The sequence below is a fragment of the Micromonospora sp. AP08 genome (assembly GCF_008085935.1).
In the GTDB taxonomy this organism is placed as follows: Bacteria; Actinomycetota; Actinomycetes; order Mycobacteriales; family Micromonosporaceae; genus Micromonospora; species Micromonospora chersina.
Genome location: NZ_VSEZ01000011.1, coordinates 1 through 56,408, shown reverse-complemented (window position 1 = coordinate 56,408; position 56,408 = coordinate 1). Strand labels below are relative to the sequence as shown.

The 56,408-nt window shown below is 72.2% G+C and carries 51 protein-coding genes and 1 pseudogene; 16 read left to right on the top strand and 36 right to left on the bottom strand.

The genetic code is table 11. From position 1 onward, the window contains the following. Positions 1-19 precede the first annotated feature (19 nt). Complete coding sequence (locus FXF50_RS19415) at positions 20-2,653, top strand: glycosyl hydrolase (protein WP_222866079.1); 2,634 nt, start codon at positions 20-22, stop codon at positions 2,651-2,653. Between the two features lie 66 nt (positions 2,654-2,719). Here the strand turns inward: FXF50_RS19415 and FXF50_RS19410 are convergent, their stop codons facing one another. The 5 genes from FXF50_RS19410 to FXF50_RS19390 form a co-directional block, all read right to left on the bottom strand. After that, positions 2,720-3,748 (bottom strand): ABC transporter ATP-binding protein, encoded by a 1,029-nt coding sequence (locus FXF50_RS19410; RefSeq protein WP_148429871.1) that lies wholly within the window; start codon positions 3,746-3,748, stop codon positions 2,720-2,722. Then, positions 3,732-4,769, bottom strand: coding sequence for an ABC transporter ATP-binding protein (locus FXF50_RS19405; RefSeq protein ID WP_148429868.1), 1,038 nt, complete (start codon positions 4,767-4,769; stop codon positions 3,732-3,734). The genes FXF50_RS19410 and FXF50_RS19405 overlap by 17 nt, the downstream gene beginning before the upstream one ends. 7 nt (positions 4,770-4,776) lie before the next feature. After that, positions 4,777-5,733, bottom strand: coding sequence for an ABC transporter permease (locus FXF50_RS19400; RefSeq protein WP_148429865.1), 957 nt, complete (start codon positions 5,731-5,733; stop codon positions 4,777-4,779). A 68-nt stretch (positions 5,734-5,801) separates the two neighbouring features. Then, complete coding sequence (locus tag FXF50_RS19395; protein ID WP_148429863.1) at positions 5,802-6,740, bottom strand: ABC transporter permease; 939 nt, start codon at positions 6,738-6,740, stop codon at positions 5,802-5,804. 146 nt (positions 6,741-6,886) lie between these two features. Beyond that, entirely contained in the window at positions 6,887-8,494 is a 1,608-nt protein-coding gene (locus tag FXF50_RS19390) for an ABC transporter substrate-binding protein (RefSeq protein ID WP_148429861.1), read from the bottom strand. Between the two features lie 401 nt (positions 8,495-8,895). On the opposite strand from FXF50_RS19390, the gene FXF50_RS19385 reads away from it, so the two are divergent. Together FXF50_RS19385 and mdh are read left to right on the top strand one after the other, a co-directional pair. Next, positions 8,896-9,759, top strand: a complete 864-nt coding sequence (locus FXF50_RS19385) for a bifunctional methylenetetrahydrofolate dehydrogenase/methenyltetrahydrofolate cyclohydrolase (protein ID WP_148429859.1) — start codon at positions 8,896-8,898, stop codon at positions 9,757-9,759. A 100-nt stretch (positions 9,760-9,859) separates the two neighbouring features. Then, complete coding sequence (mdh, locus tag FXF50_RS19380; protein ID WP_148429857.1) at positions 9,860-10,810, top strand: malate dehydrogenase; 951 nt, start codon at positions 9,860-9,862, stop codon at positions 10,808-10,810. A 329-nt stretch (positions 10,811-11,139) separates the two neighbouring features. Here the strand turns inward: mdh and FXF50_RS19365 are convergent, their stop codons facing one another. Next, complete coding sequence (locus FXF50_RS19365; protein ID WP_148429854.1) at positions 11,140-11,922, bottom strand: MBL fold metallo-hydrolase; 783 nt, start codon at positions 11,920-11,922, stop codon at positions 11,140-11,142. 135 nt (positions 11,923-12,057) lie between these two features. Here FXF50_RS19365 and FXF50_RS19360 point away from each other — a divergent pair, with 135 nt between their 5' ends. Beyond that, positions 12,058-13,275 (top strand): NADP-dependent isocitrate dehydrogenase, encoded by a 1,218-nt coding sequence (locus FXF50_RS19360; RefSeq protein ID WP_148429852.1) that lies wholly within the window; start codon positions 12,058-12,060, stop codon positions 13,273-13,275. A gap of 260 nt (positions 13,276-13,535) precedes the next feature. Here FXF50_RS19360 and galT read toward each other — a convergent pair whose 3' ends face one another. The 4 genes from galT to FXF50_RS19340 all read right to left on the bottom strand — a co-directional run bounded on the left by galT (position 13,536) and on the right by FXF50_RS19340 (position 17,756). Further along, positions 13,536-14,609 (bottom strand): galactose-1-phosphate uridylyltransferase, encoded by a 1,074-nt coding sequence (gene galT / locus FXF50_RS19355; RefSeq protein ID WP_148429850.1) that lies wholly within the window; start codon positions 14,607-14,609, stop codon positions 13,536-13,538. Then, on the bottom strand, positions 14,606-15,394 hold the full coding sequence (locus FXF50_RS19350) for a DeoR/GlpR family DNA-binding transcription regulator (RefSeq protein ID WP_148429847.1): 789 nt from the start codon (positions 15,392-15,394) through the stop codon (positions 14,606-14,608). The genes galT and FXF50_RS19350 overlap by 4 nt, the downstream gene beginning before the upstream one ends. A gap of 158 nt (positions 15,395-15,552) precedes the next feature. Further along, positions 15,553-17,082, bottom strand: a complete 1,530-nt coding sequence (gene cysC, locus FXF50_RS19345) for an adenylyl-sulfate kinase (RefSeq protein WP_148429845.1) — start codon at positions 17,080-17,082, stop codon at positions 15,553-15,555. A gap of 113 nt (positions 17,083-17,195) precedes the next feature. Continuing rightward, a complete protein-coding gene (locus FXF50_RS19340) occupies positions 17,196-17,756 on the bottom strand; it encodes a DM13 domain-containing protein (protein WP_148429842.1) in 561 nt (186 codons plus the stop codon). A 142-nt stretch (positions 17,757-17,898) separates the two neighbouring features. Here FXF50_RS19340 and FXF50_RS19335 point away from each other — a divergent pair, with 142 nt between their 5' ends. The 4 genes from FXF50_RS19335 to FXF50_RS19320 all read left to right on the top strand — a co-directional run bounded on the left by FXF50_RS19335 (position 17,899) and on the right by FXF50_RS19320 (position 21,415). Then, entirely contained in the window at positions 17,899-18,813 is a 915-nt protein-coding gene (locus FXF50_RS19335; protein WP_148429839.1) for an ABC transporter ATP-binding protein, read from the top strand. After that, the gene (locus FXF50_RS19330; protein ID WP_148429837.1) at positions 18,806-19,687 is read left to right on the top strand and encodes an ABC transporter permease; all 882 of its coding nucleotides are present in this window, start codon (positions 18,806-18,808) and stop codon (positions 19,685-19,687) included. The genes FXF50_RS19335 and FXF50_RS19330 overlap by 8 nt, the downstream gene beginning before the upstream one ends. Next, on the top strand, positions 19,684-20,637 hold the full coding sequence (locus FXF50_RS19325; protein WP_148429835.1) for an ABC transporter ATP-binding protein: 954 nt from the start codon (positions 19,684-19,686) through the stop codon (positions 20,635-20,637). The genes FXF50_RS19330 and FXF50_RS19325 overlap by 4 nt, the downstream gene beginning before the upstream one ends. A gap of 67 nt (positions 20,638-20,704) precedes the next feature. Beyond that, positions 20,705-21,415 carry an ABC transporter permease subunit gene (locus tag FXF50_RS19320; protein WP_091318271.1) on the top strand — a complete coding sequence of 237 codons (711 nt, stop codon included), beginning with the start codon at positions 20,705-20,707 and terminating at the stop codon, positions 21,413-21,415. A gap of 69 nt (positions 21,416-21,484) precedes the next feature. Here FXF50_RS19320 and valS read toward each other — a convergent pair whose 3' ends face one another. The 6 genes from valS to FXF50_RS19290 form a co-directional block, all read right to left on the bottom strand. Then, positions 21,485-24,049: a valine--tRNA ligase gene (gene valS / locus FXF50_RS19315; protein WP_148429832.1), complete on the bottom strand. Its 2,565-nt coding sequence runs from the start codon at positions 24,047-24,049 to the stop codon at positions 21,485-21,487. Positions 24,050-24,138: 89 nt separating this feature from the next. Next, positions 24,139-26,019 (bottom strand): ABC transporter ATP-binding protein, encoded by a 1,881-nt coding sequence (locus FXF50_RS19310; RefSeq protein WP_148429830.1) that lies wholly within the window; start codon positions 26,017-26,019, stop codon positions 24,139-24,141. Next, the gene (locus tag FXF50_RS19305) at positions 26,016-27,830 is read right to left on the bottom strand and encodes an ABC transporter ATP-binding protein (protein WP_148429827.1); all 1,815 of its coding nucleotides are present in this window, start codon (positions 27,828-27,830) and stop codon (positions 26,016-26,018) included. The genes FXF50_RS19310 and FXF50_RS19305 overlap by 4 nt, the downstream gene beginning before the upstream one ends. Positions 27,831-27,867: 37 nt before the next feature. Beyond that, a complete protein-coding gene (locus tag FXF50_RS19300; protein WP_148429825.1) occupies positions 27,868-28,380 on the bottom strand; it encodes a methylated-DNA--[protein]-cysteine S-methyltransferase in 513 nt (170 codons plus the stop codon). Then, positions 28,377-29,867 (bottom strand): DNA-3-methyladenine glycosylase 2 family protein, encoded by a 1,491-nt coding sequence (locus FXF50_RS19295; RefSeq protein WP_148429822.1) that lies wholly within the window; start codon positions 29,865-29,867, stop codon positions 28,377-28,379. Before FXF50_RS19295 ends, FXF50_RS19300 begins: the two co-directional genes overlap by 4 nt. A 279-nt stretch (positions 29,868-30,146) precedes the next feature. Continuing rightward, a complete protein-coding gene (locus tag FXF50_RS19290; protein WP_255510117.1) occupies positions 30,147-30,866 on the bottom strand; it encodes a sigma factor in 720 nt (239 codons plus the stop codon). A 210-nt stretch (positions 30,867-31,076) separates the two neighbouring features. Here FXF50_RS19290 and FXF50_RS19280 point away from each other — a divergent pair, with 210 nt between their 5' ends. Then, complete coding sequence (locus tag FXF50_RS19280) at positions 31,077-31,541, top strand: hypothetical protein (RefSeq protein ID WP_255510116.1); 465 nt, start codon at positions 31,077-31,079, stop codon at positions 31,539-31,541. Positions 31,542-31,621: 80 nt separating this feature from the next. Here FXF50_RS19280 and FXF50_RS19275 read toward each other — a convergent pair. Further along, positions 31,622-32,443, bottom strand: a pseudogene (locus FXF50_RS19275) (EamA family transporter); the annotation flags it as partial. A gap of 94 nt (positions 32,444-32,537) precedes the next feature. Between FXF50_RS19275 and FXF50_RS19270 the strand changes: the two are divergent. The 3 genes from FXF50_RS19270 (at position 32,538) to ychF (ending at position 35,003) form a co-directional block, all read left to right on the top strand. Beyond that, positions 32,538-33,050 carry a MarR family winged helix-turn-helix transcriptional regulator gene (locus tag FXF50_RS19270; protein WP_148429817.1) on the top strand — a complete coding sequence of 171 codons (513 nt, stop codon included), beginning with the start codon at positions 32,538-32,540 and terminating at the stop codon, positions 33,048-33,050. Positions 33,051-33,080: 30 nt separating this feature from the next. Continuing rightward, positions 33,081-33,818, top strand: a complete 738-nt coding sequence (locus FXF50_RS19265; protein ID WP_148429815.1) for a peptidase E — start codon at positions 33,081-33,083, stop codon at positions 33,816-33,818. Positions 33,819-33,917: 99 nt separating this feature from the next. Further along, positions 33,918-35,003 (top strand): redox-regulated ATPase YchF, encoded by a 1,086-nt coding sequence (gene ychF / locus FXF50_RS19260; protein ID WP_091322271.1) that lies wholly within the window; start codon positions 33,918-33,920, stop codon positions 35,001-35,003. Between the two features lie 356 nt (positions 35,004-35,359). Here the strand turns inward: ychF and FXF50_RS19255 are convergent, their stop codons facing one another. Further along, positions 35,360-36,577, bottom strand: a complete 1,218-nt coding sequence (locus tag FXF50_RS19255) for a low temperature requirement protein A (RefSeq protein ID WP_148429813.1) — start codon at positions 36,575-36,577, stop codon at positions 35,360-35,362. A gap of 543 nt (positions 36,578-37,120) precedes the next feature. Here FXF50_RS19255 and FXF50_RS19250 point away from each other — a divergent pair. Continuing rightward, positions 37,121-37,816 carry an MOSC domain-containing protein gene (locus tag FXF50_RS19250; protein WP_148429810.1) on the top strand — a complete coding sequence of 232 codons (696 nt, stop codon included), beginning with the start codon at positions 37,121-37,123 and terminating at the stop codon, positions 37,814-37,816. Between the two features lie 250 nt (positions 37,817-38,066). Here FXF50_RS19250 and FXF50_RS19245 read toward each other — a convergent pair whose 3' ends face one another. The 8 genes from FXF50_RS19245 to FXF50_RS19210 form a co-directional block, all read right to left on the bottom strand. Beyond that, positions 38,067-38,576, bottom strand: a complete 510-nt coding sequence (locus tag FXF50_RS19245) for a hypothetical protein (RefSeq protein WP_148429808.1) — start codon at positions 38,574-38,576, stop codon at positions 38,067-38,069. Positions 38,577-39,409: 833 nt separating this feature from the next. Beyond that, positions 39,410-39,742: a hypothetical protein gene (locus FXF50_RS19240; RefSeq protein ID WP_148429806.1), complete on the bottom strand. Its 333-nt coding sequence runs from the start codon at positions 39,740-39,742 to the stop codon at positions 39,410-39,412. A gap of 76 nt (positions 39,743-39,818) precedes the next feature. After that, positions 39,819-40,418 carry a hypothetical protein gene (locus FXF50_RS19235; protein WP_148429804.1) on the bottom strand — a complete coding sequence of 200 codons (600 nt, stop codon included), beginning with the start codon at positions 40,416-40,418 and terminating at the stop codon, positions 39,819-39,821. Positions 40,419-40,489: 71 nt separating this feature from the next. Continuing rightward, positions 40,490-41,020 (bottom strand): GNAT family N-acetyltransferase, encoded by a 531-nt coding sequence (locus FXF50_RS19230; protein ID WP_148429801.1) that lies wholly within the window; start codon positions 41,018-41,020, stop codon positions 40,490-40,492. Continuing rightward, positions 41,020-41,748: a VOC family protein gene (locus FXF50_RS19225; protein WP_148429798.1), complete on the bottom strand. Its 729-nt coding sequence runs from the start codon at positions 41,746-41,748 to the stop codon at positions 41,020-41,022. The genes FXF50_RS19230 and FXF50_RS19225 overlap by 1 nt, the downstream gene beginning before the upstream one ends. A gap of 48 nt (positions 41,749-41,796) precedes the next feature. Next, a complete protein-coding gene (locus tag FXF50_RS19220; RefSeq protein WP_148429795.1) occupies positions 41,797-42,315 on the bottom strand; it encodes a GNAT family N-acetyltransferase in 519 nt (172 codons plus the stop codon). A 70-nt stretch (positions 42,316-42,385) separates the two neighbouring features. Beyond that, the gene (locus FXF50_RS19215) at positions 42,386-43,387 is read right to left on the bottom strand and encodes a hypothetical protein (RefSeq protein ID WP_148429793.1); all 1,002 of its coding nucleotides are present in this window, start codon (positions 43,385-43,387) and stop codon (positions 42,386-42,388) included. 534 nt (positions 43,388-43,921) lie between these two features. Further along, the gene (locus FXF50_RS19210; protein ID WP_148429791.1) at positions 43,922-44,638 is read right to left on the bottom strand and encodes a vancomycin high temperature exclusion protein; all 717 of its coding nucleotides are present in this window, start codon (positions 44,636-44,638) and stop codon (positions 43,922-43,924) included. 60 nt (positions 44,639-44,698) lie between these two features. Between FXF50_RS19210 and FXF50_RS19205 the strand changes: the two genes are divergently transcribed. Then, the gene (locus tag FXF50_RS19205; protein WP_222866078.1) at positions 44,699-45,154 is read left to right on the top strand and encodes a hypothetical protein; all 456 of its coding nucleotides are present in this window, start codon (positions 44,699-44,701) and stop codon (positions 45,152-45,154) included. Positions 45,155-45,175: 21 nt separating this feature from the next. Here FXF50_RS19205 and FXF50_RS19200 read toward each other — a convergent pair whose 3' ends face one another. The 4 genes from FXF50_RS19200 to FXF50_RS19185 form a co-directional block, all read right to left on the bottom strand. After that, the gene (locus tag FXF50_RS19200) at positions 45,176-45,901 is read right to left on the bottom strand and encodes a bifunctional 2-polyprenyl-6-hydroxyphenol methylase/3-demethylubiquinol 3-O-methyltransferase UbiG (protein ID WP_148429787.1); all 726 of its coding nucleotides are present in this window, start codon (positions 45,899-45,901) and stop codon (positions 45,176-45,178) included. Between the two features lies 1 nt (position 45,902). Continuing rightward, entirely contained in the window at positions 45,903-46,265 is a 363-nt protein-coding gene (locus FXF50_RS19195; RefSeq protein ID WP_091318309.1) for a PH domain-containing protein, read from the bottom strand. Between the two features lie 96 nt (positions 46,266-46,361). Continuing rightward, positions 46,362-46,694 (bottom strand): hypothetical protein, encoded by a 333-nt coding sequence (locus tag FXF50_RS19190; protein ID WP_187399733.1) that lies wholly within the window; start codon positions 46,692-46,694, stop codon positions 46,362-46,364. 125 nt (positions 46,695-46,819) lie between these two features. Further along, a complete protein-coding gene (locus FXF50_RS19185; protein WP_148429785.1) occupies positions 46,820-47,128 on the bottom strand; it encodes a 4a-hydroxytetrahydrobiopterin dehydratase in 309 nt (102 codons plus the stop codon). 184 nt (positions 47,129-47,312) lie between these two features. Between FXF50_RS19185 and FXF50_RS19180 the strand changes: the two genes are divergently transcribed. Beyond that, the gene (locus FXF50_RS19180) at positions 47,313-47,750 is read left to right on the top strand and encodes a (deoxy)nucleoside triphosphate pyrophosphohydrolase (protein ID WP_255510115.1); all 438 of its coding nucleotides are present in this window, start codon (positions 47,313-47,315) and stop codon (positions 47,748-47,750) included. 83 nt (positions 47,751-47,833) lie between these two features. On the opposite strand, the gene FXF50_RS19175 is transcribed toward FXF50_RS19180, so the two are convergent. From FXF50_RS19175 to FXF50_RS19150, 6 genes are all read right to left on the bottom strand, one after another. Next, positions 47,834-48,937: a succinate dehydrogenase/fumarate reductase iron-sulfur subunit gene (locus FXF50_RS19175; protein WP_148429780.1), complete on the bottom strand. Its 1,104-nt coding sequence runs from the start codon at positions 48,935-48,937 to the stop codon at positions 47,834-47,836. Between the two features lie 3 nt (positions 48,938-48,940). Then, the gene (locus FXF50_RS19170) at positions 48,941-50,851 is read right to left on the bottom strand and encodes a fumarate reductase/succinate dehydrogenase flavoprotein subunit (RefSeq protein WP_148429778.1); all 1,911 of its coding nucleotides are present in this window, start codon (positions 50,849-50,851) and stop codon (positions 48,941-48,943) included. Between the two features lie 10 nt (positions 50,852-50,861). After that, positions 50,862-51,683 carry a hypothetical protein gene (locus tag FXF50_RS19165; RefSeq protein WP_148429775.1) on the bottom strand — a complete coding sequence of 274 codons (822 nt, stop codon included), beginning with the start codon at positions 51,681-51,683 and terminating at the stop codon, positions 50,862-50,864. Between the two features lie 240 nt (positions 51,684-51,923). Beyond that, on the bottom strand, positions 51,924-53,318 hold the full coding sequence (locus tag FXF50_RS19160; protein WP_148429772.1) for a TldD/PmbA family protein: 1,395 nt from the start codon (positions 53,316-53,318) through the stop codon (positions 51,924-51,926). Further along, positions 53,315-54,751: a TldD/PmbA family protein gene (locus tag FXF50_RS19155; protein WP_148429769.1), complete on the bottom strand. Its 1,437-nt coding sequence runs from the start codon at positions 54,749-54,751 to the stop codon at positions 53,315-53,317. The genes FXF50_RS19160 and FXF50_RS19155 overlap by 4 nt, the downstream gene beginning before the upstream one ends. 33 nt (positions 54,752-54,784) lie before the next feature. Then, positions 54,785-55,396: a Uma2 family endonuclease gene (locus FXF50_RS19150; protein WP_255510114.1), complete on the bottom strand. Its 612-nt coding sequence runs from the start codon at positions 55,394-55,396 to the stop codon at positions 54,785-54,787. Between the two features lie 145 nt (positions 55,397-55,541). On the opposite strand from FXF50_RS19150, the gene FXF50_RS19145 reads away from it, so the two are divergent. Continuing rightward, a partial coding sequence (locus FXF50_RS19145; protein WP_148429767.1) for an ABC transporter ATP-binding protein occupies positions 55,542-56,408 on the top strand: 867 nt, incomplete at its 3' end.

The following is a 56,408-nucleotide window of genomic DNA, read 5'->3' as shown; positions in this document are numbered from 1 at the left end:
CGAATCCGGGAGGATTCACATGTCCACACTCCGCTGGCGCAAGCCGGCGACAATCGCGGGCGCGCTGGTGCTGACCGCCGCGCTCGGTGGCGTCGTCGCCACCAACCACGAGGTGCAGGAGAAGCTCGGCCTGGCCGAGGAGCCCGGTGCCAACATGCCCTGGCACCCCCGAGAGTTCATGGAGATGGCCGCCGGCGAGTCGTCGGAGGAGGCCGGCGAGGAGGCCTTCGAGGCCCGCACCATCGCCGAGCAGTTCGCCCAGGCCCGCTACGCCCCGGGCATCGTCTCTCCGGGGGCGTACTCGAACGCGCTGAGCCAGCTCAACGGGCTCGCCGCCACCAAGGGCAGCTGGCACGAGGTCACCAACATCAAGTACGACGGCGACGACCCGCGCTACCGCGACTACGCGTCCAACTCGTCCGGTGGCGCCGGCCTGGTCACCGGTCGGATCACCGGCCTCGCGTCGGACAACAGCGGCCACGTGTACGCGGCCGGCGCCGACGGTGGCGTGTGGCGTTCCTCGATCGGCGGCGGGAGCTGGACGCCGATCACGGACGCGCTGCCCACCCTGTCCAGCGGCGACGTCGTGCTGGCCGGCGACGGTTCGCTCTGGTACGCGACCGGTGAGGGGAACACCGGCGGCACCTCGTACGTCGGCGCGGGCGTCTACCGGCTGGCCAACCCGACGACCGGCGCATTCAAGACGACCGACCGGGTCGGCGGGACCGAGCTGGAGAGCACGGTCATCAACAAGCTGCGCTTCTTCGACGGCAAGGTCTGGGTCGCCACCAACCGGGGCCTGTTCTCGCACGCGATGGGCAGCGCCTCGGGCGCCTGGAAGCTGGAGTTCGCACCGAATCCGAGCTACCTGCCGGGCGGGGCGAACGCGGGCGACGCGAACGCCGCGTACAAGAACATCGTCAACGACGTGGCTCAGGACCCGCGCAACCCGAAGCACGTGGTGGCCGCCTCGGCCTGGCGCTCCGGTGACACCTACAACGGCTTCTACGAGACCGCCGACTACACGGCGGGCGGCTGGACGAAGGTCAACCCGACCGGCGCCATGCCGGCCGACGACATCGGCTACGTGACGTTCGCCTTCTCCGCCGACGGCGGCAAGCTCTACGCGATCAACCAGTCGCCGAAGCTGCTCAACAAGCCGGCCGGCAACGTGAACAGCTACCTGGACGGCATCTACGTCTCCAACAACGGCAACCCGGCCGGCCCGTGGAACAAGATCGCCGACTCGTCGAAGCTGGGCAACTCCGGCTCGGCGCTCAAGCAGACCGTGATGGGCAAGGGCTACGGCCCGGGCATCCAGGCCTGGTACAACCAGTTCCTCACGGTGGACCCGGCCAACCCGAACCACCTCTGGGCGGGTCTGGAGGAGGTCTACGAGTCGACCGACGCCGGTGCCAACTGGAAGACCGTCGGCCCGTACTGGAACTTCAACTTCTCCTGCTGGAACATCCACGACGCGCAGAACACCTGCAACAAGACCACCCACTCCGACCAGCACTCGGTGGCGGTCGGCAACGGGTTCGTCTACGTCGGTAACGACGGCGGCGTCTACCGGCGGCCGATCAACGGAAAGACCGACAAGGACGGGCACGCCACCGACTGGCAGAGCCTCAACGACGGCACCATCGACGCCCTCCAGTACTACTCGGTGGCGCTGGGCCGGGACCCGGCCAAGGCCGGCACCATCGTCTCCGGCGGTCTGCAGGACAACGGCACCTCGATCCTGCGCCCCGGCGACACGGTGATGGGTTCGCACTTCGGCGGTGACGGCGGCGACTCCCAGGCCGACCCGGCCAACGGCTGCCGGCAGGTCCAGGAGTACACCAACCTGGCCATGCGGGTGACCGAGAACTGCAACGCCAACACCGGCTCGGGCACGCTGGCGGACTCCACCTCGCGGGACATCCAGCCGTACACCTCGTCGCCGGGCGACGAGCCGGCCCGGTTCATCGCGCCCTTCGCCCCGGACGACCACGACGCGAACGTCTGGGTCGCCGGTGGCCGGCACGTCTGGGTCAACACCAAGGGCTACTCCATCCAGAACGGCAAGGGCTGGACGAACGTCTTCGACCTGGGCGCCGGCCACACCGCCACCTCGGTGGCGGTGTCCGGCGGGACGGCGTACGTCGGCTGGTGCGGGCCGTGCAACAACGCCGGGTTCGCCCGGGGCCTCGCGGTCGGCAAGGTCACCGACCCGTCGAGCTGGCACCAGGTCAGCCTGCCGGGTGACTTCCCGAACCGGTTCCTGCAGGGCGTCGGGATCGACCCGGCGAACGCCTCGCACGCCTTCGTCGCGGTCAACGGCTTCTCCCGCCGCTTCACCGAGGGGCCGGGCGCCGGCTTCGGTCACGTCTTCGAGACCACCGACGCGGGCGCGACCTGGAAGGACGTCTCGGCGAACCTGCCGGACGTGCCGGCCAGCTCGATCAAGGAACTGCCCACCGGCGCGCTGGTGCTCGCCACCGACCTGGCCACGTTCTACCGCGCGCCCGACGCCACCGACTGGCAGCGGCTCGGCGCCGGCCTGCCGCTGACCGTCGGCATGGACGTCGAGTACAACGCGGCCGACAACTCGATCTACGTCGCGACCCACGGCCGCGGCATCTGGGCGTTCGGTCTCGCCCAGCTCTGACCGGCCACCTGTGCGGAGGCCCCGTCCCCCCTTCCTCCGGGGGACGGGGCCTCCGTCGTGCCGGGCTCAGGCCCCGGGGCGTACCTCGGCGAAGTGGCAGGCCGAGGGGTGCGGGTCCGCCGCGCGGAGCACCGTGTGCGGCTCCTGGGTGGCGCACACCTCCTGGGCCTTCCAGCAGCGGGTGCGGAACCGGCAGCCCGAGGGCGGGTCGGCCGGGCTGGGCACGTCGCCGGTGAGCCGGATGATGGTGCGGTCCTCGCGGGCGTCCGGGTCGGGCACCGGCACCGCGGAGAGCAGCGCCTGCGTGTACGGGTGGGTGGCCCGCTCGTAGATCTCCTCCTCGGTGCCGATCTCCACGATCTTGCCGAGGTACATGACAGCGACCCGGTCCGAGATGTGCCGGACCACCGACAGGTCGTGCGCGATGAAGATGTACGACAGCCCGAACTCGTCCTGGAGCTGCTCCAACAGGTTGATCACCTGGGCCTGGATGGAGACGTCCAGGGCGGAGACCGGCTCGTCGCAGACGATCACCTCGGGGCGCAGGGCCAGCGCTCGGGCGATGCCGATGCGCTGCCGCTGGCCGCCGGAGAACTGGTGCGGGTAGCGGTTGACGTGCTCGGGGTTGAGCCCGACCACGTCCAGCAGCTCCTGCACCCGCTGCCGCTTGCTGCCCTTCGGCGCCGCGTCCGGGTGGATCTCGAACGGCTCGCCGATGATGTCGCCGACCGTCATCCGCGGGTTCAGCGAGGTGTACGGGTCCTGCATCACCATCTGCATGTTGCGGCGCAGCCGGCGCAGCTCCGACCCGGACGCCTTGAACAGGTCCCGGCCCTCCAGGGTGGCCCGGCCGGAGGTCGGCGTCTCCAGCCGCATGAGCAGCCGGGCGAGGGTCGACTTGCCGCAGCCGGACTCGCCGACCACGCCGAGCGTCTCGCCGCGGCGCAGCTCGAAGCTGACCCCGTCGACCGCCTTGACGGCGCCGATCTGCTTCTGGAACAGCACGCCCCGGTTGATCGGGAAGTGCTTGACCAGGTTGTCGACCGAGAGGATCGTCTCGCCGCGCACCTTGGTCGGGCTAGCGGGCGCTGTCATCATGGACCTCCTGCGCGAAGTGGCACGCGCTGGTCCGGCCGTCGCCGAGGACCAGGTCGTGCGGCACCACGTCCACGCAGACCTGCTGCACGTACGGGCACCGGGGGTGGAACGGGCAGCCGGAGGGGATCCGCATGAGGTTCGGCGGCAGCCCCTTGATCGTCGACAGCGCCTGGCCGCGGACGTCCAGGCGCGGGATCGACTCCAGCAACCCCTTGGTGTACGGGTGGGCCGGCGCCCGGTACAGCGAGCGCACGTCGGCGTGTTCGACGATCCGGCCGGCGTACATGACGGCGATCCGGTCCGCGACGCCGGCGACCACGCCGAGGTCGTGGGTGATCAGGATCATCGCCATGTTCAGGTCCCGGCGCAGGTCGGCCAGCAGGTCCATGATCTGGGCCTGCACGGTGACGTCGAGCGCCGTGGTGGGCTCGTCGGCGATCAGCACCTTCGGGTCCAGGGCGAGCGCCATGGCGATCATGACGCGCTGCCGCATGCCGCCGGAGAACTGGTGCGGGTAGTCGCCGAGCCGCTTCGCCGCGGCCGGGATCTTCACGAGGTCCATCAGCTCGACGGCCCGCCGGCGGGCGTCGGCGCGGGACATCCCCTCGCGCTGGCGCAGCGTCTCGCCGATCTGCCAGCCGACCGGGAAGACCGGGTTCAGCGCGGAGAGCGCGTCCTGGAAGATCATGGCGATCTCCTTGCCGCGCACCTGCCGGCGCTGTTCCTCGGACTGGGTCAGCAGGTCCCGACCCTGGTAGAGGATCTGGCCGGAGCGGATGTGCGCCGGCGGCGTGTCCAGGATGCCCATGATCGCCTGGGCGGTGACCGACTTGCCGGAGCCGGACTCGCCGAGCACGGCCAGGGTCTCGCCCGCGTCGAGGTGGTACGTCACCCCGTTGATGACCCTGGCCACGCCCTCGGTCGTGCGGAACTCGATGTGCAGGTCCCGTACCTCGAGCAGGTGGCCGCCGGGCGGGGTGGGGGAGGCCGGCGTGGGCCGGACCGCGGACTGGGTCATTGGTTTCTCACCGGAGCTTCGGGTCGAAGGCGTCGCGGATCGCGTCGCCCAGCATGATGAAGGCGAGCACGGTCAGCGCGAGGAAGGCGGACGGCACGATCAGCGGGGTCGCCGACTCCCGCATGTGGATGCGGCCGGTGTCGATGTCCTGGCCCCAGGAGATGGTCGGGGCCTTCAGGCCGATGCCGAGGAAGCTCAGCGTCGCCTCGGCCGCGATGAACGAGCCGAGCGCGATGGTGAGCACCACGATCGCCGGGGCCAGCGCGTTCGGCAGGATGTGCCGCCACATGATCCGGCCGTTGCGGGCGCCGAGCATCCGGGCCGCGGAGACGTAGTCCTGCTCCTTGGCGGTGATCACCGAGGAGCGGATCACCCGGGCCGCGGTGGTCCAGCCGAGCACCGCCAGCACGAAGATCACCGCGAACAGCCGGACGTTGTCGCTGCTGGTGCTCAGCCGCTTGAGCAGCACGATCGCGGCGAGCAGCAGCGGGATGCCGAGCACGATGTCGATCACGCGGGAGAGCACCGCGTCCACCCAGCCGCCGAAGTAGCCGGCGAGCATGCCGACGACCAGCGCGATCACGCCGGTGGCCAGCGCGGCCAGCGCGCCGACGAGGAGGGAGGCGCGGGTGCCGTAGACCGCCCGGGCGTAGACGTCGCAGCCCTGGAAGTCGTACCCGAAAATGGCCCCGCCGGACGGCCCGGCGTGCTGCCGGGAGAGCAGGCAGTCGCGCGGGTCGTTGGCGGTGAACAGCGACGGGACCGCGGCCATCGCGGCGGCCAGCACGACCAGCGCCAGGCTGACCCAGAAGATCGGGTTGCGGCGCAGATCCCGCCAGGCGTCGCCGGCCAGGCTGCGCGGCTTGTGCGGCGCGCCGACCTGGCTGGGCGCGCCGGGCTCGCCGGAGACACCCCGCCGCGCGGCCTGGTTCTCGGTCGACGCGACGGTCTCGAAGTCACTCATGCCCGCACCTCGCTCGGCTCGGCGCGGTCACGAGCGACCACACTGCGTTGAAGATTCGTTCGCTGCGCTCACTCATAGCGGATCCTCGGGTCGAGGACGGCGTAGAGCACGTCCACCACCAGGTTGGAGACGAGGTAGACCACGACGAGCACGCTGACGATGCCCACCACCAGCGGGCCGTCCTCGGTGCGGATGCCGCGGAAGAGGTTGAAGCCCACGCCGGGGATGTTGAACACGCCCTCGGTGATGATCGCGCCGCTCATCAGGTTGCCCAGCTCGACGCCGAGGAAGGTGACCACCGGGATGAGCGAGTTGCGCAGCACGTGGACGCTGACGATGCGCCGCTTGACGAGGCCCTTCGACCGGGCGGTCCGGACGTAGTCGGCGCGCAGGTTCTCCGCCACCGAGGTGCGGGTCAGCCGCAGGGCGGTGGCCAGCGACAGCGAGCCGAGCACGATGCCCGGCAGCAGCAGCGCGTAGAGACTCGGTTGGGCCCCGGCGGTGGGCGGGAAGAGCTGCCACTTGACGCCGAGGAAGTACTGCGCGATCGGTGCCAGGACGATGGTGGGGATGCCCAGCACCAGCAGGGTGAGCACCAGCGTCGAGTTGTCGAAGATGCTCGCCCGGCGGATGCCGGCGATCACACCGGCGGTGACGCCGAAGACTATGGCCACGGCGAGCGCGATGAGCGCCAGCCGCACGGTGACCGGCCAGGCCTGCTGGAGGATGTCGCCGATCTGCCTGCCGGTGAGCGACTGGCCCAGGTCGCCCTGGAGCAGGTTCTTGACGTAGTCCAGGTAGCGGTAGAAGAAGCCGCCCACGCCGGTCTGGTCCAGGTGGTACTTCTGCGTCAGGTATGCCCGCTGAGCCGCCGTCACCGGCCGCTCCCCGGCGAGGGCCTGGATCGGGTCGCCCTGCCCGGCGAACATCAGCGCGTAGACGATCAGCGTGGTCCCGAAGAACGCGAGGACCATCTGCAGAAGGCGCCGCAGGATGAAGCGGAACATGCTTCCCAGTCTCTCTGGAAAAACGCGAATGGGGCGCTGGATGACATCTCTGGCGTACCGGAAGTTGGCGGGCCTGCCCTCCGGCCCGGACCTGCCACGCGCTCGGGCCACCCGGGTCGCCCCGGGTGGCCCGTGCCGCGGTCAGCTCAGCTGGCCGCCTCGATCTTGACGAGGTTGACCCGCTGGAACAGGTCCATCTGGACGTTCGTGACCTTGCTGGAGTGCCCGTACACGTTCTCGCCGAAGCGGAGCGGGATCACCGGCATGTCCTTGGCCAGGATGTCCTCGGCCTGCTGGTACTTCTTGATGGCCTCGGCCTGGGTGGGCGCGGCCGAGCCCTCCTTGACCAGGCGGTCGAACTCCGGGTTGCTGTAGCCGTAGTAGTTCGACGAACCGTTGGTGCTGTACAGCGGGCCGAGGTAGTCCTCCATGGACGGGTAGTCCATGACCCAGCCCATCCGGAACAGGCCCACCGGCTGCTTCTTCTCGACCTTGGTCAGCAGGTCGGCGAACTTCGGCTCGGCCGAGCCGACGCAGTCGACGCCCAGGTTGGCCTTGAGCTGGTTGCAGGTCGCGTCGACCCAGTCCTTGTGACCGCCGTCCCCGTTGTAGGAGATGGTGATCTTCGACGGGCCGCCGGCGGCCTGGTAGAGCTTCTTGGCCTCGGTCGGGTTGAACTGGCCCGCGGCGCCGGTGGTGTTGTCCCGGTAGCCCGGCAGGACCGGCGAGACGAACGAGCGCGCCGACTGCTGCGAGCCCTTGAAGATCGACTTGGTGATCTCGTCACGGTCGATCGCCATCGAGATCGCCTTGCGCACGTCCGGCTTGCTGTAGTCCTTCTCGAACGTGGGGAAGGCCAGGAACTGGAACGACGACATCGGGCTGGTCTGGTAGTTCTCGCCCAGGTCGCTCGGCGCGGTGCTCAGGTTCTCGGTCGGGATCGTCGGCAGCACGTCGAGGTTGTCCGACTGCAGGTCCGAGTACGCCGCGGTGAGCTGCTGGTAGACCCGGAACTCGACGCCCTTCACCTTGGGCTTCTCGCCCGGGTAGGCGTCGTAGCGCTCGACATCGAGCTTGCTGTCGTGCTGCCAGGTGCCCTTCATCTTGAACGGACCCTGGCCGATCGGCGCCTGCTCGTACGAGTCGTTGAGCACGCCCGGCGCGGAGAACGCGGCCTCCGGCAGCGGGTAGAACGCGGTGTAGCCGAGCATGGACTTGAAGTCGATGTACGGCTCGGCGAGCGTCACCTGGAAGGTCAGGTCGTCCACCTTCTTCAGGCCGGACATCCTCTTGGCCTTCGGCTTCTCACCCTGGAGGTCCTGGTAGCCGGCGATCTTCTCGAAGAAGTAGCTGGCGCCCTGGCCGTTGGGCGCGTACGCGCCGTAGTTCCAGGCGTTGATGTAGTCGTCGGACGTGACCTTCTCGCCGTTGTGGAAGGTGAACCCGTCCTTGAGCTTGATCGTCCAGACCTTGTTGTTGTCGGACGGCGTCACCGACTGGGCCGCGACCTCGTACGGCTTGTTCTGCGCGTCGTAGTCGACGAGCGGGCTGAACAGGCCGGCGAGCACCTGCGAGCCGGACGTTTCGGTGGTGTTGGTCGGGACCAGGTGCTGCGGCTCAGAAATCTGGATACTGACCGCCGCGTCCTGGGCGCTGCCGCTCGATCCGCCGTTCCCACCGCTGCCGCAGGCCGCCAGGCCCAGCGTCGCCACGAGCGGGAGGGCGGTCCAGGCGGCGAGTCTACGAACACGCATGGACTCTCCTCATCTCCTCACGCTGCGCAGTCGGGCCCGGCGCTGGGTAACGCTGCGCAACGATCGGTAACGGTAGGTCGCGATCGACCCGGTCGACAACGAGAGCGTTGCGAAGCGATAACGGAACGTGCCGAGAGGGCTTGTCGGCGCCGGTCGGTTCTGCTAGGGCGGGAGCACTTCAAGGCTGCCCCCAGGGGCAGGTTGCGCCGTCTGGACCCCGTCGCGGTCACTTCCGGTGAGCATGCGACCGGCGTCCGCCCCGTCCCGTCTGGTATCGGTCGTGCCGATCCGGCTGTGGTGCGATACACATACAGTCACTCTCAGTGACTATCCCCACGTCACGGTTCGTCACCGTTCACCGTCGTCGGTCCGGCGGGCGCGGGGCGTGAGACGATCCAGTCGTGACGGCGACGATCCTGGACGGCAAGGCGACCGCGGCGGAGATCAAGGACGAGCTGCGGGCACGGGTCAAGGCGCTGGCGGAGCGCGGCATCACCCCGGGGCTGGGCACGGTCCTGGTCGGGGAGGACCCCGGCTCCCAGGCGTACGTCAACGGCAAGCACCGCGACTGCGCCGAGGTGGGCATCTCCTCGATCCGCCGGGAGCTTCCCGCCGACGCCACCCAGGAGCAGCTCGACGCGGTGCTCACCGAGCTGAACGCCGACCCCGGCTGCCACGGCTACATCGTCCAGCTGCCGCTCCCGGCCCACCTGGACACCCAGCGGGCGCTGGAGCTGATCGACCCGGACAAGGACGCCGACGGCCTGCACCCGGTCAACCTGGGCCGGCTCGTGCTCGGCTACGACGCCCCGCTGCCCTGCACCCCGCGCGGCATCGTCGAGCTGCTCCGCCGGCACGACGTGCCGCTGCGCGGCGCGAAGGTCGCGCTGGTCGGCCGGGGCAACACCGTCGGCCGCCCGCTCGGCCTGCTGCTGACCCGGCGCAGCGAGAACGCCACCGTGACGCTCTGCCACACCGGCACCCTCGACCTCGCCGCGCACACCCGCGAGGCCGACATCGTCATCGTCGCGGCCGGCGTGCCGGGGCTGCTCACCGCCGACATGGTCACCCCGGGCGCGACCGTCGTGGACGTCGGCATCACCCGGGTGATCGGGGCCGACGGCAAGGGCCGCTACACCGGCGACGTGGACCCGGAGGTGGCCGGGGTGGCCGGCAAGCTGGTGCCGATGCCGGGCGGTGTCGGCCCGATGACCCGGGCCATGCTGCTGACCAACGTCGTCGAGCGGGCCGAGCGGCAGCACTGAGTCGCCCAGGCGCGTCATAACCGTCCGCCCCTGGCCCGATCGGTGCCAGGATGGCTGATACGGTCCGGAAAACCGACTGGTATCAGGGAGTGGGACGACCATGGGTAAGAAGGTCACTGTCGTCGGGGCTGGCTTCTACGGCTCCACCACCGCACAGCGCCTGGCCGAGTACGACGTCTTCGACACCGTCGTGATCACCGACATCGTGGAGGGCAAGCCGGCGGGTCTCGCGCTGGACCTCAACCAGTCGCGCGCCGTCGAGGGCTTCGAGACCAAGGTCGTCGGCGTCACCACCGGCCCGAACGGCGAGGGCTACGAGGCCATCGAGGGCTCCGACGTCGTCGTCATCACCGCCGGCCTGCCCCGCAAGCCGGGCATGAGCCGGATGGACCTGCTGGAGACCAACGCCAAGATCGTCCGCCAGGTCGCCGAGAACGTCGCCAAGTACGCCCCCAACGCCGTCGTCATCGTCGTCTCCAACCCGCTCGACGAGATGACCGCGCTGGCCCAGCTCGCCACCCAGTTCCCGAAGAACCGGGTGCTCGGCCAGGCCGGCATGCTCGACACCGCCCGGTTCACCAACTTCGTGGCCGAGGCCCTGAACGTGCCGGTGAAGTCGGTGAAGACCCTGACCCTGGGCTCGCACGGCGACACCATGGTGCCGGTGCCGTCGAAGAGCACCGTGAACGGCAAGCCGCTGCGCGAGGCCATGCCGGCCGAGCAGATCGAGGAGCTGGTCGTCAAGACCCGCAACGGTGGCGCCGAGGTCGTCGCGCTGCTCAAGACCGGCTCGGCGTACTACGCCCCGTCGGCCGCCGCCGCGCGGATGGCCAAGGCCGTCGCCGAGGACTCCGGCGAGGTCATGCCGGTCTGCGCCTGGGTCGACGGGCAGTACGGCATCTCCGGCGTCTACCTGGGCGTCGAGGCGGAGATCGGCGCCGAGGGCGTCAAGCGGATCGTCGAGACCGACCTGGACGCCGACGAGTTGGCCGCCCTGAAGGAGGCCGCCGAGGCCGTCCGCGCCAAGCAGGCCGACGTAGCCAACATGTGACCCGAGAACCACCCCGGAGGGGCGGGCCGGCCGACGCCGACCCGCCCCTCCGCATATCCCGACCCCGACCCCTTCCCCGGCCGCCCCCCCCCGCCCCGCTCCCACCCCCGCCCCGCCCCCCGGCCCGCGTTGATCATGAAGTTAGCGGCGATGACGGAGATCGACATCGCCGCTAACTTCATGATCAACGGGCAGGGCAGGGCAGGGCAGGGCAGGGCAGGGCAGGGCAGGGCAGGGCAGGGCAGGGCAGGGCAGGGCAGGGCAGGGCAGGGCGGGGGAGGGCAGGGCGGGGGAGGGCGGGGCAGGGCGGGGCGGGGTGGGTGGCGGGGTCAGGGGTGGGGGGTGAAGGGGTGGCCCAGGTGGGGGGTGGCCAGGGTTGCCGGGGTCAGGGAGTGCAGGAGGGTGGTGCGGGTCGTCGCTGCCTCGGTGGGGTTCTCCTCGTGGGCGTAGGGCAGCGTCGGGTCGATCAGCTGGAGGGTGTGGACCAGGAGGTCGCCGGTCACCAGGAGGCGGTCGGTGCCGTCGTCGACCAGTACCGACTGGTGGCCGGGGGTGTGGCCGGGTGTGCTCAGCACGCGTACCCCTGGGGTCAGGGTCGCGTCGCCGTCGACCACCCGGAGCTGGCCGGCGGCCCGCAACGGCCCCAGGAGCCGGGCCGGCAGCTCGGGGTGGAACAGCTCCAGCGCGGCCAGCTCGGCGCGCTGCACCAGGTGGTCCGCGTTGGGGAAGAGCGGGCCCGCCCAGCCGATGTGGTCGGTGTGCAGGTGGGTGAGCACCACGGTGCGTACGTCCGCCGGGTCGATGCCGGCGGCGGCCAGCTCGGCCGGCAGCCGGCCCGGCACCGGCGCCCAGCTCGCGGCGAACGCGTCGGCCGGGCCGATCCCGGCGTCGACCAGGGTGACCGGCCCGTCCCCGGCACGCAGCGCGAACGCGCGGAACGGCAGCCACCAGCGGCCGTCGGGGGTGACGCTGTCCGGGTCCCGCCGGTCGGCCTCGCGCCACTGCTCGGCGGTGGCGTCCGGGAACGCCTCGGCGCGCGGCTGGAAGAAGGGACCCGCCCCGTCGACCAGGGCGGTGACCGTGATAGACCCGACCGTGTGAGTCAGCGGCATCCGGGAAGGATGTCACCGCGGCCCGTCCCGGGCGACCCCGTTTTCCCGCAGGGTGAGGCCGGCTGGGGAGCCCCGGTCAGTTTCCAGTACGCTCGTACTGCTTGAGCACGTGTCCCCCGAGAGGAGCGCCGGCCGATGGCGAAGATCAAGGTAAAAAACCCGGTCGTGGAGATCGACGGCGACGAGATGACCCGGATCATCTGGAAGCAGATCCGGGAGCAGCTGATCCTGCCCTACCTCGACGTCGACCTGCACTACTACGACCTGTCGATTGAGAACCGCGACGCGACCGACGACCAGGTCACCGTCGACGCCGCGAACGCCATCAAGGAGCACGGCGTCGGCGTCAAGTGCGCCACCATCACCCCGGACGAGGCCCGGGTCGAGGAGTTCGGCCTGAAGAAGATGTGGCGGTCGCCGAACGGCACCATCCGCAACATCCTCGGCGGCGTCGTGTTCCGCGAGCCGATCATCATGTCCAACGTGCCGCGGCTGGTCCCCGGCTGGACCAAGCCGATCGTCATCGGCCGGCACGCGCACGGTGACCAGTACAAGGCCACCGACTTCGTCGTCCCCGGCCCGGGCAAGGTGACCATCACCTACACCCCGGCCGACGGTGGCGCCCCCATGGAGATGGAGGTCGCCAACTTCCCCGGCGGCGGCATCGCCATGGGCATGTACAACTACGACGAGTCGATCCGGGACTTCGCCCGCGCCTCGTTCCGGTACGGCCTGGACCGCAAGTACCCGGTCTACCTGTCGACCAAGAACACCATCCTCAAGGCGTACGACGGCCGGTTCAAGGACCTGTTCGCCGAGGTCTTCGAGAACGAGTTCAAGGCCGAGTTCGACGCCGCCGGCATCACCTACGAGCACCGGCTCATCGACGACATGGTCGCCGCCGCGCTCAAGTGGGAGGGCGGCTACGTCTGGGCCTGCAAGAACTACGACGGTGACGTGCAGTCCGACACCGTCGCGCAGGGCTTCGGCTCGCTGGGCCTGATGACCTCCGTCCTGCTCTCCCCGGACGGCCGTACCGTCGAGGCGGAGGCCGCGCACGGCACCGTCACCCGGCACTACCGGCAGTGGCAGAAGGGCGAGAAGACGTCGACCAACCCGATCGCCTCGATCTACGCCTGGACCCGGGGCCTGGCCCACCGGGGCAAGCTGGACAACACCCCGGCGGTCACCGAGTTCGCCAACACCCTGGAGCAGGTCATCGTGGAGACCGTCGAGGGCGGCCAGATGACCAAGGATCTCGCGCTGCTCATCTCGCGGGACGCCCCGTGGCTGACCACCGACGAGTTCATGAACGCGCTGGACGAGAACCTGGCCCGCAAGCTGTCGGCCTGACCGTCACCGTTCGCACCGGAGCCCCGCCGGCGTGGCCGGCGGGGCTCCGTCGTGTCGGCCGGGGCGTCACCCGGGGCGGGCGCGCCTCGTTGAGCAGGGTGGACGTGATGCCAGTCCCGTCCAGGAAGGTTGACCGCGGTCGTCTCGCGCCTTGAGCGCCGATCAGCCAACCTTCCCGGCTGTCGCGCACAGCCAGCCGTCCCTTCCCTCGCGGGGGGCCCTGTCCCGGGCCCCCCGCGCCCTGTTGTGGGGCGGGCGGGTCAGGCGGCCCGGAGCAGTTCCGCGGCCCGCTCGGGGGCGATGTCGTTGATGAAGACGCCCATCCCCGACTCGGAGCCGGCCAGGTACTTCAGCTTGTCCTTCGCGCGCCGGATGCTGAACAGCTGCAGGTGCAGGTGCCCCAGCTCCCGGTCGACGTGCACCGGCGCCTGGTGCCAGGCGGCGATGTACGGCATGGGCATGTCGAACAGCCCGTCGAAGCGGCGCAGCACGTCCAGGTAGAGCGGCCCGAAGGCGTCCCGCTCGGCATCGTCCAGGGCCGGGATGTCCGGCACCGGGCGGTGCGGCGCCACGTGCACCTCGAACGGCCAGCGGGCCGCCGCCGGGACGTACGCCGTCCAGTGCTCGTTGCTCGTCACCACCCGGTCGCCGGCGGCGCGTTCGGCGGCGAGCACGTCGGCGTAGAGGTTGCCCCCGGTACGCTCGGCGTGCCGGCGGGCGGCGGCCAGCATGGTCCGGGTCCGTGGCGTGACGAAGGGGTACGCGTAGATCTGGCCGTGCGGGTGGTGCAGGGTCACGCCGATCTCCACGCCCCGGTTCTCGAACGGGAAGATCTGCTCGACGCCGGGCAGTTCGCTCAGCGCCGTGGTGCGGTCGGCCAGCGCGTCGAGCACCGTGCGCACCCGCGTCGGGGGAAGGCCGGCGAACGAGGCGTTGTGGTCGTCGGTGAAGCAGACCACCTCGCACTTGCCGCGCCCGGGGCGGACCGGGGTGAACGGGGTGATCTCGGCCGGTTCCTCGGCGACCCGCTGGCTCAGCGACGGGAACCGGTTCTCGAAGACGACCACGTCGTAGTCGGGGGCGGGGATCTCGCTGAGCCGGTCGCCCCGGGAGGGGCAGAGCGGGCACTGGTCGGCCGGGGGGAGGAAGGTCCGGGTCTGCCGGTGGACCGCGACCGCGACCCACTCGTCGGTCAGCGGGTCGTAGCGGAGCTGCGAGGCGTGTGGCGGCGGGGGCAGCTCCCGCCGGTCCGGCTGGTCGCGGACCGCGTCGTCCCGCTCGTCGAAGTAGATCAACTCGCGGCCGTCGGCCAGCTCGATCTGCGTACGCTTCACTCCGCACCCTCCGTGCCCGCCACGATCACCAGCTCGCCCACCCTGTCCTCGAGTACCCGTCGCGCGTCCGGTGCCAACCGGTCGTCGGTGACCAGCACGTCCGCCGCGTCCAGGCCGACGATCGACGAGATGCCGACCGTGCCCCACTTGGTGTGGTCGGCGAGCACCACGAGCCGGTCGGCGGCCGCCACCAGCGCCCGGTCGGTGTCCGCCTCCATCAGGTTGGGAGTGGTGAAGCCGGCGCGCTCACTGATCCCGTGCACGCCGAGGAAGAGCAGGTCCAGGTGCAGCGCGCCGATCGCGGCCACGGCCAGCGGGCCGACCAGCGCGTCCGAGGGGGTGCGCACCCCGCCGGTGAGCACCACGGTCTGGTCCGGCCGGCCGCCGACGTGCAGGATCTCGGCCACCGGCAGGGAGTTCGTCACCACGGTCAGGCCCGGAACGTCGGTCAGGCGGCGGGCCAGCTCGGCGGTGGTCGTGCCGGCGGAGAGCGCGATGGCCGCTCCGGGGCGCACCAGCTGCGCGGCCCGGTCGGCGATGGCCGCCTTCTCCCCGGACTGCCGCACCGACTTCGCCCGGAAGCCGGGCTCGTCGGTCGAGCTCGGCCCCGCCAGCGTCGCCCCGCCGTGCACCTTGGCGAGCAGGCCCTGCTCGTGCAGCGTCTCCAGGTCGCGCCGGATCGTCATGTCCGAGACGCCGAACTCGGCGGCAAGCTCGGTGACCCGGACGCCTCCGGCGGCGCGGACCCGTTCCAGGATGACCGCCTGCCGCTGCCGTGCCAGCACCCGCCGTCACCTCCCGACTCCCGACCCCGTCTCCACGCGGTCGAACGTGTTCCAACAAAGACGAACACTACCGCGCAGCGGAGGGCAACGGAAGCAGACGCGGAACCGCCGCCGTCCCGGAAGCGGGGCGGCGGCGGCCGGTGGACGCGTGGTGCGGATCAGGCGGGCTGGAGGCGGGGCTCCACCCAGCCGGTCTCGGTGAGGTGCTCCATCACCCGCTGCACCGCCTCCTCGACGGTCATGTCCGTGGTGTCCACCACCAGGTCGGCGTCGGTCGGCTCCTCGTACGGGTCGTCGATCCCGGTCATCCCGGTGATCAGGCCGGCCCGGGCGCGCGCGTACAGGCCCTTGCGGTCGCGCTGCTCGCAAACCTCCAACGGGGTCGCCACGTGCACCAGCAGGAAGCCCGCCCCGGCCGCCTTCGCCATCTCCCGGGCGGTGGCCCGGGCGGCCGCGTACGGGGCGATCGGGCAGCAGATGCCCACGCCCCGGTGCCGGGCGATCTCGGCGGCCACCCAGCCGATCCGGCGCACGTTCAGGTCCCGGTCGGCCTTGCTGAAGCCCAGCCCGGCCGAGAGCTCGCGACGCACCACGTCGCCGTCGAGCAGGGTGATCGTCCGGTCGCCACCCTCGCGCAGCACGTCGGCCAGGCCCCGGGCGATGGTCGACTTGCCGGAGCCGGACAGGCCGGTCAGGAAGATCACCAGGCCGCGGTGCCGGCGCGGCGGGCGGGCCCGGGCCAGCTCCTTGGCCACCGCCGGCGGCGTGTGCCACTCGGGCAGCGGGAAGCCCCGGTCCAGCAGGTCGTCGATCTCCTCCTGGCTGAGCGCCAGCCGCCGGTTGCGCGGCGGGATGTCCTCCCGCCAGCGCCACTGCCCGTCGCGGTTGTCGTAGGCCAGCTCACGAGGCACGAGCACCCGCAGGCCCGCCCCGGAGAGCATGCCCTCGGTGGAGAGCAGGTGGGTCACCCCGTACGCGGCGGCGACCCGCGCCCGCAGCAGCGCGTCACTGATCTCGTCGCGTCGCTTCGCCAGCGGCACCGCCACCAGCGTGGCCGGGGGCATCCGGTCGCGCGCGGCGAACACGCTGCGCACCAGCGCCTCGGCCGGCAGCCCGCCGATCGCCTCCTCGCCCGCCGGGATCAGCACCAGCAGGTGCGCGCCGAGCGTCCGGGCGGCGTGCGCGATCTGCGCGAGCTGCGGCCGGTGCAGCGGACGGTCGGCGAAGACGCCCAGCACCCGCCCCGGGGGCAGCAGCCCCCGGACCTCGTCCGGGCTGCGCCGCAGCCGCTGGAACGGCCCGTGGCCGCCGTCGCCCAGCCGGCGGACCGCCCCGCCCACCCCGACCGTGCCCTCGCGGACCGGCCACACGTCGGTCACGTCCATGGCGGCCACCGGGGCGCCCTCGCCGTCGGTGAGCACCAGCGCCCGGCGCAGCGGGTCGTCCAGCACCAGCCCGCCGGCGAGCGCGGCCGGCACCTGGAGCGTCACCGGCACCGGCCACGGCGTGCCGTCGGCGAGCCGCCCGCGCCGGCCCAGCGAGGCCAGGTCGGCCCGGGTCATGAAGCCCGTCAGCGGGGCGTACGCCCCGGTCAGCAGCAACTCCAGATCGGCCAGCTCAGCGGGCCTTGGCGCGTACGCCGGCGCGTCCCGCAACACGTCCTCGGGCAGCACCCACCCGTTGCTCATCGAACCCCCAACTCACCGGCCGGCACACAGTTTCTCAGCCCACCGGCGATCGGTCGAGAGCGCCACTCCACCTCGCGGTCACCGGCCGGCAAACCGACCGTCGCGGGGCGGTCTCAGCCGGCGGCGGTGAGCGCGGCCGCGCCGAACGAGACGGCGAACCGCTCGCACCAGATCGAGACGCTGGTCAGCCCGCTGAAGTCGGTCCCGGCCGGGATGTCGTACGCCTGGTCGCCGCGGTTGCCCTTGAGCGGTCCGAGCGCCACGTGCCGGCCGTCGTCGAAGACGTGCCACCCGGACGGCCCGGTCCGAACGGGCTGGTCGGTCAGCCAGACCTGAAGATCCGGACCGTTCGAGGTGTCCAGCCCGACCAGTTCCAGCCGGTGCCGACCGTCGGCGGTGCGGACGATCCGGGCGGCCCCGCGGGTCTCGTGCTCGTGGCTGACGAAGTCGCCGCGGCTGACCAGCACCGGCCCGGTGGACGCGGGTGCGGCGGCCGGCGTGGTGGCGGCGGGCGGGGGCGCCGGCTCGGCGGAGACCGCCGTCAGCTCCTCGTGCACCTCGGTGTCGGTGACCAGCTTCCACGGCTGGAACCAGTACAGGCCGGTGGCCGCGCCGGCGGCCAGGACGGCGACCGCGACCCAGGTCAGCGGCGCGCGCAGCAGGCGGATCGACATGCGTCGAGTCTCCCGGCGCGGCGGCCCGCGGTCACCCGTCCGGCCGCTTACGGAAGCCTTACCGACCCGTCCGGGCGGAATCAGGGGCAACCCCGAGCGTTTCCCGGTACCCGGGGCGGCCCACGCTTCCTACGCTGGCTTCGTGACACTGCTCGCGACCGAGTCGCTGACCAAGACGTACGGAGGCCGGGTCACCGCGTTGGCCGACCTCACGGTGTCGGTCGAGCCGGGGATCATCGGACTGGTGGGCGCGAACGGCGCCGGCAAGTCCACCCTCATCAAGATCCTCCTGGGCCTGCTCGCCCCGACCAGCGGTCGGGTCTCCGTGCTCGGCCTCGACCCCACCACCGATCCCGCGGCCGTCCGGGCCCGGGTCGGCTACATGCCCGAGCACGACGCCCTCCCGCCCGACCTCTCCGCCGCCGAACTGGTCACGCACCTCGGCCGGATCAGCGGGCTGCCCCGCACGGTCGCCCGGGAGCGGGCCTCCGAGGCGCTGCGCCACGTCGGCCTGCACGAGGAGCGGCACCGGGCCGTCGGTGGCTACTCCACCGGCATGAAGCAGCGGGTGAAGCTCGCCCAGGCCCTGGTGCACGACCCGGACCTGCTGCTGCTCGACGAGCCGACCAACGGCCTCGACCCGGCCGGCCGGGACGCCATGCTCGCCCTGATCCACCGGATCGGCACCGAGTTCGGCATCTCGGTGGTGGTCTGCTCGCACCTGCTCGGCGAGGTGGAGCGGATCTGCGACACCCTGGTCGCGATCGACGGCGGCCGGCTGCTGCGCGCCGACCGCATCTCCGCCATGACCACCGCCACCGACGTGCTGGCCGTCGAGGTGAGCGAGGGCACGGACGACCTGGCCGCCCGGCTCGCCGCGCTCGACCTGCCGGTGTCCCGGGAGGGGCGGCTGCTGCTCGTCCCGCTCGCCGACGACGCCACCTACGACCTGATCATCGGCGCGGTCGCCGAGCTGGACCTGCCGCTGCACCGGCTCGACCAGCGGCGGCACCGGGTGGCCGAACTCTTCGCCACGAGGGAGCCCAGCCATGTCTGAGCCGACCGGCGTCATCCACGACATCGGCTACCAGCGCTACACCGGCCCGCGGCTCGGCCGCCGGCACGTGTTCGGCGCGCTCTACCTGCACGGCCTGCGCACCGCCTTCGGGCTGGGCCGCTCCGCCAAGGCGAAGATCTTCCCCTGGCTGGTGATGGGCATCGTGCTGATCGTCGCCGCCGGGCTGACCGCGGTACGCACCCAGACCGGCCAGGTCGTCATGACGTACGCCCAGTTCGCCGACGCGATGAGCTGGCTGGTCATCTTCTTCGTCGCGGTGGTCGGGCCGGAGCTGGTCTCCCGCGACCTGCACAGCGGCGTGCTGCCGCTCTACTTCTCCCGCCCGCTGCCGCGCGGCGACTACGCCCTGGCCAAGCTCGGGTCGCTGGCCACCGCGCTCTGGCTGCTGCTCGGCGCGCCGCAGCTGGTGATGTTCCTGGGCGCCGCGTTCACCACCAAGGACGGGCTCGGCGGGGTCTGGGACGAGCTGCTCGACCTGCTGCCCGGCCTGCTCTACGCGGCGCTCTGGGCGGTGGTCTTCGCCTCGGTGGGGCTGCTCATCGCCTCGCTCACCGGCAAGCGGGCGTTCGCGGCCGGCGGCATCGTGGCCGTGTTCCTGATGACCGCCCCGATCGTCGGCATCCTGTCGATCATGCCGTCCCGCACGGTCAACGAGTTGTCGATGCTCGGCTCGCCCACCGCCCTGATCCACGCCGTCGGCGAGTACACCCTCGGCGACCTGCTCGTACCCGGTGGGGAGAAGGATTATCAGATCGGCGGCTTCGGGCCGGTCTACGTGGCCGCCGCCGTGCTGCTGGTGGCCGGCTGCGTCACCCTGCTGCTGCTGCGATACCGGAAGGTGGCCGCCCGATGACCACGATCAGCGCGGAGCCGGCGGCCCCGGCCACCCCCGCCTCCACCCTCGACCTGGCCGGCGTCTCCCGCTGGTACGGCAACGTGGTGGCGGTCAACGACGTCACCATGCGGCTCGGGCCCGGCGTGACCGGCCTGCTCGGCCCGAACGGCGCGGGCAAGACCACCCTGCTGCACATGATGGCCGGCTTCCTCTCCCCGTCCCGGGGCGAGGTCACCCTCGACGGCGCGCCGACCTGGCGCAACCCCGAGGTCTACCGGCGGCTCGGCCTGGTCAGCGAGCGGGAGGCCGTGCACACCTTCCTCAGCGCGTACGAGTTCGTGCTGGCCAGCGCCAAGCTGCACCGGCTGCCCGACCCGGAGGCGGCGGCCCGGCGTGCCATCGCGCTGGTGGAGATGGAGTCCGCGCAGGACCGGAAGATCGGCACCTACTCGAAGGGCATGCGGCAGCGCACCCGGGTGGCCGCCGCCCTGGTGCACGACCCGCGGGTGCTGCTGCTCGACGAGCCGTTCAACGGCATGGACCCGCGGCAGCGGCTGCACATGATGGGCCTGCTGCACCGCCTCGGCGACGCCGGCCGGACCATCCTGTTCAGCTCGCACATCCTGGAGGAGGTCGAGCAGGTCTCCGGCACCGTGCAGGTGATGGTCGCCGGCCGGCTCGCCGCCTCCGGCGACTACCGCACCATCCGCCGGCTCATGACCAACCGGCCGCACGTCTTCCGGGTCCGCTCCACGGACGACCGGGCCCTCGCGGTCGCGCTGATGGCCGAGGAATCGGTGACGGGTGTGGAACTGGGCCGGGACGGGCTGACCGTGCGGGCCGGCGACTACGGCGCCTTCACCCGGGCGCTGCCGAAGATCGCGCTGGCCCGGAGCCTCCGGGTCCGGTCGCTGACGCCCGAGGACGAATCGCTGGAGAGCGTCTTCTCCTACCTGGTGGGGAGCTGACCGGTGAGTGCGAGGAGTGAACGAGCGCAGCGAGTGAGCCCCGCAGTCACGAACGAAAGAGGCTGAGATGTCGACCGTTTCCTGGATCACCGCGCGCGGCCTGTTCGGCCGGCGCCGGTTCCTGCTGCTCCTCCCGCTGCCCGGGCTGCTGCTGGCGCTGGCGATCCTCTCCCGCTCACTCGGCGTCGACCCGGGCGAGTGGGGGCCCGCCGTGCTGGTCGGGCTCGGCCTGGCCGTGGTGCTGCCGGTCGTCGCGCTGATCGTCGGCACCGGCGTGCTCGGCGCGGAGATCGACGACGGCACGGTGGTGCACATCCTCACCAAGCCGCTGCCGCGCTGGCAGATCGTCCTGCCGAAGCTGGCCGTGGCCGCCGGCGTTACGGCGGTCACCGTCGCCGTGCCGCTCTACGTCGCGGGCGTGCTCGCCCATTCGGTACGCCTCGGCCTGGCGCTCGCCGCCGCCGCGTCGATCGGGGCGCTGGCGTACTGCGCGTTCTTCGTCGCGCTCAGCCTGCTCACCCGGCGGCCGGTGCTGCTCGGCCTCGTCTACGTGCTGATCTGGGAGGGGCTGCTCGGCAACTTCGTGAGCGGCACGAAGGTGCTCTCCATCCAGCAGTACGTGATCGCCCTCGCCGACCGGATCGCGCCGACCGAGCTGCTCGCCACGGACGTGTCGGTGCCGGTCGCCGCGGTGATGAGCGCGCTGATCGCGGTGGGCTTCACGGTCCTCGCGATCGACCGCCTCCGCTCGTTCAGCGTGGCCGGCGAGACCAGCTGACCCGCGGCAGAGGGGCCCCGCCCGACGCGACCGGCCGAGGCCGGCCGGGCGGGGCCACCGGGCGGCAACTCAGAAGGCGCAGGCCACGACGAGTTCGGTGGTGCGGTCGGGCAGCAGGTCGAGCTTGGCGATCCGGCCCGCTGCCCGCACGTCGTCGGCCACCAGCGTGAGCCGGTCGAGCAGGGCGGCCGGCCCGAGCGCCTCGGCCAGCGGCACGTCCGCCTTCATCGACAGCTTCCGCTCCGACTTGGCCCGGCGCACCTGGCCGAGCGCGTCGGCGGCCAGCCGCAGCAGCTCCGGGTCGCCCGGCCCCTGCACCGCCCGCCCCACCTCGTACGTGGTCGGCCAGGTCGCCCGGTGCACCGACCCGTAGCGCCACCACGACCAGACCTCCTCGGTGACGAAGGGCAGCACCGGGGCGAAGAGCCGCAACTGCACCGAGAGCGCGGTGGCCAGCGCCGCCCGGGCCGAGTCGGCCCCCGGCCCGGTGCCGTAGGCGCGCTCCTTCACCAACTCGATGTAGTCGTCGCAGAACCGCCAGAAGAACGCCTCCGTGGCGATCAGCGCGGCCGTGTGGTCGTACCCGTCGAAGGCGGTGGTCGCGGTGGTGACCACGCCGGACAGTTCGGCGAGCATGGCGGTGTCCAGCGGCTCCGTTGCCGGGGCCCGCAGCGCCTCGGCGGCGCCCAGCCCCAGGGCGAACTTCGACGCGTTGAGCAGCTTCGTGGCGAGCCGGCGGCCCACCTTGATCTGCGCCGGGTCGAAGGCCAGGTCCATGCCGGGCTTGCCGCTGGCGGCCCAGTAGCGGACCGCGTCCGAACCGTGCTGCTCCAGCAGGCCCATCGGGGTGACCACGTTCCCCTTGGACTTGGACATCTTCTTCCGGTCGGGGTCGAGGATCCAGCCGGAGAGCACGGTGTCCCGCCAGGGGAGCACACCGTGCTCCAGGTGCGCCCGGACCACCGAGGCGAACAGCCAGGTGCGGATGATCTCCTGCCCCTGGGGGCGCAGGTCCATCGGGAAGACCCGCCGGAACAGGTCCTCGTCGGTCTCCCAACCGCCGACGATCTGCGGGGTCAGCGACGAGGTGGCCCAGGTGTCCAGCACGTCCGGGTCACCCACGAAGCCGCCCGGCACCCCGCGCTGCGCCTCCTCGTAGCCCGGCGGCGGCTCGCTCGACGGGTCGATCGGGAGCACCGATTCGTCCGGTGTGAGAGGCTGGGACCAGTCCGGCTCGCCAGCGTCGTCGAGCCGGTACCACACCGGCACCGGCACGCCGAAGAAGCGCTGCCGGCTGACCAGCCAGTCACCGGTCAGGCCGCCCACCCAGTGCTCGTAGCGGTGCCGCATGTGCTCCGGCACCCAGCGCAGCTCGCGCCCCCGGGCCAGCAACTCCTCGCGCAGGCCGGGATCCCGACCGCCGTTGCGCAGGTACCACTGCCGGGTGGACACGATCTCCAGCGGCCGGTCGCCGCGCTCGTAGAACTTCACCGGGTGGGTGATCGGGCGCGGCTCGCCCACCAGGTCACCCGCGTCGCCGAGCAGCTCGACCACCGTCCGCCGGGCGCCGTTCACGGTCTGCCCGGCCAGGGCGGCGTAGGGCTCGGCGGGCACGCCGGCCGGCGGCTCCGGCAGCAGCCGGCCGTCCCGGCCGATCACCACCCGGGTGTCCAGCCGCAGCTCCCGCCACCAGGTCACGTCGGTCAGGTCGCCGAAGGTGCAGACCATCGCGATGCCGGTGCCCTTGGCCGGATCCGCCAGCGGATGCGCCCGCACCGGCACCTCGACCCCGAAGACCGGGCTGCGCACCGACGCGCCCACCAGGTCCGTGTAGCGGTCGTCGTCCGGGTGGCACACCAGCGCCACGCACGCCGGCAGCAGCTCCGGCCGGGTGGTGTCGATCAGCACCTCGCGCCCGCCCGGCCCGTGGAAGCGCAGCCGGTGGTAGGCGCCCGGCCGCTCCCGGTCCTCCAGCTCGGCCTGGGCCACCGCCGTGGCGAACCCGACGTCCCAGAGCGTCGGCGCCTCGGCCTGGTACGCCTCGCCCCGCGCCAGGTTGCGCAGGAACGCCCGCTGGCTGGTCGCCCGGGCCGCCCGCCCGATCGTGGTGTAGGTCAGCGACCAGTCCACCGACAGCCCGAGCCGCCGCCACAGCGCCTCGAAGACCTTCTCGTCCTCCGCGGTGAGCACCTCGCACAGCTCGATGAAGTTGCGCCGGGAGATCGTCGCCGGGTCCTTCCGGGCCGCCTCGCTCACCGGCGCGGCCGGCGGCCGCCAGCCCGGGTCGTAGGGCAGGGCCGGGTCGGGGCGCACCCCGTAGACGTTCTGCACCCGCCGCTCGGTGGGCAGGCCGTTGTCGTCCCACCCCATCGGGTAGAAGACCGTCCGGCCGCGCATCCGCTGGAACCGGGCCACCGTGTCGGTGTGCGTGTAGGAGAAGACGTGCCCCATGTGCAGCTCGCCCGATACGGTCGGCGGCGGGGTGTCGATCGCGTAGACGTCCTGCCGCTCCTTGGTGCGGTCGAACGCGTACGTCCCGTCCTCCTGCCAGCGGCGCGCCCAGGTCTCCTCGATGCCGTCCAGGGTCGGACGCTCGGGGACGCCGGCGCGGGCCGTCCTCGCCGTGTCGGTCATCAGCCGATCGTAGGCAGCCGATCCGTGCCGCTCCACGCCTTTCGGCCTCGTGGCGGTATCCGGCGCCGCGCCGCCGCCATCGTGGCCGGTCAGATCAGGGAGTCGCGCCACTGGCGGTGCAGGGCGGCGTACCGGCCGCCGGCGGCCGCCAGCTCGGCCGGGGGCCCGTCCTCCACGATCCGGCCGCCGTCGAGGACCAGCACCCGGTCGGCGATCTCCACGGTGGAGAGGCGGTGCGCGATCACCAGCGCGGTGCGGTCCCGCAGGACGCTGTGCAGCGCCCGCTGCACCAGGCGCTCGGTCGGCACGTCCAGCGACGAGGTGGCCTCGTCGAGGATGAGCACCCGCGGGTCGGCCAGGAACGCCCGGGCGAACGCGACGAGCTGCCGCTGCCCGGCGGAGAGCCGGCCGCCGCGCCGGTGCACGTCGGTGGCGTACCCGTCGGGGAGCGCGGCGATGAAGTCGTGCGCGCCGATGGCCCGGGCGGCGGCCGCCACGGCGGCGTCGTCGGCGTCCGGCCGGCCGAACCGGATGTTCTCCGCGACCGAGCCGCTGAACAGGTGGTTCTCCTGGGTGACCAGCACCACCGCCCGGCGCAGCTCGGCGTCGGCCAGGTGCCGCAGGTCCACCCCGTCCAGGCTGACCGTGCCGGACGCCGGGTCGTGGAACCGGGCCAGCAGCTTGGCGATGGTGGATTTGCCGGCGCCGGTCGGCCCGATCAGCGCGACGGTCTGCCCGGCCGGCACGGTCAGCTCCAGCCCGGACAGGATCGGCGCCTCCGGCCGGTAGCCGAAGTGGACCCGGCGGAACACCACGGCGCCCCGCCCCGGCCCGGCGGGCAGCGGCACGGACCGCGCGGGCTCGGCCACCGCCGGCCGCTCGTCGAGCACCCCGGCCAGCTTCTCCAGCGCGGCGGTGGCCGACTGCAACGCGTTGTAGAACTGGCTCAGCTCCTCCATGGGCTCGAAGAACCGGCGCAGGTAGAGCAGGAACGCGGCGAGCACACCGACCTCGGTGCGCCCACCCAGCACCCGCCAGCCGCCGTAGCCGAGCACCGCCGCGGCGGTCAGGTTGCCGATCAGCCGGATGCCCGGCGAGTAGACCGCGATGAGCCGGAACGCGCGCAGGCTGGCCTGCCGGTAGTCGTCGTTCACCGCCGCGAAGATGCGCTGGTTGCGGGGCTCCCGCCGGTACGCCTGCACCGCCCGGATCCCGCGCAGCGACTCGACGAAGTGCACGATGACCAGCGCCACGGCCTCCCGGGTCCGCCGGTACGCCCCGGCGGAGGCGCGGGCGAACCAGCGGGACAGCGCGAACAGGAACGGGAAGGCGAGCAGGGTGACGGCGGCCAGCGGCAGGTCGAGCCAGAGCAGGATGCCCGCCACCGACAGCACCGACAGGGCGGCCATCACCAGCTTGTCGATCCCGCCGTCGACCAGCTCGGCTATCGAGTCCAGGTCGCTGGTCAGCCGGGACACCATCCGGCCCGAGGTGTAGCGCTCGTGGAAGCCGACGTCGAGGTGGAGGAAGTGGCCGTACACCCGTTTGCGGAGGTCGAGCAGGACGGCCTGGCCGATCCGGGCGGCGAGGGCGAGGAAGGCGCGCCGGGTGGCGTACTCGGTGCCGGTCGCGACGACGAACGCGGCGGCGACCGCGACCAGCGGGCCCGGGTCGCCCGCCCGCAGCGGTCCGATGCCCCGGTCGATGCCGAGCATCACCAGGTACGGGCCGGCCATCGCGGCGGCGTTCTGGGCCAGCAGCAGCGACACCGCCAGGCCGAGCCGCGCGCGGTGCGGGCGGAGCAGCTCCCGGAGCAGGGCCCGGCTGCGGGCCCGGAGCCGCGCCACCGCCTCGGGCGACGAGTCCTCGGCCCGGCTGCGGTCGGCGTCGGGGTCGACGGCCCGCCCGCGCCACCGGGCCAGGTCAGGGTCGCCGCGCTGCCGGGGCACCCGGGGGGCGGCCCCGCTCACGAGCGCACCAGGCCGACGCCGTCCGCCCGCCGCTCCGGCTCGGCGGAGAGCACCGCCCGGTAGGCCGGCACCCCGGCCAGCAGCTCGGAGTGGGTGCCGACGGCGACGATCCGGCCGCCGTCGAGCAGCGCCACCCGGTCGGCGAGCGCCACCGTGGATGGCCGGTGCGCCACGAGCAGCGCGGTGGTGCCCCGCAGCACCCGGCGCAGGGCCGCCTCGACCAGCGCCTCCGTGTGCACGTCGAGCGCGGAGAGCGGGTCGTCGAGCACGAGCAGCGCGGGCCGGCCGAGCACCGCCCGGGCCAGCGCGAGGCGCTGCCGCTGCCCGCCGGACAGGGAGAGCCCCTGCTCGCCGACCCGGGTGGCCAGGCCCCACGGCAGGTCGTACGCGAACTCGGCCTGGGCCAGCGCGAGCGCGGCCCGGACCTCCTCCTCGCCGGCGTCCGGCCGGCCCAGCGTCAGGTTCTCCCAGACCGACATGGAGAACAGGGTCGGTTCCTCGAAGGCCACCCCGACCAGCCGGCGCAGCGAGCCGAGCCGCAGGTCGCGCAGGTCGTGCCCGTCCAGGGTGATCCGGCCGCCGGTCACCTCGTGCAGCCGGGGGACCAGGGACAGCAGGGTGCTCTTGCCGCAGCCGGTCGCCCCCACCAGGGCCAGCGTCTCGCCCGGCTCGACGGTCAGCTCCACCTCGCGCAGCACCGGCGTCGGGCTGCCGGGGTAGCGGAAGCTCACCCGCTCGAAGCGGAGCCGGCCGCGCACGTCGACCCGGCCCAGGGCGCGGGCGTGCGGGGCGTCCACGATGGTGGGCGGGGTGTCCAGCACCTCCTGGATCCGGTCGGCGGCCGTCGCCGCCTCCTGGCCGTTCGCGATGATCCAGCCGAGCGACTGCACCGGCCAGATCAGCATGAGCTGGAGGCTGACGAAGGCGACCAGCTCGCCGATGGTGAGCCCGCCCTCGGCCACGGCGGCGGCGCCGGCCACCAGCACCACCCCGAGGGTCAGGTTGGGCACCAGGTCGAACAGCGCGGAGGTGCGGGCCAGCAGCCGGGCCTTGCCGATCCCGGTGTCGTGCAGCCGGCGGGCGCCGGTGGCGAAGCGGGCGGCCAGTTCCGGCCCCCGCCCGTAGGCCCGCGTGGTGCGCAGCCCCTGCGCGGTCTCCTCGACCAGCGTGGCCACGTCGCCCTGCTGGTCCTGCATCCGGCGGGACGCCGCGTGGTAGTGCCGGGCGAACCGCCGGCTGATCAGGAACAGCGGGACCGCGCTGGCGGCCACCAGCAGGCCGAGCCAGGGGTGCAGCCGGATCAGCAGCACCACCACGGCGGCGTAGGTGATGAGGTTGAGCACCAGGAAGAGCAGGCCGAAGGAGAGGAACCGGCGGATCACCGAGAGGTCACTGGTGATCCGGGAGAGCAGTTGGCCGGACTGCCACCGGTCGTGGAAGCCGGCCGGCAGGCGTTGCAGGTGGGCGTAGATGTCGGCCCGGATGGCCGCCTCCATGCCGACCGAGGAGGAGGACTGGGTCCACCGCCGGATGAAGATCAGCACCGCCTCGGCCAGGCCGAGCAGCAGGGCGAGGGCGCCGAGCCGGAGCAGCCCGGCCACGTCGTGCCGGGCCACCGGCCCGTCCACCACCCGCTGCACCACGAGGGGCACGGCCAGGCTCGCCGCCGTGGCGGCCAGCGCGGCCAGCAGCAGCCAGGCGAACTCCGCCGCGTGCGGGCGGAGGTAGGCGCGCAGTCGCCAGAGGTTGCGCAGCGGGTGGGGACGGGCGTCGTGACACGCCGCGGGGTTGCCGTCGCTCTGCGCAGGCACTACCCGACGGTAGCGGCACCGGGCGACAGTTTGGCTGTCAGCTAGCCGTCACCCGTCCCTCATGCCCGAGAAGCCACTTCTTCACGTCCAGCCCCCAGCGGTAGCCGCCGAGCGTGCCGTCGGTGCGCAGCACCCGGTGGCAGGGCACGAAGAGCGCCGCGGCGTTGCGGGCGCAGGCCGCCGCGGCGGCGCGGACCGCGGCCGGCCGACCCGCCAGCGCGGCGAAACCGGTGTACGTCACCGGGTCGCCCGGCTTGACGTCGCGCAGTACCTGCCAGGCGTGCCCCATGAATGCGCCGCCGGTGCGCTGCTCGACCGGGACAGTGTCGATCGCGGCCAGGTCCCCGGCCAGGTAGGCGCGCACGGCGGCGGTCACCGGCCCGAGGTCGGCCCGCTCGCGCAGCGCGCCGCGCAGTCCGGGGTGGACCAGGGGCACGAGGGACGCCGGGTCGGCGGTGAAGCCGGCGGCGCGTACCGCCCCGTCGGGTCCGGCCAGCACGCTGAGCGGGCCGGCGGGGGTGTCGATGGCGGTGCTGTCCAGTGTGGTCATGCCGCTCTCCAGAGTCGGATCACCGCGTACGACCGCCAGGGGCGCCAGCGGTCCGCGTACGCGTTCAGGGTCTTCGGGTCGTCGGGCAGGCCGAGCGCGGCGGCGCCCCGGCGTACGCCCAGGTCGGTGGGGAGAAGGACGTCGGGGTCGCCGAGCGCGCGCATGGCCACGTAGCCCGCGGTCCACGGCCCGACACCGGGCAGCGCGGTCAGCCGCCGCACGGCCTCCTCCCGGTCCCCGCCCGGAGCCAGGTCCAGCGAGCCGTCGGCCACGGCCCGGGCCACCGCCCGGATCGTCTCCCGCCGCGCCCCCGGCATCCGAAACGCCGTGTCACCCACGGAGAGCACCTCCTCCGCGGTCGGGAACGCCCGCAACCCCCACGGTCGATCATGAGGTTGGCCGCCGTTCTGGAGATCGACTTCGCCGTCAACCTCATGATCGACGGGTGGGGTGGTGGTGGCCGCCAGGAGGTGGGTCAGGGTTGTTCTCGCTGAGCGGAGGGAGATCTGCTGGGTCGTTATCGCGCGGACGGCCATTTCGAAGCCGTCCACGGCGTGCGGGAGGCGGACGCCGGGTTCGGCCTCCACGGCGGGGGCCAGGGTGGGGTCCGCCGCCAAGTTGGCGTCGACCGCGACCGGGTCGGCGTCCAGGTCGAGCAGGCGGCGGCAGCGGGCCACCGCCGGGGCCAGGTCGCGCATGTCGGCCAGGCGCAGGGTCGCGGCCACGTGCCCGTCGGCCGGGGTCAGCGACACCGTGCCGGGCCCGTGCGGCAGGCGCAACCCCCGGTGGTACGCCCCGTCGCGCACCTCCTCGACGCCGGGCAGCGCGCGCAGCGCCAGGAAGTCCAGCAGCGCTCCCGCGTGCAACGGCGGCCGGTACGCCAGCCGCAGCGTGATGGTGCCCGCCCCGCCGACCGCCCGCCGCCCGCCCCGGCTGACCCGCAGCTCGGACGGGGTGGCCCCGTACACCTCGCGGACGGTGTCGTTGAACTGCCGGACGCTGCCGAACCCGGCGGCGAACGCCACCTCGGCCAGGCCGAGCCCGGTCGTCTCGATGAGGATGCGCGCGGTCTGGGCGCGCTGCGCGCGGGCCAGCGCCAGCGGCCCCGCGCCCAGTTCGGCCCGGAGCATCCGGTGCAGGTGCCGCTCGGTGTAGCCGAGCCGAGCCGCCAGCCCCGGCACGCCGTCCCGGTCCACCACGCCGTCGGCGATCAGCCGCATCGCCCGCCCGACCACGTCGGCCCGGACGTCCCACTGCGGCGATCCCGGGGCGGCGTCGGGGCGGCAGCGGCGGCAGGCCCGCAGCCCGGCGCCCTGCGCGGCGGCGGCCGACGGGAAGAACCGGACGTTCTGCCGCTTCGGCGTCGTCGCCGGGCAGGACGGCCGGCAGTAGATCCCGGTCGACGTCACGCCGGTGTAGAACCAGCCGTCGAACCGCTGGTCGCGGCTGTCGACGGCCCGGTAGCACCGCTCGAAGTCGAGTTCCATGACACCGATCCTGCCTCGCAGGTCGGGCCCTCGGCTGGCGGGATTCGGACGCGGCCGTGCGCGGCCGCCTCCGGCACTGGCGGATGCGCCGGCCGCGACCGCTTTCGGCGCTCGCGGACGCGTCACGGCGGCCGCCTTCAGCGCTCGTCGCGGCCTGTCGGTGGAACGCCATGGAGGTCACCGGGGTCGGGACACCTCCATGGCGTTCCACTCACCGTGGCGGCGTCCGGTGGTGGAGCAGGGGGACCAGGCCGGGCGCCGCCAGCGAACCGGCCCGGATCAGCCGCGCGGGGTCGGGGTGGGGGTGGGCCAGGGTTCGGGCTCGCCCGGGCCGCTGGGGGAGGGGACCGCGGTCGGGTCGCCCGGGCCGCTCGGGCTGGGCACGGGGCCGCCGGGCCGGCCCGGCCGGCCCGGCGGCGTGGCGCTGGGGGAGGGCGCCGTCGGGTCGCCGGGCGTGCTGGGCAGGGCCGTCGCCGTGCCGCTCGGCGACGGGACGACCGTGGGTTCGGCGGGGGACGGTGGCGCGGTGGTGCCCGCGGGGGTCGCCGGCGCGGCCGGGCGGGGCGCCTCTCCGCCGCCGGCCGCCAGCGCGATCGGCGCGCCGATCAGCACGGCGGCCACCACGCACGCCGCGCCGAGCGTCATCGTGGTGCGCCGGCGGTTCCGGAACCGGCGTTCCGCCGGGGTCAACTGGTCCTGCACTCCGGGTGCCTCCTCGGCCAGGTCGGAGAGAGTGGCGCGGATCAGGCTCGGGTCCGGCTGGACCGCCTCGTCGGCCCCGGTGAGCGCCGTCTCCCGACGTCGCCCCAGCCGCCGCCACCAGCTCACCTGTTCCCGGTACATGACCGTGCGCAGGTAGCCCTCCGGGTCGGCGTGCCGCAGCGCCCGCCATCTCGGGATGGTCCTGGCCAGCGCCGACTGGAACAGGTCCTCGGCCGCGTGCCGGTCGCCGGTGAGCAGGTAGGCCACCCGCATCAGCGCCGGCGTGCGGCTGGTCACGAACTCGGCCAGCCGGGCCCGGTCGTCCTCGTCCAGCCACCCTCCCGCTCGTCGTCGTCACAGATACAGACGCCCCAGGTCACGCCAGCTATCCCTGACGTGGCAACGGATTCCGCCGGAGAAAGTGTCGGTAGTGGCCGGTACGGTCCCGCCACCAACTCAAGAAAAGGTGCGGGGCATGGCGAGCGTGGCCGGGCGGGGTGTCCGCTGATGCGGTCGGGGCGGACACGGCTGGACGGTGCGGTGGTGCAGGGCTTCTACGACCGGATGCGGGTGGTGGCGCCGGCCGCCTACGGGGCGATCGAACGGGACCGGGCCGACGACCCGGGGCGCGCCTTCGCCGACACCGCCTGCGGCCGGCTGGCCGGCTCGCTCGACGCGGCCGGGCTGCGGGCGCTCGGCATGTGGGCGCACCACTGGTGCATGCGCTTCTACGACGACGACACCCGGGTCGGCCTGCGGCTGGTCCGGGAGCTCGCCGGTCGCGCCGGGCTGGGCTGGACGGTCGACGAGGTGCGCTGGCTGCTCGACCAGTCCTACGCGGCCGCGCCGTCCGCCGCGCACCGGTTCACCCTGCCGCTCGCCGCGGCGGCGGAACTGCCGCCCGGCGCGCTGCCCGAGGGCGTGGCCGTCGACGCCCGGGGCGACGCCTGGCGCCGGCTGCGCGCCGGCTGACCCACCAGTCGGCTGCGCGCCGGCTGACCCACCCGCTGACCGCGCGCGGCCCGGTCCGGGAGCTGGCCGAGCACCATGGCGGCGACCGCCACCGCGAAGCCGGCGAGCTGGGTCGGGCTGAGCGCCTGCCCCAGCACCAGCCAGCCGAGGGTCGCGGCGGTCAGCGGGCTGAGCGCGCCGAGCACCGACACCCGGGTCACCGGCAGCCGGGCCGCGCCCCGGAACCACAGCGCGTACGCCAGCGCGGTGCCGACCAGCCCGAGCCAGGCGTACCCGAGCAGGGCCGGCCCGTCCGGCGCGGGCGGCGCGCCCTCGACGGCGGCGGCGACCGGCACGATCAGCAGGCCACCGGCGACGAGCTGCCAGCTGGTCGCGGCCAGGGTGCCCACCCCGGGCGGCCGGCCCCAGCGGCGGGTGAGCACCAGCCCGGCGGCCATCGCCGCGGTGCCGGCCAGGCCGGCGGCGACGCCGAGCGGGTCGAGGCCGGCGCCGGGCCGCAGCACCACGAGGGCGACCCCGGCCGGGGCGGCGAGGGCGGCGAGCAGTGCCGGCCGGCCGGGCCGCTCGCGGAGCAGGACGACGGTGAGCGCGGCGACCAGCAGCGGCTGGGCGGCCCCGAGCACGGCCGCCGTGCCGCCGGGCAGCCGGTACGCGGCGACGAAGAGCAGCGGGAAGAACGCCCCGATGTTGAGCGCGCCGAGCACGGCGGCCCGCCCCCACCAGACGCCGTGGGGCCGGCGGCGGGTCAGCGCGAGCAGCAGCAGGCCGGCCGGCAGGGCGCGGATCGCGCCGGACCAGAGCGGCCGGTCGGCGGGCAGCAGCTCGGCGGTGACCAGGTAGGTGGTGCCCCAGGTGGCCGGGGCGACGGCGGTGAGCGCGGCGTCGGTCCAACGGCGGGTCATGACGACCTTCTTTCCTCGCTGCTAAGTAGCTTACGACTAAACTAATCACTCCCGAGCGAAAGGGGAAGTGCGAGGTGCGGCACAATCGACAGCCGTGGCAACGGACGACGTGGATCTGATCGTCGAGCAGTGGCGGCGGGAGCGGGCCGGCATGCGGCCCGAGCCGATGGCCGTCTTCGGCCGCATCTACCGGCTGGCCCGGCTGGTCGGCGACCGCCAGGAGAAGGTGTACGCCGGCTGGGGCATCGGCCGGGGCGAGTTCGACGTGCTCGCCGCGCTGCGCCGGTCCGGCCCGCCGTACACCCTCGCGCCGAAGGCGCTCACGGCCTCGCTGATGCTCACCTCCGGCGGGATGACCGGCCGTCTCGACCGGCTGGAGCGGGCTGGCCTGGTCCGGCGCGCGCCCGACCCGGCCGACCGGCGGGCGCTCCGGGTCAGCCTCACCGACGCCGGGCGCCGGGTGGTCGAGGAGTCGGCCGAGGCCGGGCTGGAGGTGCAGCGGCGGATCCTCGACGCGCTGCCCCCGGCCGACCGCGACCGGCTGGCCGACCTGCTGCGCGACCTGCTCGCCGCGGCCGAGGCGGAACCACCGGATCGGGCAGGATGATCTCCATCGTCACCGACCGGAAGGACGGCCATGCCCGCCACTGAACCGACCATCGTCGCCACCAGCATGGGCTTCTTCAGCCGGCACCGCGGCCCCTGGGACGCCCGGCCCAGCCAGCTCTTCGACCTGATGGCCGAGCTGGCGCAGGCCGGCGACGCGCCCCGGGTCTGCTACCTCAACCAGGCGGTCGGCGACCAGCCCACCTCGTTCACCGTCTTCTACGGCGCCTTCGCCGGCACCCGGTTCCGCCCGTCCCACCTGGCGCTCTACCCGATGCCCAACGTCGAGGACATCCGCGCCCACCTGCTCGCCCAGGACATCATCTGGGTCGGCGGCGGCAGCGTGGCCAACCTCTGCGCGGTGTGGCGGGTGCACGGCCTGCCGGACATCCTGCGCGAGTGCTGGGAGGCCGGCGTGGTGCTCGGCGGGGTCTCCGCCGGATCCATCTGCTGGCACGTCGGCGGCGCCACCGACAGCTACGGCCCGACCCTGCGGCCGTTCACCGACGGGCTGGGCTGGCTCCCGTACGGCAACGGGGTGCACTACGACAGCGAGGACCAGCGCCGGCCCCTCATGCACCGGCTGGTCGGCGACGGCACGCTGCCGACCAGCCACTGCACCGACGACGGCGTCGGGCTGATCTACCGGGGCACCCGGCTCGCCGAGGCGGTCGCCGACCGGGAGGGCGTGGCCGCGTACGAGCTGACCCGCGCCGAGGACGGCACCGTGACGGAGACCCGGATCGAGCCGCGCCTGCTGCCCGCCTGACCGCGGCGCGCGCCGGCCCGCGGTGACCGCCGTCCCTTTTCCGGCCCGGGCGGACCTGCCTGCCCGGTGCCGGCGGCGAACCGCGTAAGCTGGCTCGTCGTGAGTCTCACCATCGGCATCGTCGGCCTGCCCAACGTGGGCAAGAGCACCCTGTTCAACGCGCTGACCAAGAACGACGTGCTCGCCGCGAACTACCCGTTCGCCACCATCGAGCCGAACGTCGGCGTGGTCGGGCTCCCCGACGAGCGGCTGAACAAGCTCGCCGAGATCTTCTCCTCGCAGAAGGTGCTGCCGGCGCCGGTCTCGTTCGTCGACATCGCCGGCTTGGTCCGGGGTGCCTCCAAGGGGCAGGGCCGGGGCAACGCGTTCCTGGCCAACATCCGCGACGCCTCGGCGATCTGCCAGGTGGTACGGGCCTTCTCGGACCCGAACGTGGTGCACGTCGACGGCAAGGTCTCCCCGGCCGACGACATCGAGACGATCAACACCGAGCTGATCCTGGCCGACATCCAGACCCTGGAGAAGGCGCTGCCCCGGCTGGAGAAGGAGGCCAAGCTCCGCAAGGACCGGGCCGCCGCGGTCGAGGCCGCCAAGAAGGCCGTCGAGGTCCTCGACGGCGGCACCACCCTGTACGCGGGCGCCGCCGCCGCCAAGATCGAGCTGGAGCACCTGCGCGAGCTGCACCTGCTCACCACGAAGCCGTTCCTCTACGTGTTCAACGTCGACGAGGCGGAACTGGGCAACGCCGAGTTCCTCGACGAGCTGCGCGGCCTGGTCGCCCCCGCCGAGGCGGTCTTCATGGACGCCAAGATCGAGTCCGAGCTGGTGGACCTGCCCGAGGAGGAGGCCCGCGAGCTGCTGGAATCGATCGGGCAGTCCGAGCCGGGGCTGGACCAGCTCGTCCGGGTCGGCTTCCGCACGCTCGGGCTCCAGACGTACCTGACGGCCGGCCCCAAGGAGGCGCGCGCCTGGACCGTCCCGGTCGGCGCGACCGCGCCGGAGGCCGCCGGGGTCATCCACAGCGACTTCCAGCGCGGCTTCATCAAGGCCGAGGTGGTCTCCTACACCGACCTGGTCGAGGCCGGATCGATGGCGGCGGCGAAGGCCGCCGGCAAGGTCCGGATCGAGGGCAAGGAGTACGTCATGCAGGACGGCGACGTCGTGGAGTTCCGCTTCAACGTCTGAAACCGGCCCGTTGCCGCAGGTCAGTTGGGTGCGCCCTCGCTCCGGGGCAAACCAGGGGCACATCCCCACGCCTCGTCGACCGCCCGGCGGGTGCGCTCCTGCGAGTGCAGCGGAGAGCGGCGAAGCTCACCCGTGGCGGTTCGAGACGCGGCGAGACGCCGGCGGTTGGCGGGTGTGGGCAGCCGACCTGCCGCCGTGGTGCGGTGTGCACTCCGGGCAGATGTTTGTCGGTGAGCGGTAGGGCCAGCGAGGTGGCTCGCTGGCGCGTTGACCGCATAGGTTCAACGCCTGGCTCGCAGGGAGACTGCTTCCTAGCCGACCGTGGACCTGTTGCGGACTGGGTGCGACTTGCTCTGCTAGGCGGACGGGGACGGGGCCTCCGGTGGGCGGCCGGCGGCGCGTCGAGCGTCCGCGACGGCGACGCCGAGCAGTACGACGGCAGCGGCGATGGCGGCGAGCAGTGGCGGGCCGAAGAACAGCGGCGGCGCCAGCAGGACCAGAACGCCGATGCCGACGAGCCGGCGCACGGCGAGCCGGTCGAAGACGACCCGTTCCAGCCGACTGCGGCCGAACAAGAAGAGCGCCGGCCCGCCGAGGATGACCGCGAGCCAGGCCGGCACGGAGTGCCCCTGGGGATTCGCCAGCACGATTTCCGAGCCAGCCGCGGCCAAGGTGATGCCGAGCACCATGAGCAGATGGGCCACGCCGACGATCCCGCCGGCGGCTGCCCGGTTCGACGACATCGCGACCGCTTCGGCCAGCACCTGGCCGGCGCGGTAGAAGTAGATACGCCACATCAGCACGGACGTCAGGAACGTGACCACCAGGGCCGCCTTTGCCGCGAGCGTGGCGGGGTGGGTGGCGTAGGTGAGGCCGATGGACAGCACCGTCTCGCCGAGCGCGATCAGCAGCAGTTGCTGGTAGCGCTCGGGGAGGTATGTGCTGCTGGACATCGCCCACGCGCTGGTCGGTGGTCGGCCAATGCCGGGTACCGGCCATCTGAGCCGCGCCACGACCAGGTCCACGGTGATGGCGATCATCCACAGGGCCATGCGGGCGTTTCCGCGCGCCACCGCCCCGGCGAGCCAGATGACGCCGGAGATGCTGGTCCAGATGGCCACGCGGGTGTAAAGCTCCTGTACCTGCTGGTGCTCCCGTAACAACGGTCGGAGCACCATGGGGCGTCCGACGTGCAGCACCACGTACACGATGGCGAAGGTGGCGCCGCGTTGCTCGAACTCGTACAGGGACGTTGCCATGATCAGCAGGCCGAACGCGCTGACCAGGACGAGCAGCTGAATCCAGCGGTTGCGGTAGTCGAAGCGGCTGGTGAGGTACGCGGTGGTGGTCCACAGCCAGAGCAGCGGCAGGGCCAGAACGACCGTGTACAGCAGCGACAGCCAGCGCAGGCGCACGTTGTCGGAGAGCAGGTCCGGCACGATCCGGCTGACGACCCCGACCAGGGCGAAGACCAGCACCAGGTCGAAGAACAGCTCCAGGAAGCTGGCCTGCTGGGCGTCCTCCTCGCCGCGCAGGATGCCCGCGGTCTGCGCCGGCTCCGATGGTCGCCCCATCCGCCCATGGTCGCTGGAGTATTGTCTCCCGTGCGTCGGTTCGCCCGTTTCGCCCGCCCGGTGGTGACGTTCAAACGAGTTGGTCAAGCTCGGGCCGACGAGCAGGCGGGTTTAGCCGACGTGGACACAGCCCCCTACCTAGCGGGCCTGCCGGTGGTTGGACTCTTGCCGAATTGCTTCAGTGAGATCAGGCCAGGTGCCGGCCGGGTCTTCATCATCCGGTCGACCATCGAGCGGGCAGCGGATTCGTCCAGGAAGTCGTATGAGACTTCCCGCCCTTCGTCACCGCCGAGGCGGCCTCGCACTCGCCACAGCCGACCGTCGCAGAGCAGCCAGATGTCTCGCCGGGCCATGCGCCCCCCACGACCCGTTCCGCCAGCGCCCCCGTACCTCCACCAGCCGCAGTCCAGGTGAACGCAGGTACGAACCGGTCGGCTGCCGGCGTGTCGGGTCTCAGGACCTCCGTGACAGATCAGTCTCAGGACCTCCGTGACATGTCCGGCTAGATGATCATGTCCGGTTCGGTGATCTAAAGTGAGGCTGATGCAGGTAGCGGAGATCCGCAGGTATCCGATCAAGTCGCTGCTCGGTGAGCGGTTGACAACCGTGGAGGTCGAGCAGCGGGGACTGCTTGGTGACCGGTTGTGGGCGGTGCGGGACGCAGACGGGAAGCTGGGCAGCGGGAAGAACACCCGTCGCTTTCGCCGGATGCCGGGTCTGTTCACGCTCCGCGGGAACTTTGGTGACCCGGTGCCGGTCGTCGAGTTGCCCGACGGGCGCCGCTTCGGTGCCGATGAGCCGGCCGGACACGAAGCGGTCAGCGATGTGCTCGCTCGTCCCGTCACCATCGAGCGAGAGGCTGAGGTCAGGCACCATGACGAGGGGCCGATAAGCCTGATCAGCACGGCAGCGCTGCGACGACTCCATGATCTCCTCGGGGAGCCGGTTGACCCGGCGCGGTTCCGGGCGAACCTTCTCATCGACGTACCCGGTGGCGACTTCGTTGAAGACGGATGGCTCGGCCGAGCCATCCGAATCGGGCCGGAGGTCGTGTTGCGACCACGCCAACGGCAGACCCGATGCGTCATGATCGACCTTGCCCAGGAGAATCTCCCCGAGCACGGACAGCTCTTGAGGACTGTCGCGGAGCACAACGACATGACGCTCGGCGTGTGGGCAACAGTCGAGCGCCCTGGTCGTATCGCGTTGTGGGATGCCGTCGAGCTTCTGCCGGGGTGACACCAGCGCTTGGCCGACCGGTCACGCAGGTCCTGGTAATCGCTCCTGTCACCCAGGTCGTGAGACTGATCTGTCACGGAGGTCCTGAGACCCGACATCGGCTGCCGGCGTGTCTAGTCCCACCACATCCTTGACGAATCCGTCCCAGGACATGATTGACGTTCCACCTAGGTTTCGGCCCCGACTTTCGATCGGCGGGTTCCAGGGCGATGCTGACTGCACTCTGTGGGGGCGGTCGCCAATGACGGCGTCAGGAGGATGAGGCGGTCGGAGTCGCCACCGGGTCGTAGTCGGCGTCGGATCGGAAGTAGACGACGCCGCTCGCCGGGTCCAGCCAGTACGACACTGACACGAACGAGCCTTCCTCCCCGTCGCGCCAATCGAGGCCGGTCCCGCTGCGCCACCGTGGTGCGCTCGGCAGCCAGGACGACAGCCGGGAGTCTGGCGCGCGGTCGCCGGGGAGGTTCCCGGCCCCGGCTGTCGTCAATTCGGTCAGCCTGGCGACGTCGGCTGGCGCAACCCGAGCGGTGCCCTCCCGCAGCAGAATGAGGTCGCCGATGCTGAAGTCGCAGCGGCCGCTTTCTGTCCACTCCAACCAGTGGACCTCCAAGACCCCGCCCAGCGGCTGCAGCTCCAGCTCGATCGGCGCGGTTTCGGTGTGCACGGACGCGTCGACCGTCACCTCCGGCTCCGGGCAGTTGAACGGCCCGGAGCAGCCGACCTGGGACACCGACAGCGCGACCAGGGCGATGATGCCCACCACCCGGCGCCTCACGGCAGGACCCGGACGAACAGTGCGGGTAGCCAGGAGTCGATCATCCGACCCATGCTACGGGCGTCACCCGCTCACCGTGCTCCGTCTGCGGGCGGGCCCCAACGACCAAGCACACGATCATGTCAAGCATCTGGTGGGACGCCGGTGTGAAGCATGTCCCGTGACGGGACACATCGGCTGCCGGCGAAGTTGTTCAAAGTTCCTGTACGTCTTCAAGGCGGCCCTGGGCGGGCCGCACGCGCCGCCGCCTGGGCGCGCGCCGGCCGCTGCCGCTGTCGCTCTGCGGCCGTCACGCCTGACGCCCGGCGGCTGGCGCGGAGAAGCGGGAAGCCGGGAGGGCCGCCGCAGACGGGATAGCGGGGAGAGTGGTGGTGGTTCGTCGCCGGCCGCCGGCCGCGCCGCGCCAGCAGCGCGGCGCTGGGAAAGGGAGCGCCGAGTGTCCGCGTGGCAAGCCCCAAGCATGGGGGCAGCGGCCGCGGAGGGCACGCCGGTCGTCAAGGAGCCGGCTCCATAGCCGCTCAAGGTCAGGTCAACCTCTCACCTGGGAGGGGGAGGCGCGGCCGCCGGTGGCCAGCTCCGACCCCGGGAGCCGGGTCCATGCTGGCCTAGGTTGGGTCAACTGCGCCACTGTGGCAGTGTCCGCCGAGGGCGCGGTCCGTGACACGAGAGCCGACTCAGTCTGTTCCGGCAGCGCCCGTACATGCGTCAAGGCCGTCTTGACGTGGCGGCCCTGACAGCGGCCCTCTCCCACAAGGGCGGGTCGATGGCGACGGGATGGCGAGGCTGTCGGGGTGCTCGCGTCTGCCGGGCGAGGCCGTTTACTGCGACTCAGCCCACACGTCGACGGCTGCGGCGAACTGTGCGGCCGGAAGCCTCACGATGACGACGTCGCCCGATGATCGTCCGCTCTTGGAGACCTCAAGCCCAAGCAAGGCGAGATCACCAGCGCGAAGCCGAGAACGAACCTGCTCGCAGGTTTCGTCAGCCATCGGTCCCTCCTCGTCTCGCTCCCAAGCAGCGACAGCAGCCGAGGCGAGGCTCTTGGGGATCGTGCACTCCACGTACGGGACCACGGAAGCCAGACGAGCCCCGATCTCGCCCAGGACGTCGACGTCCCGCCGGTACCGGTCGTACTCCGGTGGCTCAGCCATACGGGCACAGTACCCAGGGTCCGAACTTCCGCTCGTCTTGGACCGCCTGGTCGGGTCGGCCCGATGCTACGTGCTGTTACTCGTCGCTCCGGCAAGGTCGTCCGTTGGCGTCAGGCGTTTGGACGCTGATGAAGTAGCCGATCGGAACGTCCTGCTCCCGCTGCATCCCGAGGACGTTGAATCGCACTTCCTGGGTTGCGAAAGAGAACCCCGCGCACGGGGGTCGCCAGTTCAGGAGGAGATCGTCGGAAAAACGCAGGGTCACCCACACGAATATCTGATCGTCCGCCGGGAGGTCGATCGGCTTGAAGGGAGTGGCCTTCCCCCGCTCGAAGCCCTTACGGTCGACATCCACGTTCATGTGAACGTGTTCAACGGCGAAGGCTGGACCGCCGCCGTTGATTACTTCCTCTAGACGAATGGTGAGCGGTCCCCGGTTGGCGATGCTGAACCCATATTCGATGCTGCGGCCAGGCTGCGCAAGGTACCGGTACTCGCTGTAGGGACCAGCATTGGTGCTGGACAACGCCTGCGGATTCGCCAAGACGTTTCCATGGTCCAGCTTGTACCGCAGCGTGGTCGTGAGGTATGCGGCCAACAGCACGAGCGCGACAAGCAAGGCGGCGAGAATGGTCTTGCCTCGACGTCTGGCGCGGCGGGCAGGGGTCAGCACCATCGCAGAATCGTAGAGCGACGACGGTGACAACCGCTGACCCGAGAAGGGACGGCCTGGACCTGCTGCGATCGTCAGGGCCAGTGCGACGTGAAGATCCAGTCGAGGCCGTCCTCGCCGTGGCTGTCGAGGTGTTCGGCGCGATGGAGCCCCGCCCGCACAGCGACCCGCTGGGAGCCCGCGTTCCCGGGGCGGACCCGGGCGATGACCGGATGGTCGGGACCGTGCGCGGTGGCCCAACCGACGACGGCGGTGGCCGCCTCGGTGGCTATCCCCTTGCCCCAGGCGGCGGGGTCGAGGCGATAGAACAGGTTGAGGACCTCGCGGCGCCGCAACGCCATGACCTTCAGGCCGCAGAAGCCGAGGCGCTTCCCATCGGCATGGACGACCCCGTACCCGAAGCCCCAGCGCTGCCAGTGCTCATCCCACCGCTGGTATCGGTCCTCCGCCTCGGCGCGGGTGCTCAGCAGGTCGCTCGGGTTGTGGGCACAGGCTCGCGGGTCACTGTGGATGGCGTGGATCAGGTCGATGTCGGCGGGAGCGGGCCGGCGCAGCGACAGCCGTGCGGTCACCAACTCCTCGCCGCCGACACCTCCACCGTCCATCAGGCTGGGGTGAGGAGGCAGAACTCGTTGCCTTCCGGGTCGGCGAGGACCCGCCACGGGACATCCAGGTCGACGGCGGTGGCGCCGAGCGCCCGCAGTCTGGCCGCCTCGGCCTCCAGGTCGTCACCCGGGTACGGGCGGACGTCGAGGTGGACGCGGTTCCACCCGGTCTTCGCGTCGGGTGTGCGGACGAACCGCAGGTAGGGGCCGACGCCCTTGGCCGAGCGCAGCACCGCCTCGTGGTCGGTGACCTCGTGCGCGGTCCAATCCGTGGCCTCGCCCCAGAAGCGGGCCATGGCTCGCGGATCCGCGCAGTCGACCACCACGGCGGCGATCGGCCCGGTGTCCCGGTGGAGCGGGCGGGGGTCCAGCACGCAGAACTCGTTGCCCTCCGGGTCGGCCAGGACCGTCCATGGGACGTCACCCTGGCCCACGTCGGCGGGTGTCGCGCCGAGATCCTTCAGGCGCGTGACCACCTCCGCCTGGTGGGCCGCCGAGGTGGTGGCGAGGTCGACGTGGACGCGGTTCTTCACCGTCTTGGGTTCCGGGGAGACGACGAGGTCGATGCAGACGGCGACGGGGTCGGGGTAGACGAAGCCCTCGGGTTCGAGGTTGGTCACGCCGGGTTCCTCGCTGGAGACCTCCCAGCCGAGCACCTCGGCCCAGAAAGCGCCCAGCGCGGAGTCGTCCCGAGCCTTCATGTTGATCTGAACAAGCCGCGTTGCCATGCCGGCGATGTTAGGGCCCGTCGAGTCGGCGGTGGTGCCCGGACCGACCTAGAGCGTGATCCAGTAGCGCCGTACGCGGCCCAGTTCGGTGTCCCGGACGTCCTCGACGACGCCACCCTGGCGCTCGATCGTCCGGGCCGAGGCGACGTTCCCCTCCGCGCAGGTGACCAGCAGCCGGTCCAGGCCGATGCCGCGTGCCTCGTTGAGCATCCGGCCGAGCGCCCAGGTGGCCAGGCCCCGCCGCCGCGCCGACGGCCTGATGCCGTAGCCGATGTGGCCGCCGACGCGCAGCAGGAAGTCGTCGAGTTCGTGCCGCAAGGCGGTCCCGCCGAGCACCCGGTCGCCCTCGACGATCCATCGGTACGTGCACCGCACCCCGCCCGGATCCGGCGCCCGGTCCGCCTCGTCGTCCATCCGCGCCACCCAGGCGGCGAAGCCGGCGGGAGAGACCACCTCGTCGGCGGGGCGGAGCCCGAAGCCGTCCTCGTGGCGGCCGGGACCCCACTCGTGGTGCGCCGCCAGCCAGGCGGCGTGCAGCCGGACGGTGGGCGCGATCAGCTCAGGCATCCGGCGACGATAGCCCCGACCCGGGCTGGCCCCGGCGCTCGATCCCGCCGCGCCGCTCGTCTCCGCCAGTTCACGCCCGCGCGGTCGACCGCCGGACGTGGCGACGGCCGAACCACAGCGCCAGGGCGACCGCGGTGAGGCCGCCGGCGACCAGGCTGCCGACCCGGATGATCGGCCGGTAGCGCTGGATCACCGGCCCGAGGTCCGGCGGCCCGGGCTGCGTGTCCGACCGTGCACCGCCAGCGCTGATCTGGAAAACGCGGGTACGCCGGGGGACCCGGACCAGCACCTCGGCGCGATCGGACAGCCGCACCAGCCCCTGGCCCGCCCTCACGATGGGGAGCACGCCGTCCCAACCGACGATGTCGGGTGTGCCGTAGAACTCAAGCTCGTCGCGCAGCCCCGAGAGCCCGGGCCCCCACCTGAGGCACCTGCCCGGCTGCCCGGTGTCCGCCATCACCATGCACATGTCGTCTTCGGCCAGCACGCTCGTGCCGTACGGGCTCCACGCGGCATGGCCGGCCAGTTCGTCCACGCGCGTCGACCGCTCCCATATGACGCCCCGGTCCCGCTGGTAGGCGTAGAGGTCGCCGTGCCGTTGCACGACGATCGTCGAGCCATCCTGCGACAGCACCGCATCCACGGTCCGTGGGAGCGGCCCCGGCCCGAGCGGGACACTCCACCGAACAACGCCGGACGGCATGTCCACCACCCGGAGCTGCCCGGTGACCGGGTAGGCGGCCTCACCGCCGTCGAAATGAGCCAGCACGGCGTGCCGGCCGTCGGATGACCAGGCGAGCGGGGCGCCGGCGGGGAGCAGGCGGGTTCGGCCTGTCGTCACGTCGAGCAGTTGAGTGTGCTGCCCGTGGCCGGTCATCAGGTATCTGCCGTCCGGAGACAGCTCCACGGCACCGGTCCACGGTTCGTCGGAGTCCGCGGGGTCGAAGATCCGGTAGCGGTTTCCCGGACCGACCAGGGTCAGCGGCGCGAACGACCGGACGAACTTGAGTTCGCCGTTCTTGTCCTCGGCCACGTACGTGCCGTCCGACGTGCTGAGGCCGAAGACCGCCAAGGCGCGGTCCAACGGGGCGTGCCGGATGTCGGCGGTCCACCTCGGGGCTACCCGAACCTGCTCCGGCAGGGCACTGACGCCCGCACTCGCCGGCGATGGGGGAATGAGCTGGAGGACGGCCCCCGCCACTGCGAGCACCGCGCACAGAGCGACCAGCGTCCGCCCTACCGTACGACGGGTCGCCCCGACCGGGATCTCGGCCGCTGTTGCGCTCACGGCATCTCCTTGCCATCGGACCCCGGCCCGACCGGCCGGCGGGAAAATCGGGCCGGCCTGGCCTGCTCCCGCGAGGGGCACGCCACCGCTCGGTCCGCCGGATGATCATCACCTGCCCGGCCCTGTAGCACCAGCCCCAGTCGGCGGCCGGCCCGGGAGACGCAGGTGCGCGACCAGCTCCTGACCGGCCGGGTCGTCGGGAACCTGGCGCGCGGGCCGGCTCAGCCCTGGGCCGGGACGAGGATCCGTTCGTGCAGGGCGTCCCGGCAGCGCAGAAGCCGCACGGTGATCTCGTCGAACAGCGCGGGACGCCGAACGTCACCCCGCGCGCAGGGCGTCGTCCACTCCGGTCTCCCGGCGGCCCAGGTGCACGGGATCGCGACCGGAGACCACGTCCACCGCGGCCTTCACGCAGGCGCCGTACTCCCGGGTGGCGCTGACCCGCCAGCGATCGGCGTACCGGCGGGCGGTGTCGTCGCCCACGCCGTTGGCCGCCACGCCGAGGTGCCGGCAGAGCGCCACGGCGCGGGGCAGGTGGAAGGACTGGGTCACCACGGTGGCCCGCTCCACACCGAAGACGCGCCGGGCCCGCGCGCAGGAGTCGTAGGTGTCGAAGCCGGCGTGGTCCAGCACCACCTTCTCCGCCGGCACGCCCCGGCCGACCAGCCAGCGCCGCATCGCGTCGGGCTCGTCGTAGTCGTAGTTCATGTGGTCGCCGGAGACCAGGATGACCCGGACCTTGCCGGCGGTGTAGAGCCGCTGGGCGATCTCCAGCCGGGCGGCGAGGAACGGCGAGGGTGTGCCGTCGGCCTCCACCTTGGTGCCCAGGACCAGGGCGACCGGGGCTTCCGGCACGTCGGCCTCGGCGAACAGGTGCCCCTCGGCGCCGCCGCGGACCCACACCACGCACGCCGCGGTGCCGGCGGCCAGCAGCGCCGCGCCGGCGACGACCACCACCAGGGCACGGCGGATCCGGCGTACGGTCGGTCTGCGGCTGGTGCGCCACTCCCTGACCCTTGCGAACAGCCCCCGCATGCGGGCGATTCTGTCAGGCGGCGGCGAGCACCGGGTTCCCGCGGCAGGAGGTGAATGAGGATGGGGAAGCGGCATCCCGTGCTCGCGCGGCTCGACGTGCTCGTCGGCCGGTGGAGCGTGCAGCCCGAGGTCGAGGGCCTCGGCGTCGGCTGGACGGAGTTCGCCTGGGTCGAGGACGGCCGGTTCCTCCGCCAGTTCAGCGACGCGGAGCCGGTGCCGGAGTCGGCGCCGCGGGCCTGGCGGGAGAACAACCCCCTCCCCACCACCCAGCTCATCGGCCTGGACGACGCGGGGGAGGAGCTCACGGTGCTCTACGCCGACGCCCGCGGGGTGCACCGGGTCTACCGGATGACGTTCGGCGACGGCCAGTGGCGGATGTGGCGGGCGGCGCCCGGCTTCCACCAGCGGTTCACCGGGACGCTGCGCGAGGACGGCGCCGCGATCGACGCCCGCTGGGAGCGGTCCGAGGACGGTGCCGACTGGGCGCTCGACTTCCGGTTGGCCTACCGGCGCTGACCTCTGTCCTCCCGGCCCGGGTCACCGCGCGGCGCGGGCGAGGACGATCAGCTCTCCGTCGTCGCTCGCGCCGGCCGGTTCCCCGGCCCAGCCGCCGAGCACCCGATCGACGGTGAAACCCGCCCCGGCCAGGGCGGCCCGCAGCTCCGCCTCGGTGCGGAAGCGCAGCGTCCCGGGGCTGCGCATCTCCGTGCCGTCGGGCAGCAGGTAGTGGTGCAGGAAGCCGACCAGGCCGTCGCGGACCTCGGTCAGCTCGGTCCAGGCGTCCACGGTCGTACCGTCGGGCAGGCTGAGCCGGCGGCGGGAGTCGGCGGGGTTCCAGCGCTCCCAGCGTCGGGCGGCCGGATCGCGCGAGTCGAAGGCCAGCCGGCCGCCGTCGACCAGGGCCCGGCGCAGATGCCGGAGGGTGTCCGCCCACGCCGTGTCGTCGCGGATCTCCTGCGCCACGTGGCTGGTCAGCACGGCCACGCCGTACGCCGCGTCGGGCAGGTCCCCGGCGGTGCCGGAGATCCAGGTGACCCGGTCGCCGCCGGGCTTGGTCCGGGCCGCGGCGAGCGAGCCGGGATCCGGGTCGACGCCGGTGACCCGGTGACCGGCGGCGGCCAGGGCCAGGGCGAGCCGGCCGGTGCCGCAGCCGAGGTCGAGGACGCGGCTCGGCGCCGCGCCGACGAAGCGCAGGAAGAAGTCGTCGTCGCGCCCCCACGCGTTCTCCGCGTCGTAGAGCGCCGCCGGCAGGTCGGCCGGCACGTCAGGAGATGTGGTGGAGGATGACGTTGTGCACGTGGTGGGCCTTCTGCGCGCCCCGGAACTCCACCTCGTAGGTGTGCGTGCCGACGTGGACGGCGATCGCCCCGGTGGAGAAGAACGAGCCGCCCCACGACTTGTTGCTCACCACGCTCACGCTGGTGATCTTCGCGTACGGGATGCTGGTGATGGCGTACCGCTTCCCGACGAAGGAGCGGTCCTGGATGATCACCCGGCGGTCGGTCAGGCCGATGAACCCGGTGCCCGTGCCGATGGCGTCGTAGACGGCGATGATCTGCTCCCCGGGCAGGAGCCCGCTCTGGATCTGCTGGAACTGTTCCCTGCGGTCGTACGTCGGGTCGGCCATGTCCCCGACGGTAGGCGGGGCGCGCCAGCCGGCCGGGGGCCCGGTGAACGACGGCAGCCCCGTCCTCGTGGACGGGGCTGCTGCCGGAGGCGTGGGTCAGTGGTCGACGCGCGGGTCGTGGTCGCGGCTGCGGCTGCCGGCCTTGGCCAGGCCGCGGCTGATCAGGTATCCGACGGTCAGCAGGGTGATGTACCACCAGGCCTTGTCGGCGGCGAAGTAGTCGCCACCGTTGTTCGAGGCGCCGTCGCCGACGGCGTTCGAGGCGATCAGGACGCCGACGACGGAGAGCAGATAGACGGCCAGCTCCGTGGTCTTCCAGGCCGGCTTGGTCTCCTCCCCGCGCCGGTGCAGGTGCCGCACGTCGCGGTCGACGTGGTCGGTGTGCACGTGGTCGGTTGCCCGGTTCGTGGCCGCGATGGGCGTCGTCATGGTCAGCTCCTAAAGGGGTTATCGCACATTCCGTCGCTTTTCGGGGACCTTGCGGTTCCCTGTCGCGGAAGTCCTACCCAGACGGATTTAGTTGCTAACCGGAAACTTTCAGGGACTTTCCAGACTCACGGTGCGGTGACCGCCCGGACCGCGTCCTCGATGCGCGCGGCCAGCAGCACCTCACCCTCGGTGAGCGGCTCGCCGTCGCCGTGGCCCACCTTGATCTGGGTGCGATCGGCCCGGCGGCTGATCTCCGGGCGCAGGCGCAGCGCGTCGGCCACCACCGCCACCCGCTCGGTGAGCGCGGCGTGCTGGGTGTCGTCGAGCACGAGCGTGCGTCGGATCTGTTCGCCTTCGCGGGTCCAACCGGACAGCAGGGCGAGCGCGTCGCTGAGGTAGTCGTGCTTCGCCCGGCCGTTGAACAGCACGCGCATCACCGCACCTCCCAGGCGTCGTTGCCGGCTTGTGGCCAAATCGTCGCCATCCCGTGTCCCAGTCGACGCCCTCTAGTCTGTCGTCGCACTGATGGTGTGTCCACGCCCACACTTCCGTGTTCTGCTGACCTGACGGCCGACTCAGCTACCCAAACCGCCGATTGATCTGGCACGCTGGACGCCCGTGCGGACCGAACGGGTTAGCGGTAACGGGCAGGACCGGCGGGAGCCGAGAGTGGTCGTCGGCGCGGCGATCATCATGGACGGCAGGGTCCTCGCCTGCGCGCGCTCCGCGCCACCCGAGGTGGCCGGTCGCTGGGAGTTCCCCGGCGGCAAGGTGGAGCCGGGAGAGGTCGAGACCGACGCGCTGGTCCGTGAATGCGCCGAGGAACTCGGCGTCCGCGTGGAGATCGGTGACCGGCTCGGCCGGGACGTACGGATGGCGCACGGCCGTTCCGTCCTCCGGGTGTACCTGGCCCGCCTGCTCGACGGTGACGAGCCCAAGGCCCTGGAGCACTCCGAACTGCGCTGGCTCTCCGCCGCCGAACTCGACACCGTCCCCTGGCTGCCCGCCGACGTGCCGATCGTCGCCGCCCTGCGCCCGCTGCTCGCCGGCGCCTGAGCCGGAAGCGGACGCGGGGGCGGAAACGGGACGGGGGCCGGCGGCATGTGCCGCGGCCCCCGTCATCGTTGTCGGCGTGCTGCTCAGTGCTTCGGCTCGTCCTGCTGCGGGTGGGCGAAGTTCAGGTGCTCCGGCGGCAGCGGGAAGGCCACGTCGTCGCCGAACGGCGACGGCGCGGCGGCCCGGTCGAAGGTCAGTTCGGTCAGCGGCAGCTTGCCGTTGACGTCGACCGCGGGGGCGGTCGGGTGCGGCACCTCGCGGTGCCAGTTGACGCCCTGCTGCGCCTGCCGCTCGGCCACCGCGTCGTGCGAGCCGCCGGCGTGCGAGTGCACCCCGCCGTGGGCGGCGCTGGCGGTCACGGCGCCGCTCGAATGCCCGCTGGTCACGCTGGTCTGAGGCACCTGACCCCTCCGGAAGATCTTGCTACCAAGCCACACAAGGGGATCGTACCTGCGGTCGACGACCCGCTCCTTCATGGGGATGATCCCGTTGTCAGTGATCTTGATGTGCTCGGGGCAGACCTCGGTGCAGCACTTGGTGATGTTGCAGAAGCCGAGACCCATCTCCGACTGCGCGTACTCCTTGCGGTCGGTCTTCGCGTCGAGCGGGTGCATGTCCAGCTCGGCGGCCCGGATGAAGAACCGGGGACCGGAGAACGCCTGCTTGTTCTCCTCGTGGTCGCGGATCACGTGGCAGACGTTCTGGCAGAGGAAGCACTCGATGCACTTGCGGAACTCCTGCGAGCGCTCGACGTCCACCTGCTGCATCCGGTAGTCGCCGGGGGCCACGTCGGCCGGCGGCGCGAACGCCGGGGTCTCCCGCGCCTTCTCGTAGTTGAACGAGACGTCGGTGACCAGGTCCCGGATGACCGGGAAGGTGCGCAGCGGCGTGACCGTGACGGTCTCGCCCTCCTCGAAGGTCGACATCCGGGTCATGCAGCTCAGCCGCGGCTTGCCGTTGATCTCCATGGAGCAGGAGCCGCACTTGCCGGCCTTGCAGTTCCACCGGCACGCCAGGTCGGGCGCGTCGGTGGCCTGGAGTCGGTGGATCACGTCGAGGACGACCTCGCCCTCGTTCACCTCGACCGTGTAGTCGCGCAGCTCGCCGCCGGTCTCGTCGCCCCGCCAGATGCGGAACGGCCTCTTCGCGGCCGGCTTGCCGGCCGCCTGCGTCTCGTCAGTTCCCATTCGTCAGCGCTCTTCCTTCGCGAGGGCGTCGAACTCGGCGAGTTCCTCGTCGGTCAGGTACTTGGCCAGCTCGGCCCGGTCGAACAGGGAGATCAGCTCCGGGCGCATCTTCGGCAGCGGCTTCTGGGTCAGCCGGACCGCGTCGCCGTCGAGCGAGCAGACCAGGTTGACCCGCCGCCACTTCGGGTCCATGCCCGGGTAGTCCTCCCGGGTGTGCCCGCCGCGCGACTCCTGCCGCTCCAGCGCCGCCTTCGCGGTGCACTCCGAGACGACCAGCATGTTCCGCAGGTCCAGCGCGAGGTGCCAGCCCGGGTTGTAGCGGCGGCCGCCGGCCGCGCTCACCTTGGCCACCCGCTCGCGCAGCTCGGCCAGCTTGGCCAGCGCGTCGACCAGTTCGCCCTCCCGGCGGATGATGCCGACCAGTTCGCCCATCACCGCCTGGAGGTCCTGCTGCAGGGTGTACGGGCTCTCGCCGGTGTCCCGCTGGAGCGGGGCCAGCGCCGTCTCCACCGCGGCCTCCACCGCCCGCACCGACACCGCCGGGCGCGAGGTGAGCTGGTCGGCGTACGAGGCGGCGTGGCCGCCCGCCCGCTTGCCGAAGACCAGCAGGTCGGACAGGGAGTTGCCGCCGAGCCGGTTGGAGCCGTGCATGCCGCCGGAGACCTCGCCGGCGGCGAAGAGCCCGCGCACGGTGCCGTACGCCGCGCCGGAGTCCGGGTCCACCTCGACGCCGCCCATCACGTAGTGGCAGGTCGGGCCGACCTCCATGGGCTCCTTCGTGATGTCGACGTCGGCCAGCTCCTTGAACTGGTGGTACATCGAGGGCAGCCGGCGGCGGATCTCCTCGGCCGGCAGCCGGGAGGCGATGTCCAGGAAGACGCCGCCGGCCGGCGTACCCCGACCGGCCTTGACCTCGCTGTTGATGGCGCGCGCGACCTCGTCGCGGGGGAGCAGCTCCGGCGGGCGCCGGTTGTTGTCCGGGTCCTTGTACCAGCGGTCCGCCTCTGCCTCGTTGTCCGCGTACTGCTTGCGGAACACGTCCGGGACGTAGTCGAACATGAACCGCTTGCCCTCGGAGTTCTTGAGGACGCCGCCGTCGCCGCGGACCGACTCGGTGACCAGGATGCCCTTCACCGAGGGCGGCCAGACCATGCCGGTCGGGTGGAACTGGAGGAACTCCATGTTGATCAGGGTTGCGCCGGCGCGCAGCGCGAGGGCGTGACCGTCCCCGGTGTACTCCCAGGAGTTCGACGTGACCTTGTAGGAGCGGCCGACGCCGCCGGTCGCGAGGACCACGGCGGGCGCCTCGAAGAGGATGAACTCGCCGGACTCGCGGTAGTAGCCGAAGGCACCGGCCACCCGGTCGTTGTCGAGCAGCAGCTCGGTGATGGTGGTCTCGGAGAAGACCCGGATCCGGGCCTCGTAGTCGCCGAACTCCCGCTTGTCCTCCTGCTGGAGGGAGACGATCTTCTGCTGGAGGGTGCGGATCAGCTCCAGGCCGGTCCGGTCGCCGACGTGCGCCAGGCGCGGGTACTCGTGGCCGCCGAAGTTGCGCTGGGAGATCTTCCCGTCCTTCGTGCGGTCGAAGAGCGCCCCGTACGTCTCCAGCTCCCAGATCCGCTGCGGCGACTCCTTCGCGTGCAGTTCGGCCATCCGGAAGTTGTTGAGGAACTTGCCGCCGCGCATGGTGTCCCGGAAGTGCACCTGCCAGTTGTCCCGGGAGTTCACGTTGCCCATGGCGGCCGCCGCGCCGCCCTCGGCCATCACGGTGTGCGCCTTGCCGAACAGCGACTTCGAGATGATCGCGGTCTTCTTGCCGGCCAACCGGGCCTCGATCGCCGCGCGCAGGCCGGCGCCGCCGGCCCCGATCACGACGACGTCGTAGTGGTGTCGTTCGATTCGCGTCTCAGTCATGTCCAGGCTCTCAGTTGATGAACCGCAGGTCGTTGAACCAGCCGGCCGCCACCGCCATGACGTAGAAGTCGGTCAGCGCCAGGGTGCCGAGGGTGATCCAGGCGAGCTGCATGTGCCGGACGTTCAGCCAGGACACGCCGGTCCAGGCCCGGTAGCGCAGCGGGTGCTTGGAGAAGTGCTTGAGCCGCCCGCCGATGATGTGCCGGCAGGAGTGGCAGGAGATCGTGTACGCCCAGAGCATCACCACGTTGACCAGCAGGACGAGGTTCCCCAGGCCGAAGCCGAAGCCCTTCGGCGAGTGGAACGCGTAGATGGCGTCGTAGGTGTTGATCAGCGAGATGATCGCGGCGGCGTAGAAGAAGTAGCGGTGCAGGTTCTGGCCGAGCAGCGGGAACCGGGTCTCCCCGCCGTACGCCTGGTGCCCGTCCGGCACGGCGCAGGCCGGCGGCGACAGCCAGAACGACCGGTAGTACGCCTTGCGGTAGTAGTAGCAGGTGAGCCGGAACAGCAGCAGGAACGGCAGGGTCAGCGCGGCGTCCGGGATGATCCACCAGCCCGGCAGGAAGCTGCCGAAGTGCGAGGAGCCCTCGACGCACCGCTCGGTGACGCAGGGGGAGTAGAACGGCGTCAGGTAGTGGTACTGGTCCACCCAGTACCACTTGTGCATGAAGACCCGGACCGTCGCGTAGATGACCCAGGCGCTGAGCCCGACGACGGTGATCAGTGGCGCGAACCACCAGCGGTCGGTCCGCAACGTCTTGGCCGCTATCGCGGCGCGTGCCCGCGCCCCTCGCGGCTGCGATATCGGCGTGGTGGCCGACGGTGATGTCATTCGAGTCGTCTCCCTGACGGCGCCCTTCGCGAGGGCGGCGGATCACACCTTCCATACCGGTCAGCGGACCGGCGAGACCGCGTCCACTGCCACGTCTTGCGCACGCACAGGCCGCACCGGCGAACCGGCGCAACTAAGTGACACACGTTACGCCGATCTTCGCGGCGCGGCCGCGCAACGCAGTGTCCCGTGTGTCCGGGAGGTTGGAAAGACCCGAACCAAGATCAATATCTTGAGCCGTCAGCCGGAGGCGCCACCGGTGAAGTTCCAGGACGCCAGCCGGAGCGCCGGAGCCTCCCACCAGGAGCCGTCCACCCGGTCCGGTTGGCGGACCGGCGCCCGCCCGAGGCCGAGCACCCGGCCCGGACCCAACGCCCGCGGGTACGACTCGGTGAACCGGAAGTCCCGCACCGCCCGGGTGGGCACCCCGTCCTCCACCAGCCACACACCGTTGCGGGTCAGCCCGGTGACGACCAGTTGCTTCGGATCGAGCACCCGGGTGTACCAGAAATCGCTGACCAGCAGCCCCCGTGCCATCCCGGCGACCAGCGCGGCGGTGTCCGGGTCGGCCACCGCGCCGGTCACCCCGGCGCTGAGCTGCCCGGCGGCCACCCCCGTCGGGCCGTCGGTCGGCAGCAGGCGGAGGTTGTGCGGCAGCGGGCCGAAGGTCGACGCGCCGACCATCCCGTGCCCGGTGGACCCGGTGCCCGCCTCGGCGCCGCTGCGCCGGTCGTGCGCCACCGCGCGGGTGGTGCCCGCCTCGACCAGCGGCAGCGCCCGCCGGGGAGTGCCCTCCAGGTCGTACGGCAGCCCGGAGGCGTGCAGCGGGTCGTCCACCAGGGTCACCGCCGGATCGAACTGGGCGGCGCCCGGCTCGGCGAAGGACTGCCGCTCGGCGTACCGCTTGCCGTTGAAGCCGTACCAGGCGAGGTTCTGGAGGAGGTCGGCCACGGCGGCGGGTTCGAGCACCACCTCGTAGCGGCCCGGGGGCAGCTCGACCGGGTCGGCGGCGGCCCGCGCCTTCGCCGCCGCCCGGGCGCCCAGGGCCCCGCCGTCGAGGTCGGCGAGACGGTCGGCGCACTGCCGGGCCACCCCGTCGGCGCCGCCGGCCCGGGCGATGCCGTCCATGGCGGCCTCGGCCGCCCGCCCCACCGCGGAGTGCCCGGCCGAGTTGGCGAACGCCCCGGACCGGTACGCCGTCCGGCAGTAGCCGGCCGCCTCCAGCCCGTCGACCGCGTCCACGAAGGCGCGTACCCGGGCGGCCCGCTCGTCGGGCGAGGCGGCCGCGGTGGCCTCGTCGACGGCCGCGCCGGACGGGACCGGCGCGGGCGGGGTGAGCCCCGGCCAGGCCGGGTCCGGCGGGCAGAGCCGCGCCGCGGCCAGGGTCCGCTCGACCAGCGCGGTCAACCCGTCGGCGTCGACCAGGCTGCCGCTGCCCGCGGCCGTCCGGCCGTCGGCGTGCAGCCGGAGCCGGACCGTGGTGCCCGACTCGGCGACGTTCTGGTGGATGAACGAGTTGGCGAACCGGGTCAGCGCCAGGTCGGCCCGGGTCACCACCACCTCGGCCTCGGCGCCCGGCCCGGCCAGCCGCCGGACCAGCTCCACCACCCGGCCGGCGAGGTCCACCTCGGTCATGCCCGCACCCCCACCCGGACGTTGCGGAAGCGGGCCGGTGCGGCCGGATGGCCCGTGTGCCCGGTCTGGCCGGGCTGCCCCTTGCCGCAGTTCGGCGTGCCCCACGGCACGGTCTCCGACGAGAGCATGTCCATGGAGCGCCAGAACACCGGCCCGATCCCGGTGTAGGTCGGGTTGCGCAGCATCCGCCCCCGCCGGCCCTTCTTCACCTCCCAGCCGACCTCGCAGCCGAACTGGAAGTTGAGCCGCTTGTCGTCGATCGACCAGGACCGGTTGACGTCCATGAGCACCCCGTCGTCGGTGGCGGCGATGATCTCGTCGAGCGTGTGCGGGCCCGGCTCCAGGCCCACGTTGGTCATCCGCACCATGGGCAGCCGGGCCCAGCCGTCCGCCCGTACGCTGCCGCCGTAGTCGAGGCCCGCGACGGCGGCCGAGTCACGGCCGGCGAGCACCCCCACCCAGCGCCCCTCGCGGACCGCGTCCCGCCTGGCCGCCGGGGAGCCCTCGTCGTCGAAGCCGAAGCTGCCCAGCGCGCCGGGGATCGTCGGGTCGATGGTGATGTTCATGAGCTCCGAGCCGTACCGCAGTGTGCCGAGCCGGCTCAGGTCCAGCCAGGACGTGCCGGCGAAGGCGGCCTCCCAGCCGAGGATGCGGTCCAGCTCGATGGCGTGCCCGACCGACTCGTGGATCTGGAGGGCGAGCTGCTCGCCGCCGAGGATGAGGTCGGTCTCGCCGGACGGGCACTCCGGGGCGGTGAGCAGCTCCCGGGACTCCTCGGCGATCCGGGCGGCGTGTGCGGCCAGGTCGAGCGACGTGACCAGCTCCCAGCCGGTGGTGCCGTACTGCCCGCGGTAGCTCGGATAGGAGCGGCGCTGGGTCTCGCCGTCGCCGATCGAGGTGGCCGAGATGCCGCCGCCGCACTCCCGGATGCGCTGGTCGATGCGGTGCCCCTCGCTGGAGACGAACCACTTGGTGGTGTCCCAGATCTGGTAGAGCCCCTCGGCGAGGTCGGCGCCGTGCTCCCGCATCGTCGCGGTGGCGCGTACCAGCAGGTCGCCCTTGTCGGTGAGCGGCACGCCGAGCGGGTCGACGTCGCAGGCCGAGGCCCAGCTCGCCACCGTCGCCTCGACCGCGACCAGGTCGATCGGCGGGCCGGGGACCCGCGCGCTCGCGGTGGCGATCGCCGCGGCGCGCCGGCCGGCGTCGCGCGCCGCGGCGTCCGACAGCTCGGGTACGGCGTGGAAGCCCCAGCTCGACCCGACCAGGGCGCGGACGCCCAGCCCGATGCTCTCGTCCTGGGTCAGCTCCTCGATGTCCCCGTTGCGGGCCGACATCGACTCGTAGCGGCGGTGCATCACCCGCGCGTCCGCGTACCGGGCTCCCGCGTCGAGGGCGGCCTGGACGGCGGCGCTCGCCGCGTCGAATCCCGTCATGCGCCCGACCCTAGGCGAGCCCACCGACACGCGTCAGCCGAGCAGTTCCCCAGGGCGGATCGTCGCCCGAACGGGATCGGTCAGTTCCAGCACCTCGCCCGCCTTCGTGACGGACCGCTCGACGTAGTACCCGCCCTGCCGCTGGTAGAGGTGCATGGTCAGGGTCTCCTCCTCTATCAGCAGGTACCACTGGATGCCAGCATCGGCATAGCACTGGAGCTTGAGGAGGCTGTCGATGAGGAAGGTGTGTGGCGCGGCGACCTCGGCCACCATCAGCACCTCCGCGGCCGGCACGCTGAGTGCGTCGAAGTCACTGACGGCGGCGACCACGAGATCCGGATTCAGGATGCGCCGTCCGCCGAGGCGAAGATTGATCATCGGCAGGATGTCGAAACCTCCCGCTCTTGCCCCGGCTGCCAGCGAGTCCGCCAGCCCGCCCACCAGCACCTGGTGCCGCAGGCTTGCGGGCGGTCCGATCAGCAGACCCCCGTCGAGCAGTTCGACGCGCGGGACCGTCTCGCCGAGCGCCAGGTAGTCCTGTTCGGTCCAGGGCGCCGTGCGATCCAGTAGGCGGCGTGGAATCACCGCTTCAGTCAACCGGGCGGGTGCAGCGTTGGACTCGATCCGGTCCGGCGTGTCCTCCAACGGTGGCGGTAAATGTCCCAGGTGAGGGCTGTTCAGGTCGGAAACCTAGTCGTTACGCTCAGGCCGCTGACAGGCCGCCGCTTGTAGCTTATTTTCGCCTCCAGGAGTTTGCTGTAGGTTCTCTTCACCACTGAGGGAGGCGGTCATGGGCAGGTCGGAGTCGGTGCCGTCCGGGGAGCCGGACCGTCCCGAGGTGCCGGAGCAGCGCTCCGGCGAGGGCCCCTATCTCCAGGTCACGGACCTGCGGGTGCGGTTCGACACCGAGGACGGCGTGGTGAAGGCCGTCGACGGGGTGTCGTTCGCCGTCGAGCGGGGTCGGACCCTCGGCATCGTGGGGGAGTCGGGGTCGGGCAAGAGCGTCACGTCGCTGGCGATCCTCGGGCTGCACAACGCCAAGCGGACCACCATCACCGGGGAGATCTCGGTGGGTGGTCGTCAGGTGGTGGGGCTGCCGGAGGAGGAGGTGCGGCGGCTGCGGGGCCGGGACATGGCGATGATCTTCCAGGACCCGTTGTCGGCCCTGCACCCCTACTACACCGTCGGGAAGCAGATCGCCGAGGCGTACCGGGTGCACCACCCGAAGGCGGGGAAGCGGGAGGCCCGCACCCGGGCGGTGGACATGCTGGGTCGGGTGGGGATCCCGCAGCCGGGGAAGCGGTTCGACCAGTATCCGCATGAGTTCTCCGGGGGTATGCGGCAGCGGGCGATGATCGCGATGGCGCTGGTCAACGATCCGGACCTGTTGATCGCGGACGAGCCGACCACGGCGTTGGATGTGACGGTGCAGGCGCAGATCCTGGACCTGCTCAGTGATCTTCAGGCGGAGTTCCGGTCGGCGATCATCCTGATCACCCACGACCTGGGTGTGGTGTCGCAGGTGGCCGATGACGTCCTCGTCATGTACGGGGGGCGGGCGGTCGAGCACGGGAGTGTGGAGCAGGTGTTGCGGCGGCCGCAGCATCCGTACACGTGGGGGTTGTTGTCGAGCGTGCCGTCGCTGCACGGTGACGCC

Coding starts and splice junctions, on each gene's coding strand:
- FXF50_RS19395 (WP_148429863.1), bottom strand. CDS start 6,740: ATGTTCCGCTTCATCCTGCGGCGCCTTCTGCAGATGGTCCTCGCGTTC.
- FXF50_RS19410 (WP_148429871.1), bottom strand. CDS start 3,748: ATGACAGCGCCCGCTAGCCCGACCAAGGTGCGCGGCGAGACGATCCTC.
- FXF50_RS19280 (WP_255510116.1), top strand. CDS start 31,077: ATGCGGTCGGGGCGGACACGGCTGGACGGTGCGGTGGTGCAGGGCTTC.
- FXF50_RS19340 (WP_148429842.1), bottom strand. CDS start 17,756: ATGTCGATCCGCCTGCTGCGCGCGCCGCTGACCTGGGTCGCGGTCGCC.
- FXF50_RS19185 (WP_148429785.1), bottom strand. CDS start 47,128: ATGCGCGTGCTGTTCAACGGCCGGGCGAAGCACGACTACCTCAGCGAC.
- FXF50_RS19190 (WP_187399733.1), bottom strand. CDS start 46,694: ATGACGACGCCCATCGCGGCCACGAACCGGGCAACCGACCACGTGCAC.
- FXF50_RS19255 (WP_148429813.1), bottom strand. CDS start 36,577: ATGGGGCGACCATCGGAGCCGGCGCAGACCGCGGGCATCCTGCGCGGC.
- FXF50_RS19405 (WP_148429868.1), bottom strand. CDS start 4,769: ATGACCCAGTCCGCGGTCCGGCCCACGCCGGCCTCCCCCACCCCGCCC.
- FXF50_RS19170 (WP_148429778.1), bottom strand. CDS start 50,851: ATGACTGAGACGCGAATCGAACGACACCACTACGACGTCGTCGTGATC.
- FXF50_RS19360 (WP_148429852.1), top strand. CDS start 12,058: ATGGCGAAGATCAAGGTAAAAAACCCGGTCGTGGAGATCGACGGCGAC.
- FXF50_RS19265 (WP_148429815.1), top strand. CDS start 33,081: ATGCCCGCCACTGAACCGACCATCGTCGCCACCAGCATGGGCTTCTTC.
- FXF50_RS19235 (WP_148429804.1), bottom strand. CDS start 40,418: ATGGTGCTGACCCCTGCCCGCCGCGCCAGACGTCGAGGCAAGACCATT.
- FXF50_RS19225 (WP_148429798.1), bottom strand. CDS start 41,748: ATGGCAACGCGGCTTGTTCAGATCAACATGAAGGCTCGGGACGACTCC.
- FXF50_RS19295 (WP_148429822.1), bottom strand. CDS start 29,867: ATGGAACTCGACTTCGAGCGGTGCTACCGGGCCGTCGACAGCCGCGAC.
- FXF50_RS19230 (WP_148429801.1), bottom strand. CDS start 41,020: ATGGACGGTGGAGGTGTCGGCGGCGAGGAGTTGGTGACCGCACGGCTG.
- cysC (WP_148429845.1), bottom strand. CDS start 17,082: ATGAGCAACGGGTGGGTGCTGCCCGAGGACGTGTTGCGGGACGCGCCG.
- FXF50_RS19330 (WP_148429837.1), top strand. CDS start 18,806: ATGTCTGAGCCGACCGGCGTCATCCACGACATCGGCTACCAGCGCTAC.
- FXF50_RS19205 (WP_222866078.1), top strand. CDS start 44,699: ATGGGGAAGCGGCATCCCGTGCTCGCGCGGCTCGACGTGCTCGTCGGC.
- FXF50_RS19175 (WP_148429780.1), bottom strand. CDS start 48,937: ATGGGAACTGACGAGACGCAGGCGGCCGGCAAGCCGGCCGCGAAGAGG.
- FXF50_RS19155 (WP_148429769.1), bottom strand. CDS start 54,751: ATGACGGGATTCGACGCGGCGAGCGCCGCCGTCCAGGCCGCCCTCGAC.
- FXF50_RS19160 (WP_148429772.1), bottom strand. CDS start 53,318: ATGACCGAGGTGGACCTCGCCGGCCGGGTGGTGGAGCTGGTCCGGCGG.
- FXF50_RS19210 (WP_148429791.1), bottom strand. CDS start 44,638: ATGCGGGGGCTGTTCGCAAGGGTCAGGGAGTGGCGCACCAGCCGCAGA.
- FXF50_RS19220 (WP_148429795.1), bottom strand. CDS start 42,315: ATGCCTGAGCTGATCGCGCCCACCGTCCGGCTGCACGCCGCCTGGCTG.
- valS (WP_148429832.1), bottom strand. CDS start 24,049: ATGACCGACACGGCGAGGACGGCCCGCGCCGGCGTCCCCGAGCGTCCG.
- FXF50_RS19325 (WP_148429835.1), top strand. CDS start 19,684: ATGACCACGATCAGCGCGGAGCCGGCGGCCCCGGCCACCCCCGCCTCC.
- mdh (WP_148429857.1), top strand. CDS start 9,860: ATGGGTAAGAAGGTCACTGTCGTCGGGGCTGGCTTCTACGGCTCCACC.
- FXF50_RS19390 (WP_148429861.1), bottom strand. CDS start 8,494: ATGCGTGTTCGTAGACTCGCCGCCTGGACCGCCCTCCCGCTCGTGGCG.
- FXF50_RS19365 (WP_148429854.1), bottom strand. CDS start 11,922: ATGCCGCTGACTCACACGGTCGGGTCTATCACGGTCACCGCCCTGGTC.
- FXF50_RS19320 (WP_091318271.1), top strand. CDS start 20,705: ATGTCGACCGTTTCCTGGATCACCGCGCGCGGCCTGTTCGGCCGGCGC.
- FXF50_RS19165 (WP_148429775.1), bottom strand. CDS start 51,683: ATGACATCACCGTCGGCCACCACGCCGATATCGCAGCCGCGAGGGGCG.
- FXF50_RS19400 (WP_148429865.1), bottom strand. CDS start 5,733: ATGAGTGACTTCGAGACCGTCGCGTCGACCGAGAACCAGGCCGCGCGG.
- FXF50_RS19415 (WP_222866079.1), top strand. CDS start 20: ATGTCCACACTCCGCTGGCGCAAGCCGGCGACAATCGCGGGCGCGCTG.
- FXF50_RS19195 (WP_091318309.1), bottom strand. CDS start 46,265: ATGGCCGACCCGACGTACGACCGCAGGGAACAGTTCCAGCAGATCCAG.
- FXF50_RS19250 (WP_148429810.1), top strand. CDS start 37,121: ATGCAGGTAGCGGAGATCCGCAGGTATCCGATCAAGTCGCTGCTCGGT.
- FXF50_RS19240 (WP_148429806.1), bottom strand. CDS start 39,742: ATGGCTGAGCCACCGGAGTACGACCGGTACCGGCGGGACGTCGACGTC.
- FXF50_RS19300 (WP_148429825.1), bottom strand. CDS start 28,380: ATGACCACACTGGACAGCACCGCCATCGACACCCCCGCCGGCCCGCTC.